General features: G+C 68.4%; 50 protein-coding genes, 2 tRNA genes and 1 pseudogene (1 of these 53 only partly in view). 23 read left to right on the plus strand and 30 right to left on the minus strand.

What is annotated here, in order from left to right; genetic code table 11:
- Nucleotides 1–100 precede the first annotated feature (100 nt).
- From AB8K43_RS08500 to AB8K43_RS08515, 4 genes are read right to left on the minus strand one after another with little or no spacing between them, the layout of a single operon-like run.
- Complete coding sequence (locus tag AB8K43_RS08500) at nt 101–640, minus strand: hemerythrin domain-containing protein (protein ID WP_370893396.1); 540 nt, start codon at nt 638–640, stop codon at nt 101–103.
- An 18-nt stretch (nt 641–658) separates the two neighbouring features.
- Nucleotides 659–1234, minus strand: coding sequence for a 16S rRNA (guanine(966)-N(2))-methyltransferase RsmD (gene rsmD / locus AB8K43_RS08505; protein WP_370893398.1), 576 nt, complete (start codon nt 1232–1234; stop codon nt 659–661).
- Between the two features lie 8 nt (nt 1235–1242).
- A complete protein-coding gene (locus tag AB8K43_RS08510; protein WP_370893399.1) occupies nt 1243–3447 on the minus strand; it encodes an ATP-dependent DNA helicase RecG in 2205 nt (734 codons plus the stop codon).
- A gap of 2 nt (nt 3448–3449) precedes the next feature.
- The gene (locus AB8K43_RS08515) at nt 3450–5123 is read right to left on the minus strand and encodes a DAK2 domain-containing protein (RefSeq protein WP_370893401.1); all 1674 of its coding nucleotides are present in this window, start codon (nt 5121–5123) and stop codon (nt 3450–3452) included.
- A 170-nt stretch (nt 5124–5293) separates the two neighbouring features.
- Here AB8K43_RS08515 and rpmB point away from each other — a divergent pair, with 170 nt between their 5' ends.
- Nucleotides 5294–5488: a 50S ribosomal protein L28 gene (gene rpmB / locus AB8K43_RS08520; RefSeq protein WP_370893403.1), complete on the plus strand. Its 195-nt coding sequence runs from the start codon at nt 5294–5296 to the stop codon at nt 5486–5488.
- 92 nt (nt 5489–5580) lie between these two features.
- Here rpmB and AB8K43_RS08525 read toward each other — a convergent pair whose 3' ends face one another.
- Nucleotides 5581–6579 (minus strand): thiamine-phosphate kinase, encoded by a 999-nt coding sequence (locus AB8K43_RS08525; RefSeq protein ID WP_370893405.1) that lies wholly within the window; start codon nt 6577–6579, stop codon nt 5581–5583.
- Nucleotides 6580–6656: 77 nt separating this feature from the next.
- On the opposite strand from AB8K43_RS08525, the gene AB8K43_RS08530 reads away from it, so the two are divergent.
- Both AB8K43_RS08530 and AB8K43_RS08535 read left to right on the plus strand, forming a co-directional pair.
- Entirely contained in the window at nt 6657–6890 is a 234-nt protein-coding gene (locus tag AB8K43_RS08530; RefSeq protein ID WP_370893948.1) for an Lrp/AsnC family transcriptional regulator, read from the plus strand.
- Nucleotides 6887–7339: a DUF3515 family protein gene (locus tag AB8K43_RS08535; RefSeq protein WP_370893949.1), complete on the plus strand. Its 453-nt coding sequence runs from the start codon at nt 6887–6889 to the stop codon at nt 7337–7339. The genes AB8K43_RS08530 and AB8K43_RS08535 overlap by 4 nt, the downstream gene beginning before the upstream one ends.
- A gap of 6 nt (nt 7340–7345) precedes the next feature.
- On the opposite strand, the gene AB8K43_RS08540 is transcribed toward AB8K43_RS08535, so the two are convergent.
- Nucleotides 7346–8476, minus strand: coding sequence for a D-alanine--D-alanine ligase family protein (locus AB8K43_RS08540; RefSeq protein ID WP_370893407.1), 1131 nt, complete (start codon nt 8474–8476; stop codon nt 7346–7348).
- Nucleotides 8477–8513: 37 nt separating this feature from the next.
- Between AB8K43_RS08540 and AB8K43_RS08545 the strand changes: the two genes are divergently transcribed.
- Entirely contained in the window at nt 8514–9596 is a 1083-nt protein-coding gene (locus AB8K43_RS08545; protein WP_370893409.1) for a PLP-dependent aspartate aminotransferase family protein, read from the plus strand.
- A gap of 25 nt (nt 9597–9621) precedes the next feature.
- On the opposite strand, the gene AB8K43_RS08550 is transcribed toward AB8K43_RS08545, so the two are convergent.
- Nucleotides 9622–10620 (minus strand): NAD(P)H-dependent glycerol-3-phosphate dehydrogenase, encoded by a 999-nt coding sequence (locus AB8K43_RS08550; protein WP_370893410.1) that lies wholly within the window; start codon nt 10618–10620, stop codon nt 9622–9624.
- A complete protein-coding gene (locus AB8K43_RS08555; protein ID WP_370893412.1) occupies nt 10617–11393 on the minus strand; it encodes a lysophospholipid acyltransferase family protein in 777 nt (258 codons plus the stop codon). Before AB8K43_RS08555 ends, AB8K43_RS08550 begins: the two co-directional genes overlap by 4 nt.
- A gap of 104 nt (nt 11394–11497) precedes the next feature.
- Between AB8K43_RS08555 and AB8K43_RS08560 the strand changes: the two genes are divergently transcribed.
- A complete protein-coding gene (locus AB8K43_RS08560; protein WP_370893414.1) occupies nt 11498–11710 on the plus strand; it encodes a hypothetical protein in 213 nt (70 codons plus the stop codon).
- 85 nt (nt 11711–11795) lie between these two features.
- Nucleotides 11796–12497, plus strand: a complete 702-nt coding sequence (locus tag AB8K43_RS08565) for a hypothetical protein (protein ID WP_370893985.1) — start codon at nt 11796–11798, stop codon at nt 12495–12497.
- Nucleotides 12498–12553: 56 nt separating this feature from the next.
- Here AB8K43_RS08565 and AB8K43_RS08570 read toward each other — a convergent pair.
- The 3 genes and pseudogenes from AB8K43_RS08570 to leuC all read right to left on the minus strand — a co-directional run.
- Nucleotides 12554–12754, minus strand: a pseudogene (locus AB8K43_RS08570) (HU family DNA-binding protein); the annotation flags it as partial.
- A gap of 140 nt (nt 12755–12894) precedes the next feature.
- Nucleotides 12895–13485 (minus strand): 3-isopropylmalate dehydratase small subunit, encoded by a 591-nt coding sequence (leuD, locus tag AB8K43_RS08575; protein WP_370893416.1) that lies wholly within the window; start codon nt 13483–13485, stop codon nt 12895–12897.
- 17 nt (nt 13486–13502) lie between these two features.
- Complete coding sequence (leuC, locus tag AB8K43_RS08580; RefSeq protein ID WP_370893418.1) at nt 13503–14936, minus strand: 3-isopropylmalate dehydratase large subunit; 1434 nt, start codon at nt 14934–14936, stop codon at nt 13503–13505.
- 157 nt (nt 14937–15093) lie between these two features.
- Here leuC and AB8K43_RS08585 point away from each other — a divergent pair, with 157 nt between their 5' ends.
- Together AB8K43_RS08585 and AB8K43_RS08590 are read left to right on the plus strand one after the other, a co-directional pair.
- A complete protein-coding gene (locus tag AB8K43_RS08585) occupies nt 15094–15843 on the plus strand; it encodes an IclR family transcriptional regulator (RefSeq protein WP_370893420.1) in 750 nt (249 codons plus the stop codon).
- Nucleotides 15844–15947: 104 nt separating this feature from the next.
- Nucleotides 15948–16394, plus strand: coding sequence for a hypothetical protein (locus AB8K43_RS08590; protein ID WP_370893422.1), 447 nt, complete (start codon nt 15948–15950; stop codon nt 16392–16394).
- Between the two features lie 76 nt (nt 16395–16470).
- Here the strand turns inward: AB8K43_RS08590 and AB8K43_RS08595 are convergent.
- The 3 genes from AB8K43_RS08595 to gltX form a co-directional block, all read right to left on the minus strand.
- Nucleotides 16471–16543 (minus strand) — tRNA-Glu (locus AB8K43_RS08595).
- A gap of 102 nt (nt 16544–16645) precedes the next feature.
- A tRNA-Gln gene (locus AB8K43_RS08600) sits at nt 16646–16717 on the minus strand.
- A gap of 59 nt (nt 16718–16776) precedes the next feature.
- A complete protein-coding gene (gene gltX, locus AB8K43_RS08605; RefSeq protein WP_370893424.1) occupies nt 16777–18435 on the minus strand; it encodes a glutamate--tRNA ligase in 1659 nt (552 codons plus the stop codon).
- A gap of 61 nt (nt 18436–18496) precedes the next feature.
- Between gltX and AB8K43_RS08610 the strand changes: the two genes are divergently transcribed.
- Nucleotides 18497–19129, plus strand: coding sequence for a class I SAM-dependent methyltransferase (locus tag AB8K43_RS08610; RefSeq protein WP_370893426.1), 633 nt, complete (start codon nt 18497–18499; stop codon nt 19127–19129).
- A 7-nt stretch (nt 19130–19136) separates the two neighbouring features.
- On the opposite strand, the gene AB8K43_RS08615 is transcribed toward AB8K43_RS08610, so the two are convergent.
- Both AB8K43_RS08615 and AB8K43_RS08620 read right to left on the minus strand, forming a co-directional pair.
- Complete coding sequence (locus AB8K43_RS08615; protein ID WP_370893428.1) at nt 19137–19910, minus strand: fumarylacetoacetate hydrolase family protein; 774 nt, start codon at nt 19908–19910, stop codon at nt 19137–19139.
- A gap of 9 nt (nt 19911–19919) precedes the next feature.
- Nucleotides 19920–20777 (minus strand): SGNH/GDSL hydrolase family protein, encoded by an 858-nt coding sequence (locus AB8K43_RS08620; RefSeq protein WP_370893430.1) that lies wholly within the window; start codon nt 20775–20777, stop codon nt 19920–19922.
- Between AB8K43_RS08620 and AB8K43_RS08625 the strand changes: the two genes are divergently transcribed.
- Nucleotides 20772–21677 (plus strand): 3-methyladenine DNA glycosylase, encoded by a 906-nt coding sequence (locus AB8K43_RS08625; protein ID WP_370893432.1) that lies wholly within the window; start codon nt 20772–20774, stop codon nt 21675–21677. The genes AB8K43_RS08620 and AB8K43_RS08625 overlap by 6 nt on opposite strands.
- Here the strand turns inward: AB8K43_RS08625 and AB8K43_RS08630 are convergent.
- Complete coding sequence (locus AB8K43_RS08630; protein WP_370893434.1) at nt 21631–22818, minus strand: PucR family transcriptional regulator; 1188 nt, start codon at nt 22816–22818, stop codon at nt 21631–21633. The two genes, AB8K43_RS08625 and AB8K43_RS08630, sit on opposite strands and share 47 nt — an antisense overlap.
- Before the next feature lie 121 nt (nt 22819–22939).
- Here AB8K43_RS08630 and AB8K43_RS08635 point away from each other — a divergent pair, with 121 nt between their 5' ends.
- Nucleotides 22940–26398, plus strand: a complete 3459-nt coding sequence (locus AB8K43_RS08635) for a proline dehydrogenase family protein (protein ID WP_370893436.1) — start codon at nt 22940–22942, stop codon at nt 26396–26398.
- 80 nt (nt 26399–26478) lie between these two features.
- On the opposite strand, the gene AB8K43_RS08640 is transcribed toward AB8K43_RS08635, so the two are convergent.
- The 7 genes from AB8K43_RS08640 to cimA form a co-directional block, all read right to left on the minus strand.
- Nucleotides 26479–27198, minus strand: coding sequence for a gamma-glutamyl-gamma-aminobutyrate hydrolase family protein (locus AB8K43_RS08640; protein WP_370893438.1), 720 nt, complete (start codon nt 27196–27198; stop codon nt 26479–26481).
- Nucleotides 27195–27962, minus strand: coding sequence for a 3-oxoacyl-ACP reductase (locus AB8K43_RS08645; RefSeq protein WP_370893440.1), 768 nt, complete (start codon nt 27960–27962; stop codon nt 27195–27197). The genes AB8K43_RS08640 and AB8K43_RS08645 overlap by 4 nt, the downstream gene beginning before the upstream one ends.
- Before the next feature lie 52 nt (nt 27963–28014).
- Nucleotides 28015–29382, minus strand: a complete 1368-nt coding sequence (locus AB8K43_RS08650; protein ID WP_370893441.1) for an aldehyde dehydrogenase — start codon at nt 29380–29382, stop codon at nt 28015–28017.
- A gap of 1 nt (nt 29383) precedes the next feature.
- Complete coding sequence (locus AB8K43_RS08655) at nt 29384–30751, minus strand: glutamine synthetase family protein (RefSeq protein WP_370893443.1); 1368 nt, start codon at nt 30749–30751, stop codon at nt 29384–29386.
- A 43-nt stretch (nt 30752–30794) separates the two neighbouring features.
- On the minus strand, nt 30795–31529 hold the full coding sequence (locus AB8K43_RS08660; RefSeq protein WP_370893445.1) for a FadR/GntR family transcriptional regulator: 735 nt from the start codon (nt 31527–31529) through the stop codon (nt 30795–30797).
- Nucleotides 31522–33051, minus strand: coding sequence for an amino acid permease (locus tag AB8K43_RS08665; protein ID WP_370893447.1), 1530 nt, complete (start codon nt 33049–33051; stop codon nt 31522–31524). The genes AB8K43_RS08660 and AB8K43_RS08665 overlap by 8 nt, the downstream gene beginning before the upstream one ends.
- A 191-nt stretch (nt 33052–33242) precedes the next feature.
- Nucleotides 33243–34841, minus strand: coding sequence for a citramalate synthase (gene cimA / locus AB8K43_RS08670; protein WP_370893449.1), 1599 nt, complete (start codon nt 34839–34841; stop codon nt 33243–33245).
- 390 nt (nt 34842–35231) lie between these two features.
- On the opposite strand from cimA, the gene AB8K43_RS08675 reads away from it, so the two are divergent.
- From AB8K43_RS08675 to AB8K43_RS08695, 5 genes are all read left to right on the plus strand, one after another.
- Nucleotides 35232–36914 (plus strand): DUF885 domain-containing protein, encoded by a 1683-nt coding sequence (locus AB8K43_RS08675; protein WP_370893451.1) that lies wholly within the window; start codon nt 35232–35234, stop codon nt 36912–36914.
- Between the two features lie 1386 nt (nt 36915–38300).
- Nucleotides 38301–38861: an amidase domain-containing protein gene (locus tag AB8K43_RS08680; RefSeq protein WP_370893951.1), complete on the plus strand. Its 561-nt coding sequence runs from the start codon at nt 38301–38303 to the stop codon at nt 38859–38861.
- Between the two features lie 11 nt (nt 38862–38872).
- Nucleotides 38873–39289 (plus strand): hypothetical protein, encoded by a 417-nt coding sequence (locus AB8K43_RS08685; protein ID WP_370893453.1) that lies wholly within the window; start codon nt 38873–38875, stop codon nt 39287–39289.
- A 97-nt stretch (nt 39290–39386) separates the two neighbouring features.
- The gene (locus tag AB8K43_RS08690) at nt 39387–40097 is read left to right on the plus strand and encodes an HAD family hydrolase (RefSeq protein WP_370893455.1); all 711 of its coding nucleotides are present in this window, start codon (nt 39387–39389) and stop codon (nt 40095–40097) included.
- Nucleotides 40097–42655: a glycoside hydrolase family 65 protein gene (locus AB8K43_RS08695; protein ID WP_370893953.1), complete on the plus strand. Its 2559-nt coding sequence runs from the start codon at nt 40097–40099 to the stop codon at nt 42653–42655. Before AB8K43_RS08690 ends, AB8K43_RS08695 begins: the two co-directional genes overlap by 1 nt.
- 302 nt (nt 42656–42957) lie before the next feature.
- On the opposite strand, the gene AB8K43_RS08700 is transcribed toward AB8K43_RS08695, so the two are convergent.
- The gene (locus AB8K43_RS08700; protein WP_370893457.1) at nt 42958–44232 is read right to left on the minus strand and encodes a lipase family protein; all 1275 of its coding nucleotides are present in this window, start codon (nt 44230–44232) and stop codon (nt 42958–42960) included.
- A 137-nt stretch (nt 44233–44369) separates the two neighbouring features.
- Here AB8K43_RS08700 and AB8K43_RS08705 point away from each other — a divergent pair, with 137 nt between their 5' ends.
- The 3 genes from AB8K43_RS08705 (at nt 44370) to AB8K43_RS08715 (ending at nt 45879) form a co-directional block, all read left to right on the plus strand.
- Nucleotides 44370–45032 carry a nucleoside triphosphate pyrophosphatase gene (locus AB8K43_RS08705; protein WP_370893459.1) on the plus strand — a complete coding sequence of 221 codons (663 nt, stop codon included), beginning with the start codon at nt 44370–44372 and terminating at the stop codon, nt 45030–45032.
- Nucleotides 45033–45217: 185 nt separating this feature from the next.
- On the plus strand, nt 45218–45574 hold the full coding sequence (locus AB8K43_RS08710) for a hypothetical protein (RefSeq protein ID WP_370893461.1): 357 nt from the start codon (nt 45218–45220) through the stop codon (nt 45572–45574).
- A gap of 5 nt (nt 45575–45579) precedes the next feature.
- Nucleotides 45580–45879 carry a winged helix-turn-helix domain-containing protein gene (locus tag AB8K43_RS08715; protein WP_370893463.1) on the plus strand — a complete coding sequence of 100 codons (300 nt, stop codon included), beginning with the start codon at nt 45580–45582 and terminating at the stop codon, nt 45877–45879.
- Nucleotides 45880–45910: 31 nt separating this feature from the next.
- Here the strand turns inward: AB8K43_RS08715 and AB8K43_RS08720 are convergent, their stop codons facing one another.
- Together AB8K43_RS08720 and AB8K43_RS08725 are read right to left on the minus strand one after the other, a co-directional pair.
- Nucleotides 45911–47473, minus strand: a complete 1563-nt coding sequence (locus AB8K43_RS08720; protein ID WP_370893465.1) for an acyl-CoA carboxylase subunit beta — start codon at nt 47471–47473, stop codon at nt 45911–45913.
- Nucleotides 47470–48660, minus strand: coding sequence for an acyl-CoA dehydrogenase family protein (locus AB8K43_RS08725; protein WP_370893467.1), 1191 nt, complete (start codon nt 48658–48660; stop codon nt 47470–47472). Before AB8K43_RS08725 ends, AB8K43_RS08720 begins: the two co-directional genes overlap by 4 nt.
- Before the next feature lie 61 nt (nt 48661–48721).
- Between AB8K43_RS08725 and AB8K43_RS08730 the strand changes: the two genes are divergently transcribed.
- The gene (locus AB8K43_RS08730; RefSeq protein ID WP_370893468.1) at nt 48722–49150 is read left to right on the plus strand and encodes a MerR family DNA-binding transcriptional regulator; all 429 of its coding nucleotides are present in this window, start codon (nt 48722–48724) and stop codon (nt 49148–49150) included.
- On the opposite strand, the gene AB8K43_RS08735 is transcribed toward AB8K43_RS08730, so the two are convergent.
- Both AB8K43_RS08735 and AB8K43_RS08740 read right to left on the minus strand, forming a co-directional pair.
- The gene (locus tag AB8K43_RS08735; RefSeq protein WP_370893470.1) at nt 49147–50889 is read right to left on the minus strand and encodes a pyruvate dehydrogenase; all 1743 of its coding nucleotides are present in this window, start codon (nt 50887–50889) and stop codon (nt 49147–49149) included. The two genes, AB8K43_RS08730 and AB8K43_RS08735, sit on opposite strands and share 4 nt — an antisense overlap.
- Before the next feature lie 64 nt (nt 50890–50953).
- Nucleotides 50954–51880: a PfkB family carbohydrate kinase gene (locus AB8K43_RS08740; protein WP_370893472.1), complete on the minus strand. Its 927-nt coding sequence runs from the start codon at nt 51878–51880 to the stop codon at nt 50954–50956.
- A gap of 36 nt (nt 51881–51916) precedes the next feature.
- Between AB8K43_RS08740 and AB8K43_RS08745 the strand changes: the two genes are divergently transcribed.
- Both AB8K43_RS08745 and AB8K43_RS08750 read left to right on the plus strand, forming a co-directional pair.
- Nucleotides 51917–52822, plus strand: coding sequence for an AAA family ATPase (locus AB8K43_RS08745; RefSeq protein WP_370893474.1), 906 nt, complete (start codon nt 51917–51919; stop codon nt 52820–52822).
- Entirely contained in the window at nt 52815–54335 is a 1521-nt protein-coding gene (locus AB8K43_RS08750; RefSeq protein ID WP_370893476.1) for a VWA domain-containing protein, read from the plus strand. The genes AB8K43_RS08745 and AB8K43_RS08750 overlap by 8 nt, the downstream gene beginning before the upstream one ends.
- Nucleotides 54336–54352: 17 nt before the next feature.
- Here the strand turns inward: AB8K43_RS08750 and AB8K43_RS08755 are convergent, their stop codons facing one another.
- Nucleotides 54353–55303: a sugar-binding transcriptional regulator gene (locus AB8K43_RS08755; protein WP_370893477.1), complete on the minus strand. Its 951-nt coding sequence runs from the start codon at nt 55301–55303 to the stop codon at nt 54353–54355.
- Between the two features lie 131 nt (nt 55304–55434).
- On the opposite strand from AB8K43_RS08755, the gene AB8K43_RS08760 reads away from it, so the two are divergent.
- Nucleotides 55435–56346, plus strand: the 5' portion of a protein-coding gene (locus AB8K43_RS08760) for a glycerol-3-phosphate dehydrogenase/oxidase (protein ID WP_370893479.1). It continues 819 nt past the right edge of the window; the window shows 912 of its 1731 coding nt (coding positions 1–912); it begins with the start codon at nt 55435–55437; its stop codon lies off the right edge, out of view.

Raw genomic sequence — 56346 nt, forward strand, 5'->3', positions numbered from 1 at the left:
ACCTCCGGGTTGGAGTGGGCCTTCGACAAGCCACATCCCATTCGGAGGTTCTCGTTCGTTCAAGCAGGCGCGCTGCTACCAACCTGATGGCCGGGTACACCTAGTCGTCGAGCAGGCCCTGCTTCTCGGCCGCCGAGACGATCCGCTCGAGATCTTGGATCGAGCCGCACCCCTCGGCGAGCAACTCGTTGCGGCGCGCGGCCCACTTCTCGCCCATTTCGGTACGAGCCGTCGCCGAGACATCTTCGCGAGCTGAGCCGAGGACGTCGAGTTCCTCTTCGCAGAGGTGGTGGTAGACGACCGAGCTGAGGGCCTCGACGGCCTCTTCGTACTTCTTGGTGTCGGTGCCGACGCACTGCATGAGGGTGAGGAGCTCCTGGTGGCCCTCGGCGTGCTCCTCCTCGCCGTGCTCCTGCTCGTGGGCGGTGATGGCCCGGCGGCGGCGCAGGCCCGGCAGGACGAGCTCTTCCTCGGCGCGGGCGTGGGCGACGTGGAGCTCGGCGAAGGCGAGCCGAGCGGTGTCGCGCCCGTCGACGGCGCCGCGCATCTGGCGGAGCAGGTCTTCCATCAGCCGATGATCATCGAGGATGAGGTCGACGATGTCTCCGGAGATGGGGCGGGGAATCTCGTACGTGGTCATGTCGAAAGAACCTACTGGCTAGATCTGGTAGTCAGGGGCCGTGACCTCGGCAAACCACAAAACGGTCTCGCCATAGGCCTTCTTGTCGCTGCGGACCAACTCCGGGGGCCAGGTCGGCTCCGGCGAACGGGAGGAGCGCTCGACGACGACGAGCCCGCCATAGCTCAGCCACTCGCGCGCGAGGAGCAGCTCCAGGACCTCCCCGAGCGACTCCTCCGACACGTCGTACGGGGGGTCGGCAAGGACCAGGTCGTAGTGCAGCGGCGGCTCCCGGTCGAGCGCCGCCTCGACGGTCCCGGCCTGGACTCGGGCGCCCGCGATCCCGGTGTCGGCGATATTGGCCCGGATGACGCCGACCGCACCGCGGTCGGATTCGACCAACAGCACGCTGGCGGCGCCGCGGCTCGCCGCTTCCAGACCCAGCGCTCCGGACCCGGCGTAGAGGTCCATCACGTGGGCGCCCTCGATGACATCGCGTGCCTGGAGCGCCGAAAAGAGCGCCTCCCGCACGCGATCGCTCGTCGGCCGGGTGCCCTGGCCGCTTGGCGTCTTGATCCGGCGCCCGCCGGCCTCCCCGCTGATGATCCGCGTCACGGGCACCATCATCCCTTTTCCAAGTACGCGGCTTGCTCCGCGTCCACCCACGACTCGACTTCGGCCGCGAGAAGGGGGTGCGCCGTAAGGTCGGGATCGGCGGCCAGCAAGGCCCCAGCGTCCTCGCGCGCGGCGATGATGAGGTCCTCGTCTCGCAGCAGCGACAGGTGCTGAAGTTGGGAGTGCCCACCGTGTTGACGCACCCCGAGGACATCACCCTCGCGGCGCTGGCTGAGGTCGAGACGCGCTAACTCAAAGCCATCGCTGGATTGGGCGAGCGCGCCAAGCCGCTCCTGCGCGCTCGGCGCCTCGCTCGCGGTGAGGAGGAGGCAAAGCCCCGGGTGCCCTCCCCGACCAACTCGTCCGCGCAACTGGTGCAACTGCGAGATCCCGAAACGGTCGGCATCGACCACGACCATGACGCTGGCATTGGGGACATCGACCCCCACTTCGATGACCGTGGTCGAGACGAGCACGTCGATCTCGCCCGCGGCGTAGCGGCGCATGATCGAGTCCTTATCGTCCGCGCTCATCCGGCCGTGCAGCATCTCCATGCGCAGACCCGTCAGGACCGGCGTCTGCCGCAGGGTGTGCAGCACCTCGTGGACGCTCGCGAGCGGGCGTGCTGGGGGCTCCGGCGCTCCCTCGTCGATGAGCTCGAAATCGTCCTCCTCGAAGGGGGTCTCGCTCACCAGGTCGAGCCCGTCGGTCGCGTCAGCATCCTCATCACCGCCGATCCGGGGGCACACGACATAGGCCTGCCGACCGCCGCGCACCTCCTCGGCAACTCGCGCCCAGGAGCGCTCGACCCAGACCTGCTTGTCGGTCGGCACGACGTGGGTGGTGATCGGTTGGCGCCCTCGGGGCAGTTCGCGCAGCGTCGAGGTCTCCATATCCCCAAAGACGGTCATCGCGACCGTCCGCGGGATCGGCGTTGCCGTCATCACGAGGACGTGGGGCGGGTGTTCTCCCTTGGCCCGCAACGCATCACGCTGCTCGACCCCGAAGCGGTGCTGCTCGTCGACGACGACGAGCGCGAGATCGGCGAAGGAGACGGTCTCCTCGATCAGTGCGTGCGTGCCGATGACAATCCCGGCCTGACCCGAAGCGATCTCGAGCAGCGCCTCGCGGCGCGCCTGCGTGCTCATCGATCCGGTGAGGAGGGTGACCCGGGTGGCGTGCTCCGCCCCACCGAGCATCCCCGCCTCGCCGAGATCACCGAGCAGGGCGCGGATCGAGCGGGCGTGTTGCGCCGCGAGCACCTCAGTGGGCGCGAGGAGGGCCGCCTGTCCCCCGGCGTCAACGGCCGCGAGCATCGCGCGCAGCGCGACGATCGTCTTGCCGGAGCCGACCTCGCCCTGCAGGAGGCGATGCATCGGGGTATCCCGCGCCATATCGGTAAGAATCTGCGCGCTCACCTCCTCTTGGCCGGCGGTGAGGGTGAAGGGGAGCCGCTCGTCGAAGGCGTCGAGCAGGCCCCCTTCCTGGCGCCCTCGGCCCCTCGTCGCGATCTGCGCCTGCTGCCGGCGGCGCTGCCCGAGGATCACCTGCAGGACGAGGGCCTCCTCGAAGCGCAGCCGTTCCCGCGCGCGGGCCAGCTCATCCCAGGATCGGGGGGTGTGGATCCGGCGCAACGCTTCGTCGCGGCTCAGCAACCCTCGCCGGTCGACCACCTCCGCGGGCAGCGGATCGGGGACCTCGTCGAGGTGCTTGAGGACAAGCCGGACGCACTCGCTGATCGTCCAGGAGTGCGCACCCGGGACATGCCGATAGATCGAGATGAGGCCACGCTCGGTATCGCCATCGAGCTTCTCCAAGGGGGTGTACCCGGGGTGGGCTAACTGCCAGCGCCCCCGGTAGCGCCCGACCTTGCCGCCGAAGAGGTAGTCCTCGCCGACGATCAACCCGCGATCGTGCCCCTGCGCGGCGTGGAAGAAGGTGAGGTCCAAGCTGTTGCGCCCATCGGTGATCGCGACCTCCAGACGCGACCCTCGACCACTGCGGTTGCGCCGCAGCGCTTTACGGGCCACGCGCGCGACGGCGACGAGGTACTCCCCTTCGCGTGGATGACCGAGGTCGGCCTGCGCGCTGCGGTGTCGCGAGGGCCAGAAGTCGAGCAGGTCCCGCACCGTGCGGATCTGGCGGTGCTTGGCGAGGTTGTCCGCCGCCTTCCCACCGAGAATGGTCTTCAGGAGCGTCTGCTCCGTCGCCACGCCTACTCGACCCCGATGAGCAGCGGGTAAGCAGGCTGGCCGCCATCGACGACCTCGATCTCCACACTGCGGTTGTCAGCGCGCACGTGCGCGCTAATCGCCTCGACCACGCCGTCGGGGAGATCCTGCCCGGTCACCAGCGTGAGGAGCTCGGCTCCGCCGCCGCTCACGGCATCGACGACCTGCAGCGCGACCTCATGGAAATCATTGCCGACGATCGTGATGTCCCCTCGGACGACGCCGAGGACTTCACCGACCTCGCACACCCCACCGCTCGTGAGGCCCGACTTCACCGCGATCGTGACCGCCCCATGGCGCGTCGCCGCGGCCGAGCGGGTCATCGAGACGACGTTGTGCCGCGCCGAGCGCCCGGGTTCGTAAACCGCGAGCGCCGCGATGCCCTGTACGGCGGTCGTCGAGTGGACCACGTGGACCTCTTGGCCTTCTTGACCGGCGGCCTGGGCCGCGGCCTCGGCGGCCATCAGGGTGTCCTTGTCGTTGGGGAGCAAGATCACTTCTGCCGCGCCGGTAGAGCGCACCGCCTCCAGCAGTTGTCCCGCTGAGGCGCGCCGCGCCGGCCCGGACTCGACGACCGTGGCCCCCTCGGCGACGAAGAGCTCGCCGATACCGGGGCCAGCGGCGGTCGCGACGACCGCGAGGCCGATCTTCGGGCGCGGCCGCAAAGCGGGCTGAAGGGGGTTGACCTGGACCCGGTGCGGTCGCCCGGCGGCGACTCCTGCCTCCAGCGCTGCCCCGATGTCGTCGACGTGGACGTGGACCGACCACAGGTCCTCGCCGCTACTACTGACCACCACGCTGTCGCCGAGCTCGTCGAGCCGGGTACTTAAGCGAGCGACCCGCTCATCATCGGAGCCATCGAGCAGGTACATCACCTCGAAGTCGGGGCTGTCATCGCTCTCGGCCCCCTCACTCCCTTCGGCCCAGGCACCACCGGGCTCGGCGGCCCACTCGTCGCGCCTCGCGAAGGAGACGTTGAGGGTGAACTCGTCGACGGCATACCCCTTCAGCGGGGCCCGATCGCGGACCACGCGATCAAGGGCCTCGAGGAAGAGGAGGTAGCCCGCCCCGCCCGCATCGACGACGCCCGCGTCGCGCAGCACGCTCAACTGCTCGGGCGTACGCGCGAGGGCGTCGCGAGCCGCTTCAACCGTGCGCTCGGTCACGACCGCGAGGCTCTCTCCCGCAGCGGCGAGTGCGCTCGCCGTCGTCGCCGCGACATCGGCGACGGTGAGGATCGTGCCCTCTTGGGGTCGCATCACGCTGGCCCGAGCGCGCTCGGCAGCCTTGGTGAGTCCTTCGGCGATGACCTGTGGGCCCACCTCCTGATGACCCGCCGCCGCGATCACCTCGGTGAGCCCGCGGATCAGTTGGCTGAGGATCACCCCGGAATTGCCCCGTGCGGCCAGCAACGAGGCGCGCGACATCGCCGAGGCCTCCTCCACGAGGTCGCTGGTCCCAAGGATTCCGCGCCGTTCGTGCTCATTGCGCACGGCGTCGAGGGCCTCGTCCAAGGTGAGGTACAAGTTGGTGCCGGTGTCGCCATCGGGGACCGGATAGACGTTCAGCGCGTCGATCTCGGCACGGCGGGCCGCGAGGGCAGCGCGGGTCACCACCGCCCAGCGGCGCAGGGTCGAGGCGTCGATCACATCCAGCACGGTGGCAGGCTATCCAAGGGCCCCGACGAACCGGCGGCGATGATCGCGTTTTGGGTGATTGGCCCGGCCTCGGCTACGCTTAACCGGTTGCCTGCCAGGCGAGTGCAGTTCACGCACGCCCGCCGGCTCGCACCGAAGACCAAGTACACCAACCATTTCAGGAGATACCCGTGGCTGCCAACTGCGAAGTCTGCGGCAAGGGACCGAGCTTCGGTCACTCCATCTCGCACTCGCACCGCCGCACCAAGCGTCGCTGGACCCCCAACATCCAGCGCGTGCGCGCCAAGGTGGGCGACGCGGGAGCGACCCCGAAGCGTCTCAACGTCTGCACCTCGTGCCTGAAGGCCGGCAAGGTCACCCGCTGACCTGAGCCTGCCTCAGCACCACCCGCGAAGGGCCGATCACGTCACGTGATCGGCCCTTCGCGCTACCCCGCTGCAGGAGACCCCGGGGGGCACTAGCCGCCGAAGTGGTCCCACCCTCGCGGGGCCAGGGGCTCGCCGTCGAGCAGCACCCTTTCGCCATCGGTCACCATCCCGATGATCCGCCAGCCGGTCGGCACATCGCGGCGCGTGGGGAAGGTCGCGAGCAGGCTGTGTTCTTCTCCGCCGGAGAGCACGCAATCCCAGGCTCGGTCCCAGCCCACCGCTGCGGCCGCGTGGAGGGCGTCGAGTTCCATGGTGTCGCGCAGGATCTCGAAGCACACCCCGCTCGCGCGCGCCACCCGATGAGCATCGCGGGCCAGCCCGTCGGAGATATCGATCATCGAGGTGGCTCCCGCGTCGGCCGCGACCACACCCTGCTCGATCGGCGCGCGCGGAGCGCGGTGGTGGGCGATGGCCTCGGCCGCCTGGTCGGAAGGGGGCATCCGTCCCCCTTCGCCCACTCCTCCCTGGAGAAGCAGCAGGCCAGCGTGGGAGCGCCCGAGGGTGCCGGCGACCGCGATGAGGTCTCCGGGCCGGGCGCCGCCGCGACGGACCGGCTCGCGCCCGTCGAGGTCCCCCAGCGCGGTCAAGGACACGACGCGCGCCCCGGGACCGGCCGAGGAAAGGTCGCCACCGACGAGGGAGATCTCGTAGGCGGCCGACTCGGCGGCAAGGGACTCGGTCAATTCGCTCACCCAGGCCACCGGGGTCTGCCCATCGGCGATCAGGGTCGCGAGCAAAGCGGTAGGCCGCGCTCCCATCGCCGCGATATCGGCGAGGTTCTGGGTGACGATCTTGACGCCCACGTCGGTCGCGCTCGACCAGTCGTCGCGCCAATCCCGGCCGAGGACCATGGCGTCCGTGGTCGCGACCGTCCGTGCACCCGTCGCGAGGACCGCAGCGTCATCTCCGGGCCCCAGGACCTGCACCGCCGTGGCGCGCAGCATGGGGAAGAGGCTCGCGAGGAGTTCGTCCTCCCCCACCTCGTGCAGGGTCCGCGGATCGGGGGGCGATACGGGGTGTGAGTCCACGCTTCGGCACGGTAGCGTCTTGACGTGAAGGCGGCGCACCGGCGCACCGGCTAAGAAGCATGGGGAGTGACGTAACGATGGTCCAGGCATACATCCTGATCCAGACCGATGTGGGCCAAGCGGGCTCCGTCGCTCAAGCGATCGCCGAGATCCCGGGCGTCGTCCAGGCCGATGACGTGACCGGCCCCTACGACGTGGTCGCTCGGGTCGAGGCGGACAACGTCGATGAGCTCGGTCGCATGGTGATCGCCCAGGTGCAGGGCCTCCACGGCATTACCCGCACCCTGACCTGCCCGGTCGTGCGGGTCTGAGCGCATCACGCGGACGAGCGCTCGCCGCCGTCCTCCTCGTTGTCGCCACCGCCACCGGATGCTCTGGGGCGGTCGAGGTCGCCGTCCCCGACGCTGCCAGCGATCCGGCGTGCGCCCAGGCCGCGGCCGAATGGCCGACGACCATCGATGGCCATGACCAGGTCGAGACCGACCCCGCGTCGCCAGCCCTACGTGCCTGGGGTGACCCGGCGATCATCGCGCGCTGCGGCGTCCCTGCCCTCACGCCGACCACCGATCCCTGCGTTGGGGTAAATGGCGTCGACTGGGTCGCAGAGGACTTAAGCGATGGCACGCGCCTGACGACCTACGGACGTGATCCCGCGATCGAGGTGCTCGTCCCGAGCGATTACGGCTCGGCCGCGATGATCGCCGTCGACTTCGAAAAGGCCGCCAAGGCCCTCCCGAAGAACGGCCACAACTGCGTCTAGCCCGTCCTACCGCAGACCGACCTCACGCTCGAGCGCCAGGCCAATCAACTCGTCGATGAGTTCGGGGTAGGAGAGGCCACTCTCCTGCCACATCCGCGGGTACATCGAATGCGGCGTGAAGCCGGGCATCGTATTGATCTCGTTGATCAGGACCCGCCCGTCTTCGGCATAGAAGCAGTCGACGCGCGCGAGGCCCTCGCACCCCAGCACCTCGAAGGCTTCGGCCGCGAGGCGCTGGACCTCGGCAGCGACCTCGTCCGGCAGCTCCGCGGGGCAGGACAGCTTCACCGCGGACTCATCGAGGTACTTCGCCTCGAAGTCATAGAAGTCGTGACCGTGGCCCGCCTCGACGACGATCTCGCCGGGAAGGGAGGTCCGCGGCCGCTCGGTCCCGTGACCCTGGAGGACCGCGCATTCGATCTCGCGGCCGACGATCCCCTCTTCGACGATCACCTTCAGGTCGTGCTCGCGCGCGGCTTCGATGGCCGCTGCCAGGCCGCTCGGGTCGTCGACCTTGCTGACGCCCATCGACGATCCGGCGCGACATGGCTTGACGAAGACCGGATAGGTGAGGCCGTCGAGGCTCGCGAGCGCGGCGTCATGGTCGCGCTTCCACGCACCGTCGGTGATGACTCGGAAGGGGCCGATGGGCAAGCCGGCGCCCTCGAAGACGATCTTCATGTAGTGCTTGTCCATGCCGACCGCCGAGGCCAGCACGCCCGAGCCGACATAGCGGATGTCGGTCAGCTCGAGCATCCCCTGGATCGTGCCATCCTCGCCATACGGCCCGTGCAGAAGGGGGAAAACCACGTCGACCTCACCGAAGGCCCGCAGCGCTTCGCCCGGCTCATGGACCTGGACGGTCCGATCCGAGGTGCTCGTCGGCAGCGTGACCTCGGTACCCGTGTGGGTCACCTGCGGGCGGTGAGTAGCGGTGAGCTCCAGGGGCGCGGGGTCGTCGGCGACGAGGACCCAGGCACCATCGCGGGCAATCCCGACCGGGACGACGTCGTAGCGCTCGCGATCGATCGCGCGCAGCACCCCGGCCGCGGTGGCGCAGGAGACGGGATGCTCGGAGGAACGGCCGCCGAAGACGATGGCGACCCGAGGCTTGCGGGTGTTTTGCTGGCTGGTCATCGGGTCCAACCGTAGCCGCCCTCGTAGGCTGACGACCGTGTCACACCCCGAAGACCTCGCTCCCGCAACGATTGCCGTGACCTCGGGACGGCCCGAGCCGACCCCCGGCGCGCCGGTCAACCCGCCGCTGGTGCTCACCTCGACCTATGTCGCGGACGGACCGACCAATTACGCGCGGGTCGATCAGCCGACGTGGACCCCCTTCGAAGAGGCCGTCGGTGCGCTCGAAGGGGGTGAGGCTCTCGTCTTCTCGTCGGGGATGGCCGCGACCGCGGCGGTCCTCTCGCTCTTTGCGCACGGCGCGATCGTGGTGGCTCCCGCCGCCGCCTACAACGGGGTGGTCGTCACCTTGACCGAGCGCGCCGCGCGCGGTGACCTCGAGGTGCGCTGGGTCGATGTCACCGACCCTGACGCGGTGCTGGCCGCTTGCCAGGGCGCCGACCTGCTGTGGTTGGAGTCCCCCACGAACCCCCTCCTCGACCTCGCCGATCTCCCCACCCTCATCCGCGGGGCGCGCGAAGCAGGCGTGGTGGTGGCGGTCGACAACACCTTCGCCACTCCCCTGCTCCAACGCCCCCTCGCCGACGGAGCCGACCTCGTCGTGCACTCCGCGACGAAGTACCTCTCGGGCCATTCCGACGTGATCCTCGGAGTCGTGGTGGCCGCCCCGGACGAGGACGGGCGACTCCTGCGCGAACAGCTCGCCCGGCATCGCACCCTTCACGGCGCGATCGCCGGACCCTTCGAGACCTGGCTTGCCCTGCGCGGCCTGCGCACCCTCGCGGTGCGCTTCGAGCGCGCCTGCGCGAATGCCGCCGTGATCGCCGAGCGGTGCGCGGCCCACCCAGCGGTCCGCCGCACGCGCTACCCGGGCCTGGGCGCGATGGTCTCGATCGAGGTCGGCTCGATCAAGCGGGCCGAGGCCCTCGCCGCGACGACCCGCCTATGGTCGAATTCGACGAGCCTCGGCGGGGTCGAATCCCAGTTGGAGCGCCGCCGTCGGCAGCCGGGTGAGCCCGAGACCACGCCGGATGACCTGGTGCGCCTGTCGGTGGGGATCGAGGACGTCGCAGACCTCTGGGCCGATCTCGAAGTGGCCCTAGACGCCCTGCCCACCTGACCCAAGCGAGCGGGCGCCAAGCGGTCTAGGCGGTCTCGGGCTTGCGGCGACGGCTCAGCAGATCGCGCACCATCGCGTCGACCGACTTGCCTTCATGCACTGCGGCATTGACCTGCTCGGTGATCGGGACATCCACGCCGTGCTGCCGGGCGAGGTCCAGGATCGAGGCGCACGACTTCACCCCTTCCGCTGTCTGGCGGGTCTCGGCCTGCACCTCGGCAACGCTCATCCCTTGCCCGAGCCGCACGCCGAAGGAATGGTTCCGCGATAGCGGCGACATGCAGGTCGCGATGAGATCCCCGACCCCGGCCAGCCCGGCGAAGGTCCGCGGGTCCGCGCCGACCGCCACGCCGAGCCGAGTGATCTCAGCCAGTCCCCGGGTGATGATCGAGGCCTTGGAGTTGTCCCCCAATCCGAGCCCCTCGGCCATGCCGACGGCGAGCGCGATGACATTCTTGACCGCCCCGCCGACCTCCGCGCCGATGATGTCTTCGGAGGTATACGGACGGAACCACGGGGTCGCGCACGCCGCTGCCACCGCATCCGCCCGATCGTGATCGGGGCAGGCGACCACCGTCGCCGCGGGCTGCTGCTGGACGATCTCGCGGGCGAGGTTCGGCCCGCTCACGACCGCGATCCGATCGGTTTCGACGCTGGCAGCCTCGGCGATGACCTCGCTCATCCGCCGGGTCGTGCCGAGCTCGATCCCCTTCATCAAAGAGACCACCGTGGCGTCGCTCGGGAGTGCTTCGCCCCACGACGTGAGGTTGTCGCGCAAGGACTGGCTCGGCACCGATAGCACCACGATGCGCGCATCCTCGGTGGCCTCCGCCGGGTCGGTCGTCGCCCGGATCCCGGCCGGAAGGGGGATCCCCGGCAGGTAATCGTCATTGGTCCCGGCGTTGATCTGATCCACGAGCTCTTGGCGACGTCCCCACACGGTGACCTCGTTGCCGGCGCTCGCGAGGATGCTGGCAAACGCGGTACCCCAGCTCCCAGCGCCGAAGACGGTGACCTGGCTCATCGTGGGTTCTCCTCGCGGTGGGGGTGGAAGTTGCCGGTCGTCGGCAGGCCGTGGGCCTTCGGATCCATGCGTTGCCCGGGGGCACGCTCACCCCGCAGATGCTCGAGCTGCCGGGTGATGGCCTGCATGATGCGGTCGGTCGCCTCGACGACGGTGGCGGTCGTGAGGTGCTCGCCGGAGGTGGGATAGAGGTCGCTGAGCTCGACCGCAGGTCCGAATCGCACCTGGACGGTCTTGCGGGCGCCCGGCACGAGGCGCGGCACGTGGCCGTACGGCGCGATGATCTTGTGCTGGCCCCACTGGGCGATCGGGATGACCGGTCGGCGCGAGGCGAGGGCGAGCCGGGCGGCGCCGGTCTTGCCGCGCATGGGCCACAGGTCGGGATCGCGCGTCAGGGTGCCCTCGGGATAGATCGCGACGCATCTGCCGTCATCGAGCGCTCGCACGGCATCGGCGAGCACATCGGCGGCGCGGGCGGATTCGCGGTACACGGGTACCTGACCGGTGGAGCGCAGGAAGGCGCCAAGCGCCCGGTTGCGGAAGAGTTCGGATTTGGCGAGGAAGACCGGCGCGATCCCCCGGTTGTACAGCACGTGCGTCCACGGGAAGGGGTCGAAGTACGAGATGTGATTGGGCGTCGCGATGAACCCGCCGTCGTCGGGGATGTTGTCCAGTCCAGAAACGTCATACTTCGTCGTCATCGTCAGCAGCGGACGGGCGATATTCGCTCCCAGCCGGAACATCCGCGGCGCTGCCTCGGGATGACGACCCATCGACCCTCCTCGGACGCGCACGCGTCGGGAGAGGTCCTCATCGACGCACGAGGCCGGTGGACACCGGCATCGCCCACACCCTAGCCGTCGCTACGCTGCCCCGTATGCAGGCAACGGTCTCTTCCCACGACCCGGACACCGGCGCCACGGCGGTGCTGACCGATGACGGAATCCAGTGGCACGCAACGGGAGAGGTCTTCGCCGCGAGCGGCCTGCGCTTCGTGCGTCCCGGCCAGCGCGTCTCGATCGAGATCGACGATCAGCAGGTCGTCCGACTCTGGATCGTCGGGATCGGCCCGGACGAAGTCATCCGCTGATCACCCGATGCGGCCCCCTTCCTGACGGAGTCAACGAAGGGGGCCGCATCGGCCGGGTGCAGACGCTCGCTACGACGAGGAGCTCGTGCTCTCGCTGCTCGCCGGGCTCGAAGTCGCGGCCGCCGGGGTCGGGGTCGCCTCGGGGGGCGTCGCCGGGCTCGTTGCCGGGTTGGCTGAGGCTGGCGGCGTGCTCGCAGCCGTCTTCGTCGCGGTCGACTTCTTCGCCGTCGTCTTCTTGGCCGGGCTCGCGGTCGACTTCTTCGCGGTCGACTTCTTGGCCGGGCTCGCGGACGTGGACTTCTTGGCGGTCGACTTCTTCGCCGTGGTCTTCTTGGCCGGGCTCGACGACGACGCCTTCTTCGCCGTCGACTTCTTCGTCGTCGTCTTCTTGGCCGGGCTCGAGGACGACGTCTTCTTCGCCGTCGACTTCTTCGCCGTGGTCTTCTTGGCCGGGCTCGAGGACGACGTCTTCTTCGCGGTCGACTTCTTCGCCGTGCCCGACGAGCTGCTCGACTCGGCCGCCGGCGCCGACTTCTTGGCCGCGGTCTTCTTCGTCGCGGTCTTCTTGGCGGTGGTCTTCTTCGCCGGAGACTTCTTCGCCGCGGGAGCCTTCTTCGTCGGGACCTTGGCCGAGGGACGCGGCGCCGGCTCATCGCCCGCCCCGACCGCCTTCAACGCCGAATCGGCCGCGACGATGGCGGCCCGCGCCGTGTCGGCAGCGGCCCCTGCGGCGGCTCGGGCGAAGGCGGGCGCAGCAAGGGGCAGGCTCAGCGGATCGGCGACATAGCTCTTAAAGCTGGTCCCGGGCTTGAAGCGCGGCACGGTCGTCTGGTCGATCTTGACCGCCTCGCCGGTGCGCGGGTTCCGTCCCGTGCGGGCCGCTCGGGCAGCCTTTTCGAAGGTGCCGAAGCCGGTGATCGCGACGCGACCGCCCTTCGCTACCTCTCGCACGATGGCGTCGAGGACCGCGTCGAGGGCCTCGGTCGCGGCCTTGCGGCTGCCGAGGGTGTCCTCGATGGCCCGAATGAGCTCTGACTTGTTCACGTCAACTCCCTTGTACAGTCTGGCCCGATCGAGCGTCTTCGCTCGGTCTTGCCTCTTGACCGTAGGGGGCTGCAGTGGTCAGGTCCAGGTTTAGCGCGGCGCGTTTTTTAGTTGCGCGCCAAGCGGTTCCGCGTGAGCGCTCAACTGACTGTGACCGGCTTCCAGCTCGGGCGGTCCTTTTCGAAGGCCGTGACGTCCTCTTCGTGGCGCAGCGTCAAACCGATGTCGTCGAGGCCTTCGAGAAGGCGCCAGCGGGTGTAGTCGTCGACCTCGAAGGCACAGACGAGTTCGCCGGCTGTGACGGTGCGCGCGGTGAGGTCCACGGTGATCTCGGCGCCGGGATTGTTGTCGAGGTACTTCCAGAGCAACTCGACGTCGTCTTGGGTCACCTGCGCGGCGAGCAGGCCCTGCTTGCCCGAGTTGCCGCGGAAGATATCGGCAAAGCGCGAGGAGATGACCACGCGGAAGCCGTAGTTCATCAGCGCCCAGACGGCGTGTTCGCGGGAGGAACCGGTCCCGAAGTCGGGTCCGGCGACGAGCACCGATCCCTGCGCGTAGGCGGGCTGGTTCAAGACGAAGTCCCCGTCACCGCGCCACGCCGCAAAGAGCCCGTCTTCGAAGCCGGTGCGCGAGACGCGCTTTAAGTACACCGCCGGGATGATCTGGTCGGTGTCGACATTGCTGCGGCGAAGGGGGACCCCGACGCCGGTGTGGGTCGTGAACTGCTCCATGGCTCTGGTCTCCTTCGTTACGCGGTGGCGGCCGCGTGCTCGGCAGCGGTCGGCAGGGGGTCGAGATCGTCTGGGCTGGAGAGGGTTCCGCGCACCGCGGTCGCCGCCGCGACGAGCGGGCTGACGAGGTGGGTGCGTCCCCCCTTCCCCTGGCGACCCTCGAAGTTGCGGTTCGAGGTCGACGCGCTGCGCTCGCCGGGAGCGAGAGTGTCGGGGTTCATCCCGAGGCACATCGAGCAGCCGGGCAGGCGCCACTCGGCACCGGCCGCGGAGAAGACCCGGTCGAGGCCCTCGGCCTCGGCCTGGAGGCGGACCTTCGCCGACCCGGGCACGACCAGCATCCGCACGCCCTCGGCGACCTGGCGCCCGGCGATGACCTCTGCTGCGGCCCGCAGGTCCTCGATCCGGCCATTGGTGCATGACCCGACGAAGACGGTGTCGACGGCGATCTGCCGAAGGGGGGTGCCGGCGGTCAGGCCCATGTACTCCAGGGCGCGCTCGGCAGCGACCTTGTCGTTGTCATCACCCATCTGCTCGGGGTCCGGCACGCTCTCACCGAGCGGGGACCCCTGGCCCGGGTTCGTGCCCCAGGTGACGAAGGGGGTGAGGGTCGAGGCATCGATCGTGATCTCGGCGTCGAAGGTCGCGTCGTCGTCGGTGCGCAGGTTGCGCCAGTGGGCGACGGCAGCATCCCAGTCCGCGCCCTTCGGGGCATGCGGGCGGTCCTTCAGATACTCAAAGGTGACCTCGTCCGGGGCGATCATCCCGGCGCGGGCACCGGCCTCGATGGACATATTGCACACGGTCATCCGCGCTTCCATCGTGAGCGCCTCGATGGCTTCTCCGCGGTACTCGAGGACATAACCCTGACCGCCGCCCGTCCCGATCTTGGCGATCACGGCCAGGATGATGTCCTTGGCGGTGACGCCCGGCCGCAGGGCCCCGGTCACATTGATGGCCATGGTCTTAAAGGGCTTGAGCGGGAGGGTCTGGGTCGCCATCACGTGTTCGACCTCGGAGGTCCCGATGCCGAAGGCAAGCGCCCCAAACGCACCGTGGGTCGAGGTGTGACTGTCGCCGCAGACGACCGTCATGCCGGGCTGGGTGAGGCCGAGCTGCGGACCGACGACATGCACGATCCCCTGCTCGGCGTCGCCCATCGGATAGATGCGCACCCCGAACTCGGCGCAGTTGGCCCGCAGGGTCTCGACCTGGGTGAGGCTCACCGGATCGGTGATCGGACCCGGCGTTGTCGGGACGTTGTGGTCCTCGGTCGCGAGGGTGAGGTCCGGACGGCGCACGGGGCGCCCGGCCATCCGCAATCCCTCAAAGGCCTGGGGGCTCGTCACTTCATGGAGGAGATGCAGGTCGATGTAGAGCAGATCCGGTTCGCCGTCTGCCCGCCGGACGACGTGCTCGTCCCAGACCTTCTCGGCCAGTGTTCTCGCCATCGGTGCTCATCTCCTCGTTTCAAGGACCTTCGACGCCCGCCGCGTCGCGAGCGGGCGGCGCCCTCGGTGGTGACCGGTCAGGCGCTCTCGTGAGACTGACATCTCACCGACCGCCGCGGGTCTTGCGTCTCATGCTCTGAGATGGGAATATCACGCTATGGACACCGGAAGTGGAGTCGGCGTGCTGGACAAGGCCGCCGTAGTGCTCGGCGCGCTCGAAGCAGGGCCCTCAACCCTTGCCCAACTCGTCACCGCGACAGGCCTCGCCCGGCCGACGGCCCACCGCCTCGCCGTCGCCCTCGAACACCATCGCCTCGTCGCGCGCGATATGCAGGGGCGCTTCGTCCTCGGACCGCGCCTCGGCGAACTCGCCGCGTCTGCGGGCGAGGACAAGTTGCTCGTCGCTGCCAACCCGGTGCTCGGCGCCCTTCGCGATCACACGAACGAGTCAGCGCAACTCTTCCGCCGTCAGGGCGAGCACCGCGTGTGCGTCGCTGCTGCCGACCGACCCGTCGGATTGCGCGATTCGATCCCGGTCGGCGCCACCTTGTCGATGCTCGCCGGATCGGCCGCGCAGGTCCTGCTGGCATGGGAAGAGCCCGATCGCCTCCACCGCGGCCTCCACGGCGCCGCGTTCACCGCAACCCAGCTCTCCGCCGTCCGTCGGCGCGGGTGGGCTCAAAGCGTCGGCGAGCGCGAGCCCGGTGTGGCCTCGGTCTCCGCACCGGTCCGCTCCCCCAGCGGTCGGGTGATCGCGGCCGTGTCGATCTCGGGACCCATCGAGCGACTCTCGCGCCAGCCGGGCCGCCTCCACGCCGCCACCGTCATCGCCGGGGCGAACAAGCTGACCGAGGTCCTCCAGCGTCATGCCGCGGCCGCGATGGCCGCCGACCGGGACACCGAGTAACCGCCTTGGCCCTCACCGCCGCGATGTATCAACACCCGGTGGGGGCGACTCCTTCCTCATGGCTGGATCCGCACGGGGCGGACCAGGCGCTGGCAGGAGGGGAAATGGATCAGCGGTTACTCAGCATCATCGTGAAGGTCCCGCCGGAGGCATGGGACGCCATCGTCCCGATGGGCCCGCTGCGGGAGCGCTTTGCTACCGAACGGGTCAGCGCGCAACTGGACAAGTTTGCGCTCAACCCACGGACCGTCTCGTCGGCGGTCATGGGCGCTCGCCTCGTCCACGCGATGTTTGCCTCGAACCCACCGACCAAGGCGGGGATGTCGGCCTTCGTCGAGGATCTGGACAACTGGTGCGGCACCGGCTACCCGCGATGGTGGGTGAAGCCTCCGCGCGGACCGCGCTTCGATGTCACGGAGTTCTTCCTCGGCGCCGGGCTCGCAACGCTCGCGCTCGCGGCAGGCTTCGAGCACAACCCGGAGCTACAGACCGAGTTGGGCGAGCGTGGCGAGCGGCTGCTCGCCCAGGCGCTCGACACCGCGGCGGCGTGACCAGCCCGGGCTGAGCACACAAAAAGACCCCCGCCCTTCCACGATGATGGAAGGGCGGGGGTCTTTGCTACCGATGTAGCCCCGACGGGATTCGAACCCGCGCTACCGCCTTGAGAGGGCGGCGTGCTAGGCCACTACACAACGGGGCCAGGTGCGCTCTTTTGCGAGAGCAACGGAGGAAACCCTACCTGACGGTGGCGTCTCGACCGAATCCACGCGACTCGCCTCGCAGAGGCGATCAGCGTGAAGCGCTGGGGTACCAGGACTCGAACCTAGAACGACTGAACCAGAATCAGCTGTGTTGCCAATTACACCATACCCCAAGGGGTATCGCTTCCCCTTCGTCACGCGTGACGCGCGGGCAGCGAACCGAGGGGCAACACTACCCGGCGCTTCCCCCTTCACCCAAATCGCGGCGAAGGCGGCGCAACCGGGCCAGGGTGGAGTGCTTGCCGAGGATCTCCATGGATTCAAAGAGCGGGGGGCTGATCCGCTGACCCGACACCGCCGTGCGGAGCGGGCCGAAGGCGAAGCGTGGCTTGATGCCCATCCCGTCCACGATGGCCTCGCGCAAGGTCGCCTGGATCTGCTCGGCGTGCCACTCATTGCCCTCGCGGTTCTCCCCGAGCACGCCGGGGGCCTCGCTCAGCGCATCGAGTGCGGCGATCGCGGCGTCGAGCACGGCTGGCGCGTCGGGCTTCAACTGCGCCAGGGCGTCCTCGGCGATCGGGAGGTCTTCGTCTGCCGTGTAGAAGGGGGCGACGAGCGGCGCGGCTTCGGTCAACAGCGCGATCCGGGTCTGGATGAGCTCGGTGATCTCCTCCAAGCGGGCCAGTTCGCCCATGCCGTACGACTCCGGCAGCGCGCCCCCTTCGACCAGATACGGGATGAGGCGCGAGGCCAACTCGGGGACGGGGAGGTCTCGGATATAGAGGCCGTTCAGCCAATCCAACTTCTTTAGATCAAAGATCGGGCCGACGACGTTGACCTTGTCCCACCCGAAGTCGCGGCTGAACTCCTCGAAGGTGAACTTCTCGACGTCATTGCCCTCGGCGTCTTGGGCCGGCGGGTAGGCGAGCAGGCCGAGGAAGTTCACGAGCGCCTCCGGCAGGTAGCCCTGCTCCTGGAACCAGGTGAGGCGCGCCCACGGGTTCTTGCGCTTGGAGATCTTGGACTTGTTTTCGTTGCGCAGCAGCGGCATGTGCGCGAACTTGGGTGCCTCGAGCCCCAGCATCCGGTAGAGCAGGATGTGCTTGGGGGTGGAGGAGATCCACTCCTCGCCGCGCACGACATGGGTGATCCCCATCTCGTGATCGTCGACGACGACAGCGAGGTGATAGGTCGGGAAACCGTCGCCCTTCAGGATCACCTGGTCGTCGGGCATCGGCGCGCTCACCGTCCCGCGGATCACATCGTCGAAGGTCGTCGGCGCGTCCTCGGGGATCAGCATCCGCACGACGGGGGTCTCCTGGAAGCCCGGGAGCTCGGCGCGCTCCTCGCGGGTCTTGCCGTAGCAGAGGCGGTCGTACCCGGTCGGCTGCTTCAGCTTTTGCTGCCGCTCGCGCATCTCGGTGAGGCGCTCCGGGGTGCACCAGCAGTAGTAGGCGTCGCCGGAGGCCAGCAACTTCTCGACATACGGCCGATACGTGTCCAGCCGCTCGCTCTGCCGGTAGGGCGCATAGGGGCCGCCGATGTCCGGGCCTTCGTCCCAGTTCAGACCCAGCCAGTGGAGGGTGTCGAAAACCTGCTGCTCCGAGTCGGCCCGAAAGCGCGCCCGGTCGGTGTCCTCCACGCGCAGGACGAAGCGTCCCCCTTGCTGACGGACGAAGGCGAGGTTGAACAGCGCCATGTACGCGGTCCCGACGTGCGGGTCTCCGGTCGGCGACGGCGCGACGCGCAGCCGGGGGGTCGCGGCAGCGTCGGCGACCACGGTCGCGATCGCGGCGGCAGCGGCAGGGATCCCGCCGAGGGCGACGCTCGCGAGGTCATTGGCGGAAGGGGTGGCGGTGGCGGACGGTCGGTCCGTGGGCGTGCTGGTCATGATGGCTCCGATGCTAGCCGCCGAAGGGGGCTCCGCGAGCCGCCCGGTTAGCCTGGCTCTCGTGAGCGAGACCGCCCGTGAGCCCAATGCCTGGGAGTTGAAGCTGCGCGCCAACCCCGGCCACTCCGCCTGGTACATCGAGCGCTTCCGCGCGATGGAGCGCGCCGGCAAGGACATCGTCGGGGAGGCCCGGCTGATCGATGCGATGCTCCCGCGCGGCTCGCGCGTGCTCGACGCCGGCAGCGGGCCGGGCCGGCTCGGCGGGTACCTGCACCACGCCGGACACCAGGTGGTCGGGGTCGATTACGACCCGGCGCTCATCGAGGCTGCACAAGCGGACCACCCCGGGGCGACGTGGCTCGCAGGTGATCTCGCCGACCTGGATCTCCCGGCCCTCGGCATCGATGCTCCCTTCGATGCAATCGTGTGCGCGGGGAATGTGATGACCTTCCTCGCGCCGAGCACCCGCGGGGAGGTGCTGCGCCGCTTCGCTGCGCACCTCGCTCCCGGAGGGCGCGTGGTGATCGGGTTTGGCGCGGGGCGTGACTACCCCTTCGAGCGCTTCCGCGCCGACGCCTCGGACGCCGGGCTGCGCGAAGAGTTGCTCCTCTCGACCTGGGATTTGCGTCCCTTCACGCCGAGCAGCGACTTCCTCGTGGCGGTGCTCGGCTCCCGCGACGAGATCACCCCGTAACGCTCGTCTACTCCGCGGCGACGAAGGGGTTGCTCAGCGTGCCGATCGCGTCGATGTCGATCTCGACCCGCTGCCCGGCCTCGACCGGGCCGACCCCGGCGGGGGTGCCGGTCAGGATCACGTCGCCCGGGAGCAAGGTGAAGGCCTTGGACGCGTAGGAGATCAACGCCGCGACCCCGTGCACCATGTCGGAGGAGTGCCCGTCCTGGACGACCTCACCATCGCGCCGGGTGACGATCGCAACGTCGGCGGGGTCTAGGTCGGTTTCGATCCAGGGGCCCAGCGGGCAGAAGGTGTCGATGCCCTTGGCCCGCGCCCACTGGCCGTCGCCGCGTTGCAGGTCGCGGGCCGTGACGTCGTTCGCGATCGTGTAGCCGAAGATCACCTTCTTGGCCTCTTCGGGCTCAATGTCCTTACAGATCCGCCCGATGATGACGGCGAGCTCCCCTTCGTAGGACACCTCAGAGGTGATCGGCGGGATGATGACCGGATCGCCCGGGCCCACGACGGCGGTGTTGGGGATGAGGAACATCAGCGGCTCATCGGGGACCTCATTGCCCATCTCGGCCGCATGGTCGGCGTAGTTGCGCCCGATGCCGATCACCTTGCTGCGCGGGATCACGGGAGCGAGCAGCCGCACCTCATCGACCGTGGTCGTCTTCCCCGTCAGCTCGATGCGTTGGTACAGCGGGTCCCCGGTGACCTCCGCGATCTTCTCGCCTGCTCCATCGACCAGCCCGTAGACCGGTTCCTCACCTGTCGTGTACCTCGCAATACGCACGCCGACACCCTACCGAGACGAGTCGGCCGCCAGCTGCGCGAGGATCTCGTCGCCCACCTTCTTCGCGCCGTCATCGGTCAAGTGGATGTCGCCGACCGCGCACCGCCAGGTGGAGGCGCACACTGCCTTCGCGTCGGGGATGACCGACTCCATCCGGACCACGCGCCAACCTTCGGCGCTCGCGGCGTCCCGGATCGCCGCGTTTAAGCGGTCGATCATCGGGGTGGTCGCGGTGGCGAGCGCCGTCGGCTCGCCGTCATCGTCGAGCGCGAGGAAGGGGTTGTAGTAGGTGAGGACGACGAGCTCGGTGTCGCTGTCCGCTGCTTGTCGAAGCCGACGCAGGATCTCGGGGAGCCGCTCGTCGACCGCTTCGGCACCGCGGCGAGCACACTCCTGATCAATCTTCGGCCAGGCGCAGCGCAGCAGATCGTTGCCGCCGATATCGAGGGTGATGAGATCCACCGGACCGCTCCGCTCCGCGAGGACCTTTTCGGCGGCGGCGACCTGATTGCCCTCGGGATAGCGACACTGACCGCCGTCCAACATCTGCCCGACGCGTTCGCCCGAGCAGGCAAGGTTCACCATCTGAAGCGTCGGGACGCTCTCGGCGAGGCCGGTCCGCACCCGCGCCGGGTACGACGTCTCGACGTCGTCTCCTCGGCGGGGCTGATAGCCCGCGGCGAGCGAGTCACCGAGCGCGAGATAGAGCGGTGCTGCCGGGTCGGCGGACGTCGACGACGAAGTGCTGGAAGGCGGAGGCGAAGGGGTCGAGGTCCCTTCGGTCGCTGTGTTTGACGCTCCCGAACAGCCAGCGACGAGCAGCACTGCGGCCGCCGCGATGGATCCGATTACCCTGCTCCCGTGCATGCGACCATCCTGCCTCGTGAGGTGTGGCAGGCTCGCGCGGCCACCCACGCCGACCGGATCGACGCGCTGACCGCCGGGCATCGGGCCCGACGCGGGACGGGTGAGCGGCACCCGGTGCAGGACTTCCTCTTCGAGTACTACAACCACCCACCGTCGAAGTTGCGCCGCTGGCACCCGGGTCCCGGCATCGCCCTGGAGGGGGTCACCGGAGATCCGCGCGAACGGTGGTCTGGGTACACCGTCGACCGCGACGTGCAGCGACTCGATCTCGACCGGTTCGTCGAGCGAAGGGGGCGCACGCTCGACTTTGTCTCCCGGCTGCTGCGCGCGACGCTCGCTCGACCAGCGCACCTCGGCTGCTTCGGGCTCCACGAATGGGCGATGGTCTACCGCCTCGCGCCCGGCGAGCAGCGACACGAACAACTGCCCCTCCGGCTCAGCCAAGCCGACACCGACGAGGTGGTGAGAAGCCACCGCATCGCCTGCTCCCACTTCGACGCGTATCGCTTCTTCACCGAGCCCGCGGCGCCGCTCAACGCCCTTCGCCCGACGCGAGAGAGTCAGGCCGAACACGAGCAACCCGGCTGCCTCCATGCGGGGATGGACGCCTACAAATGGTGCTTCAAACTCGCCCCAGCGATCCCGTCGGAGCTCACCGCGGATGCCTTTGAGTTGGCGCTGCGGATCCGCGAGCTCGATATGCAGGCCTCGCCGTACGACGTGAGGGAGTTCGGGCTGGACGCGATCCCGATCGAGACCCCAGGCGGCAAGGCCGAGTACCTGCGCCGTCAGCGGGCCTTCGCCGAGGAGTCCAATGCCGTGCGGCGCCGTCTCTTGGAGACGATCACCACCATCACCGGCGCCGGCTCTGCATCACCTGGTTCACGGCAGAGAGCGTGACCAGGCCGAGGTGGAGTTCGAGGCGGGCGCGACCATCGCGCAGATCGAGGCCGGTGACTGCCTCGATCCGGCCCAGCCGGTAGTACAGGCTCTGCCGGTGCAAACCGAGGATCTCCGCGGTGCGGGCGACGCTGCCCCCGGCGTCGAGATACGCGAGCGCGGTGTGGGCCAGTTCTTCATGGGCGAGGAGAGCAGCCACCGCTGGCGTCCTCACTGCGTCGACGACCTCGTGGCCAGCTGACCCGCCAAGGACGCGCATGACGCCCAGCTCTGACCACACCCCCAGGCGATCATGGCCAGGCAGGAGCGCGACCGTCCCGAGGGCCTGACGTGCCTGGACCCACGACCGTCGCAGGTCGGCCAGGGCGACCGGGTCCCCTACCCCCGCAATGACTCCGGCGCGACGCGACCCCCCTTCTCTCGACCGGACCTGCTCCTCCAACTCGGCGACGAGGTTCGCCATCGCCTGATGGACCCGACCTTCGGCACCGTCCTCGCAGGGCAGCACGACGAGCACCCCATGGTCGTCGTCGGCGAGGACGCCGGGCCGTGGGGCGAGACCACTTGACTCCAGTCCGGCCTGGCTCACGAGGGCACCCGGCTCGCCGGCCGACCGACCGATGACGGCGACGAGGACCCTCCCCGGAAGACCTGAGGCTCGGGCGAGGACGGCGGCCGCGACCTCGGCCGCTCCGAGAGGCGCTTGGAGCAACTCGTGGACCAATCGGGCGGTCTCGCGCCGCCGGGCCTGGTGGCGTGCGAGGAGGTCTCCCGCCTGAGCCGCGAGCGGCATGACGTCGGCGAGCGCCTCATCGGCGATGGGTTCGCCGGCTTCGATGGCCCAGAGGTATCCCTGAACGACACCGCGCGAGCGCGCGGGGATGCAGACGCGAGGGCTAAGCGCCCGCTCCGGGTCCCCGGGCACTCGGACCGGATGGCGGGCCCGGGCGATCCCGAAACTTTCGAACCAGGCGCGGGTCTGCGCCGATACCCCCCGCCGCAGGATCGTCTCGAGCCTTACGGCATCGGCCTGGTCGACCTGAGCGGCGAAGGCCACCAGACGAAACGCCCTGTCCTCCAGGGTGACTCGGGCGCCGAGCCGGAGCGAGACCTCGTCGACGACGTCCTGCAAATCACTCATCGCTGCCCCTTTGCCCGCGGTTCCCCGGTGCCGCGATCATACAAATGTCGGACTATGAGGCGGCTAACTCCGAGCATCTGTCCATAGTCTCCCCCCTTCGCCGGTCCTACCGTGGTGAGGCATGGAGACCTCTGCCCCCGCGACCCACTCGGCGATTGACCCGACCGGTGACGACGCCGTTGCCGCACTGCTGCCCCTCGCCGACGAGGCCGTGGCTCTCGCGGACCGGTGGGCAGCAGCGACCGAAGCCGGACAGACCAAGAAGGAGGCCGCGACGACCGGCCAGCTCGCCTCCCTTCTGTCCAATCCGGCCGGGCTCGACCTTGCGGTCCGTTTCGTCGACAAAGTGGTCCGACCCGAGGACGACCGCGTCGCCGCGAAGGAACTCGCGAGCCTCACGGCCTCCGATGCGGCCTTCCTCGGCCCGATCGATAAGGGCATGCTCCGGGTGGGTGCGCTCGCGGCCCGCGTCGCACCGAAGGTGGTGGTCCCGATCGCCCGCGCTCGCATGCGCCAGATGATCGGACACCTGATCGTCGACTCGCGCGATCCCGCGCTCGGCAAGCACCTCGCGAGCGCAAAGGCCGACGGTTTCCGACTCAACATCAACCTCCTCGGCGAAGCCGTCCTCGGCGAAGAGGAGGCCGCCACCCGCACCGAGCGGACCCGCCAACTCCTCGCCCGCGACGATGTCGACTACGTCTCGATCAAGGTCTCCTCCCTCGTCAGTCAGATCGTCACGTGGGACACCGAGGGCACCGTCAAGCGCGCGGTCGAGCGACTGCGCCCCCTCTATCGCGTTGCCGTGCAATCGAATCCGCACAAGTTCGTCAACCTCGACATGGAGGAGTATCGCGACCTGGAGATGACCCTCGAGGTCTTCGAGACGCTCTTGACCGAGCCCGAGTTCACGAGCCTCGAGGCGGGGATCGTGCTCCAGGCGTACCTGCCCGATGCGTTGCCTGCCATGGAGCGGCTCATCGAGTTCTCCCGCCGCCGCGTGGCCGCCGGCGGCGCGGGCATCAAGATCCGGTTGGTGAAGGGCGCGAACCTCGCCATGGAGCACGTCGAGGCCGAACTCCACCACTGGCACGCCGCTCCGTACGGGAGCAAGGAGGAGGTCGACGCCAACTACCTGCGCTGCGTCGAGCGGGCCCTGCGCCCCGACGCCGTCGACGCGGGGGTGCGGACGGGCGTGGCCAGCCACAACCTCTACGACGTGGCGACCGCCCACCTTCTCGCCGAGCGCCGAGGGGTGAGCCCAGCCCTCGACATCGAGATGCTGCAAGGCATGTCCCCCAGTCAGGCTCGGGCGGTGCGCGACACCGTCGGCACGGTGATCCTCTACACGCCGGTCGTCGACCCCAAGGACTTCGATGCTGCGGTTTCCTATCTCGTGCGCCGCCTGGAGGAGAACGCGTCGAAGCAGAACTTCCTCCACGCCTTCTTCGCCGAGGGCGACTCCTCCGCGATGCCGGACCAGGAGCGCCGCTACCGCCAGAGCATCCGCGATATCCCGACGACCTTCGTCGGTTCCCGGCGCCGAGCCCACGACGCAACGATCGGGGACACCTTCTCCGGCGTGCCGGATCGCGACCCAGCTCTGCCCGAAAACCGCGCCTGGGCCGCGCGCACCGTGACCGCGGGCCCACCAGTCCTGGACTCGCCGCACCTCACGTCGATCGATGAGGTCGACGCCGTCGTTGCCACGGCTTCGGAGTCTGGAAGGGGGTGGGCTGCTCGCCCGGCCTCCGAGCGCGCCGCGATCCTGCGTCAGGCCGCCCGTGAAATCGACGCCCGCCGCGAACCCCTTCTCGCGGTGATGGCCGCCGAGGCCGGGAAGACGCCGGCTGAGGCCGACCCCGAGATCTCCGAGGCCGCCGACTTCGCCGCGTACTACGCCGACCGCGCCGAGGACCTCGTGGACGGCCCGATGGCCGACGGTGCGTCCTTCACACCGAGCCCGGTCACGCTCATCACGCCACCGTGGAACTTCCCCGTCGCGATCCCGATTGGTGGCGTCCTCGCGGCGCTGGCCGCGGGGTCAGGGGTGATCATCAAGCCCGCGCCGCAGACCCCAGGGTGCGTCGAGGAGGCCGCCAAGGCGCTCTACGCGGCGGGCGTGCCAACCGATGTCTTCCAGGTCGTCCGGGTGGACGAAAACGAGGTCGGTCAGCACCTCATCGCGCACCCCGATATCGCGACGGTCGTGCTCACTGGGGCCTCGGAGACGGCCGAGCTCTTCGCCGGGTGGCGCGCCGGGCGCGACGGCGGACCTCGGGTTTATGGCGAGACCTCGGGCAAAAACGCGCTCGTGGTCACCCCGTCCGCCGACCTCGACCTCGCGGTCGCGGACCTCGTCCAGTCCGCCTTCGGGCACGCCGGGCAGAAGTGTTCGGCCGCATCCCTCGGGATCCTCGTCGGCTCCGTCGGCGACTCCGAGCGCTTCCGTCGCCAGTTGATCGATGCCGTCTCCTCGATCCACGTCGGCTACCCCGCTGACCTCGGAACGCGCATGGGTCCGGTCATCGAGGCCCCGACCGGCAAGCTGGAGCGGGCGCTAACGACCCTTGAACCCGGCGAGACCTGGCTCGTCGAGCCCAAGCAGCTCGACGACACCGGCCGGCTGTGGTCCCCTGGCCTGAAGGACGGGGTCAAGCCCGGCTCCTTCTTCCACCTCACCGAGGTCTTCGGTCCCGTCCTGGGTCTGATGCGTGCGGAGTCCCTCGATCAGGCCATCGAATGGCAAAACGCCACCGAGTACGGCCTCACCGGGGGCATCCACAGCCTCGATCCCGCCGAGGTCGACCACTGGTCCGAAGAGGTCCAGGTCGGCAATGCGTACGTCAACCGACACATCACCGGCGCGATCGTGGAGCGTCAGTCCTTCGGGGGCTGGAAGTCCAGCAGCGTGGGTCCGGGCGCGAAGGCGGGCGGCCCGAACTATGTGGCTCAGCTCGGGACGTGGGCCAATGACGGCCTGCCGACCCGACTGGCTCCGGTGTCCTCTGCGGTCCGCCGCGTGGTCGATGGGTTGGTCGCCGCCCACGCCGACCGATTGAGCGACGACGATCGGGCGCTGCTCGACGCCGCGCTCGGCAGTGACGCCCTCTCCGTCGAGCAGGAGTTCGGCGCCGAGCACGACAAGACCGGCCTCACCGTCGAGAGCAACACCTTCCGCTACCGGCCACTCCCCCGCGTCGTGATCCGTGCCAGCGCCGACGCCTCGCTCGCGGAGGTCATCCGGCTGGTCGCGGCCGCCACCGTCACCGGCACACCGGCGATCGTCTCGGCCCACCCCGATGCCGGGCTGCCCAGTTCACTCGCGCACCTCCAGGTCGTGACGGCAAGCGATGAGGCCTTCGCCGAGAGCGTGATCGAGCAGGTCGAAGGGGGCCGGGTGCGCGTCGTCGGGTCCACCCCTTCGGCCCTGGCGCGCCTATCCCCCACCGAGGTGACGGTGATCGACGGGCCGGTCCTGATCAACGGGCGCCGCGAGCTGCTCACCTTCCTGCGCGAGCAGTCGATCAGCCGCACCCTGCACCGCTTCGGACACCTCCCGGCGTCCGCCCGCGGCTGACCCCTCTTCCCCAGAAACTCCCGATATCCCGTGGAGTTCCACGAGATATCGGGAGTTTCCGGGGACGACCGGGGGTCCGACTAGCGGGAGCTGTACTCGCGGGCGGCCTCGGCCAGCGCTTCGAAAAGGCGCGGGTCGCTCCCTTCCTCCGGGTGCCACTGCACGGCGAGGCGGAAGGGGGCCTCTGGCACCTCCATCGCCTCCATCGTGCCGTCGGGAGCCCACGCCGACGGGGTCCACCCCGGAGCGCTCGCCACCGCCTGGTGGTGGTAACTCGGGACGACGACGCGGTCACCGAGGATCGCTGAGACCCGACTCCCCGGCACCGTGTCGACCGGGTGGCCGTTGTAGGTCGCGAGCGCGATCGAGTGCTCCTCGTGCCCGACGAGATCGGGCAGGTGCTGCACGAGCGTGCCGCCGGACGCCACCGCCATCACTTGCATCCCCCGGCAGATCCCGAGCACCGGCAGCTCGGACTCTTCGGCCGCAGCGACCAGGGCGAGTTCGGTTGAGTCCCGGTCCGGGCGCGGCGCCTGGTCCCGGGCGTGGGGCGCCGCCCCGTACCGCGATGCCTCCACGTCGGCGCCACCGGCGATGATGAGGCCATCGAGCCGGTCGATCACCGAGGCGATGACCTGAGGTGTTGGATCGAGCCGCGGGGGGATCAGCAGCGCTACCGCGCCGGCCGCCTCCACCTTGGCGACGTAGGAGTGCGGGATCAGCACCGTCGAGACGTCGGTCCAATCGCCGCGGGAGGCCGGCTCGAGATAGCAACTGATCCCGATGACGGGCAGGCTCACAGCGGGGTGACGTAGGCGCCGGAGATCCCGCCGTCGACCAAGAAGGTGTTGGCGGTGATGAAGGACGATTCGTCGCTCGCGAGGAAGAGGACCGCGTTGGCGATCTCGACCGGCTCGGCGAAGCGCCCGACCGGCACATGGATCAGGCGGCGCTGCGCCCGCTCGGGGTCCTTGGCGAAGAGTTCCTGCAGCAGCGGGGTGTTGACCGGTCCGGGGCAGAGCGCGTTGACACGCACGCCCTCGCGCGCGAACTGCACGCCGAGCTCGCGGCTCATCGAGAGCACTCCCCCCTTCGAGGCGGAGTAGGAGATCTGCGAGGTGGCCGCGCCCATCACCGCGACGAAGGATGCGGTGTTGATGATCGAGCCCTTGCCCTGCTCGAGCATGTACGGCAGGGCCGCCTTGCAGCAGAGGTACACGCTCGTCAGGTTGACCTCTTGCACCTTGCGCCAGGCCTCGAGGTCGGTGTCGAGGATCGAGTCGTCCTCGGGCGGGGAGATCCCGGCGTTGTTAAAGGCAATGTCCACCGACCCGTGGACCCGCTTGGCGGTGGCAAAGAGCTCGTCGACATCGTCCTTGCTCGTCACATCGCAGCGCACGAAGGTCGCGCCGGTCCGGTTCGCCACCTCGGTGCCGCGGGCCTCATCGAGGTCGCCGATCACCACCGTCGCGCCCTCTTCGATGAAGCGTTTGACGGTCGCGAGCCCGATGCCCGAGCTCCCTCCGGTGACGACGGCGACCTTGCCTTCGAGGCGTCCGCTCATGGTGTGTATGTCCTTTCGATGGTTCGCGATGAGGGGGAAGGGGGGAGCGCCGCTAGTCGGTGGCGATAAAGACGTTCTTCACCTCGGTGAAGGAGTCCGGGGCGTCCGGACCGAGTTCACGGCCGAGCCCGGAGGCCTTGAAGCCACCGAAGGGGGTCGAGTAGCGCACCGACGAGTGGCTGTTGACCGAGAGGTTGCCGGCCTGGACGCCCCGCGAGACGCGGATGGCCCGACCGACATCGCGGGTGTAAATCGAGCCCGAGAGGCCGTAGATCGTGTCATTGGCCATGGCGATCGCCTCGGCTTCATCCGCGAAGGGAAGCACCGCGACCACCGGCCCGAAGACCTCCTCGTGCCAGACCCGGTCACGGGTGGAGCGGGGCATCACGACCGTCGGCGGATACCACCAGCCCGCCCCATCGGGCGCGGAGCCGCGGAAGGCGACATCGACCTCTTCGTCGGCGTCCTCGACGAAGGAGCGGACCGAGTCTCGCTGCCCCTTCGTCACGAGAGGACCCATCTGGGTGGCGGACTCGCTCGGGTCGGCGACGACGACCCCCTTCACCGCCTCTTCAAATGCGCTCATGAACCGGTCGTAGGCGCTCGCTTCGACCAGGATGCGGCTGCGCGCGCAGCAGTCCTGACCGGCGTTGTCGAACACGGCCATCGGCGCAGCCGCGGCGGCGGCCTCGATATCGGCATCGGCGAAGACGATGTTGGCGCTCTTGCCGCCGAGTTCGAGGGTGATCCGCTTGATCTGGTCGGCCGCGCCGCGCATGATCCCCTGCCCGACCGCGGTGGATCCGGTGAAGCACACCTTGCCGACCCCCGGGTGGGTGACGAAGCGCTCGCCGACGACCGATCCCTTGCCGGGGATGACGGTGAAGACATGCTCGGGCAGGCCCGCTTCGAGGGCGAGCTCGCCGAGGCGGATCGCGGTGAGCGGGGTGACCTCGGCGGGCTTCAGCACGACCGCGTTGCCCGCCGCGAGCGCCGGGGCGAAACCCCATCCGGCGATCGGCATCGGGAAGTTCCACGGCACGATCACGCCGACCACGCCGAGCGGCTCCTTGAAGGTGACGTCCAGTCCCCCGGCGACCGGGATCTGGCGCCCGAAGAGGCGTTCCGGTGCCGCGGAGTAATACATGAGGACATCGCGGACATTGCCGGCTTCCCAGGTCGCGTTGCCGATCGTGTGACCGGCGTTGGCGACCTCGAGCCGGGCGAGGTCGTCGATGTGGCCGTCGACGACCTCGGCGAACCGGCGGAGCAACCGACCACGATCCGCGGGGGCGAGGGCGGCCCACTTCTCCTGGGCTGCGGCCGCCGCCGCGATCGCCGCGTCGGTCTGCTCCAGATCGGCCTGCGGGACCGTGGTGATGGCCTCTTCGGTGGCCGGGTTGATGAGCGTGGTGCTCACGTCACATCCTTTCAAAACCGCGGATCCGCTCCCAGTCGGTGACGGCCGCGTTGAAGGCGTCGACCTCGATGGTGGCGGCGTTGACATAGTGATCGACGACCTCGTCGCCGAAGGCCGCCCGGGCCACCGCCGACGCGGCGAAGAGGTCCCGCGCCTCGGCGAGCGTCGCCGGGACGTGCTCGTAGTCCGCCGTATAGGCGTTGCCTTCGGCGGCGGGTTCGAGGTCGAGTTCTTCGCGGATGCCGTGGAGCCCTCCGGCGATCATCGCAGCCGTCGCGAGGTAGGGATTCACGTCCCCTCCGGGGATGCGATTCTCGACCCGCAATCCCGCCCCGTGACCGACGACGCGAAGCGCGCAGGTGCGGTTGTCGACGCCCCAGGCGATCGCGGTGGGGGCGAACGAGCCATCGGCAAATCGCTTGTACGAGTTGATATTTGGGGCGTAGAGAACCGTAAGTTCTCGGGCCGTCGCGAGCACCCCGGCGAGGAAGTGCTCGAAGAGCGCGCTGCGCCCGCCCTCGCCACTGTCATCGGCGAAACTGATCGTGCCGTCAACTCCGCGCAGCGAGAGGTGGATATGGCAGGAGTTGCCCTCGCGCTCGTCGTACTTCGCCATGAAGGTGAGCGACTTGCCGTGGGCCGCAGCGATTTCCTTAGCCCCGTTTTTGTAGATCACATGGTTATCGCAGGTCGGGAGCACATCGTCGAAGAGGAAGCCGATCTCGTGCTGACCAAGGTTGCACTCCCCCTTCGCCGACTCGACGGTCATCCCCGCCCGGTACATCTCGTTGCGGATATCGCGCAGGATCGGCTCGACCCGAGTGCCCCCGAGGATGGAGTAGTCGACGTTATAGCGATTCGCGCCGGTGAGGCCCTGATAGCCACTCTCCCAAGCCTGTTCGTAGGTTTGCTCGAAGATCTGGAACTCCAACTCGGTCCCCGCGAGCGCGACGAAGCCCATCTCGGCAGCGGCCTCAATCTGGCCGCGCAGCACCTGCCGAGGCGACGGCCCGACGGGGCCGGACCCGTCCATCCAGTGCAGGTCGCATTGGACGGTGGCGCTGTTCCGGGCGCCGGGGGTGCGGCGCAAGGTGTCCAGGTCGAGGACGAACTCGAAGTCCCCGTAGCCGCGCTCCCAGGAGGACATCGCATAGCCACCGACGGTGTTCATCTCGACATCGACGGCGAGGAGATAGTTGCACCCCTCGACGCCATCATCGAGCACGTGCTCCAAGAAGAAGGGGGCGTGAACACGCTTGCCCTGCAAGCGACCCTGCATATCGGTGAAGGCCACGATGACCGTGTCGATCTCTCCGGAGTCGACCTCGCGACGCAACTGATCGACGGTGAGGGGTGGGGGTGCGCTCATGGCAACCTGCTTTCCAAGGGGTCGAAGGGGGCGGTGGTCTTGCTCATCCGAGCAGGCCTCGCAGCAGCGCCGCGGTGGCATCGCAGTGTTCTTCCATGGCACGGCGTGCGCCCTCGGCGTCTCCGGTCAAGATGGCGGCGACGATCTGCGCGTGCTGCTCGTCGCTGTGCGCGATATTGGGAGTGAGGACGGGGATCGCCCTCAGCATCTCGTGCGTCGCCGCCTGTGCGCGGGTGACGGCCTCGATCAGCATCGGCGAGCCCGAGCAGGTCGCGATCGCGAGGTGGAGGCGAGCATCGGCGACCCGGTACGCGCCGTGGTCGGAGGTCTCGGCGACCTCCTGGCGGGACTCTTCGAGCCAGGCCCGCTGGTCGCGGGTGAGCGCCCGGCTCGCAGCGAGCCCAGCAGCGCCGGGTTCAACGACGCGCCGGTAGGCGAGCGCGTCCTCCAGCGCGGCCCCCCTTCGCACCTCACCGCGCAGTCCCGGATCGACGGGCTGACCCTCGTAGCGCACGGTGGTGCCGCCGCCGCGCCCCGACTTCGTCTCGACGAGTCCGGCCTCCCGCAAGGCCGCGATGGCATCGCGCAGCGTCATTCGGGAGACGCCGAGCAGCGCGGCGAGGTCGCGCTCGGGGGGTAGCCGTTCCCCGTCGGCAAACGCGCCGAGCCGGATCGCCGTCGCCAGTTGCTCGACGGTGTGCTCGAAGGGGTGGCCGGTGACCGGCTGGAGGATCAGAGCCGGCCACCGGGGCGTGGGGGTGTGGTGCGCCTCAGACATCCCCGCCGAGCAACTCCTTCGCTGGGAGGGTGTCGTGATCGCCGGGGACGTCGCGCATGAAGTGCTTGCGGCCCCCGACAAACCAGGTGACCGTGGAGAGCACGACGACGAAGGCGACCGCGACCGGTGCGTAGTTGAAGGTGTCCACGGTGACTGGGGACGCCGGCGGCAGCATGAAGAGGATGACGATGAAGGCCACCCAGGCCACTGCGATCCAGCCGATCGGAGCACTCCACTTGCCAAGGCGCCACCGGCCCGGCTCGAAGGTGGGGTTCATCCGGCGGAGGAAGACCGGCGTGACGTAGGCGATGTAGAGCCCGATCACCGCGATCGAGGTCACCGCGAGATAGGCGGTGGTGGACCACAGGGCGGGGCTCGCGAGGACGATCGAGGCGATCGTGACGAGCCAGATGGAGTTGGTGGGCGTGCCGGTGCGCGGGTTGACCTTGGACCACAGGCGCGATCCGGGGAGCGCGTTATCGCGGCTGAAGGCGAAGGACATCCGCGAGCTCGAGGTCACGCAGGCCATCCCGCAGAAGAATTGCGCCACGGCGCAGATGAAGAGCATGAGAGCGCCGAGCGTCGACCCGGCGGAGTCGAGGAAGATCTGCGCCGGGGGCAGGCCAAGCTCGGTGTCTCGCACCGCTTCCCACGCGCCCTCGGGGATCGCTGCGGTCACCGAGACGAGGAGAATCCAGCCCGCGATCAACGAGACGACCACCGAGTTGACGATCCCCTTCGGCGCCGCGACCGACGCGTTCTTGGTCTCCTCCGCGACGTGCGCGGACGCGTCGTAGCCGGTGAAGGTGTACTGCGCCATCAGCAGACCCATCAAGAAGACGTAGATCCCGCTCGTCCAACCGGTGTTGTTTTCGAAGTGGGTGAAGGTCCAGGAGAGATCGTTGTGGTGCTTCGGGACGACCGCGAGGATCACCACGATGACGGCGACGCCGACGAGATGCCACCACGCCGAGATGGTCGAGAGCAGTTGGACAAGGTTGACGCCGAAGGCGTTCAGCAGTCCATGCAGCAGCAGGATGATGACGAAGCAAATGAAGGTACTGGTGGGTGTCGCGGCCAGCCCGGTCGTCATATCGAGCAGGGCCATCCAGGTCACGGCGGCGCCGAAGTCGACCGCCGTGGTGACCGCCACCTCGCCGAGGAAGTTAAACCAGCCCACGTACCACGCCCAGACCCGCTTGTTGCGCCGAGCGAGCCGTCCGGCCCAGTAGTACAGGCCGCCGGCGGTCGGATACACCGAGCAGATCTCGGCCATCGCGAGCGCGACGCAGACGACGAAGAGGCCGACGAGCGGCCAGCCGAGGGAGATGGCAATGGGGCCACCGGCGTTCATCGCGATGCCATAGCTCGTGATGCAGCCGGCGAGGATCGAGATGATCGAGAAGGAGACGGCGAAATTGCTAAATCCGGTGAAGGAGCGGTGCAGCTCCTGTTTGTAACCGAGCGCCTCCAATTGGGCGGCGTCGTGATCGATCTCAGCGGAGCGGGGGACGTCACTCATGGCACCTGCCAAAGATCTGGCGGTAGACCATAGGCCCACCGCGAACGGTGATGTGACATGCAACACCCGGCGTGGCCACCGCGTCAATGGTCTATGGGTGAACCTTTTAAATGGCACGGGCCATCAGGCGACGTGATCCCCCTTCCGCCGTGCGAGCATTCCCGTCTTCGGAACGAAGGGGGTAAGCGGCGTTACCGTGCGGGGACGCCGGCGCGCATCAGCCCGTAGGTCATGCCCTCGCGCAGGGCCTGCCAGGACGCCTCGACGATGTTCGGGGCGACGCCGATCGTGGTCCACGACGAGGTGGCATCGCTCGTCTCGATGAGCACTCGGGTGGTCGCATCCGTGCCGTGCGCGGCGTCGAGGATGCGCACGCGGTAGTCGATCAGTTCAAGCCGCTCGATCTCGGGATAGACCACCGAGAGCGCCTCGCGCAGAGCGTGGTCAAGAGCGTTGACCGGACCGTTGCCCTCGCCGGTCGCGACGACGCGGCGGCCACCGGCGTGGACCTTCACGGTCGCCTCCGACAGGGCCTCGCCTTCCTCTTCGGCGCCCTCCCCCACGCGGGCATCGGTGATGACCCGCCAGGATTCGATGTGGGCGTAGTCGGGCGCCCCCTCGCCCACCTCACGGCGCAGCAACATCTCGAAGGAGGCATCGGCGGCGTCGAAGGTGTAGCCGCGCTGCTCGAGGGTCTTGACCCGGGCGAGCACCCGACTCAGGGTCTCGGTGTCCCCGTCGAGATCGACGCCGAGCTCACGGCTCTTCAGTTCGATGCTCGCCCGCCCGGCCATATCGGAGACCAGCATCCGCATGTCATTGCCGACGTCCTTGGGCTCGATGTGCTGGTACAGGTCCGGGTCGACCTTGATCGCACTGGCGTGCAAGCCCGCCTTGTGCGCGAAGGCACCCGACCCGACGTAGGGCTGGCGAGAGTACGGGGGGAAGTTCGTGACCTCGCTGATCGCGTGCGCGATGCGGGTCGCCTCCTGGAGTTGATAGGGCTCGACCAGCTCGTGGCCGCGCTTCAGCTGAAGGTTCGCCACGACGGTGATGAGGTCGGCATTACCCGTGCGCTCGCCGTAGCCGTTGACCGTCCCCTGCACGTGCGTCGCTCCGGCCTCGACGGCGGCCATCGAGTTGGCAACCGCGCAGCCGGTGTCGTTGTGGCAGTGGATGCCGACTCGGGCGCCGGTCGCGGCGATCACGTCGGCGACCGCGTCGTGGACCTGACCGGGCAGCATGCCCCCGTTGGTGTCACACAGGGCAACGAGCTCCGCCCCGGCCTCCATCGCGGCCCTCACCGCGGCAAGCGCGTACTCGCGGTCGAGCAGGTAGCCGTCGAAGAAGTGTTCCGCGTCGACGATCACCTCCCGGCCTTGCGCCACCAGGTGACTCACGGTGTCGCGGATCATCTCGAGGTTCTCCTCGGGCGTGGTCTTCAGCGCCCGCTGGACGTGTCCCACATGGGATTTCGCGACCAGGGTGATGACCGGCGCGCCGGAGTCCAGGAGGGCCTTAACCTGCGGATCGGTCGCGGCGTGCGCTCCGGCCTTGCGGGTCGAACCGAAGGCGACGAGGGTCGCGTCCCGCAGGTCGAGCTCGGTGCGCGCCCGGGCGAAAAACTCGGTGTCGTTGGGGTTCGCGCCCGGCCATCCCCCTTCGATGTGGGTCACGCCGAGGTCATCGAGCAGGCGCGCGATCGCGAGCTTGTCGGTGACGGAGAGGTTGATCCCCTCCTGCTGGGCGCCGTCGCGAAGGGTGGTGTCGTAAACGTGGAAGTCGCGCATGGACTCGATCCTGCTTGCCGAAGAAGTGGTGCGGTCTCCCCCGCGGACGGCGCCTGCCGGCGACGCCGCCTGCGGGGGCGACCCCTGATCTGCCGATGGTCACCCGTTTGCTCATCTCGCCGGTCGTGAGCGGGGGTGGTGCTCGGTCGACCGATTGCCCTGACAAAGCAAAAGACCCCCCGGGTAGGGAGGTCTGCGCGACGAGGGGGTGCTCGTCGCGCTAGGCGATAATCTCGGCCGCGGTGGCGGCATAGCAGGTCATGCGCGTCATGGTGGCATGACGCGGATCAGCGCCCCCAGGGCCGTCCACACCGTGAGACAGCTGGGGCGTGGCGGACCGGGCGGGAAAAGTCGCGACGCGTGACCCCCTTCCCCGGTAGCGTCAGGGCGATGAGCCACGAGCACACCACCCGGCCGATCACCGATGTCGACCAGATCGCGAATACGTACTTCGACGAAGAGGTCGCCCTGTCACCGATGGGGGCCACCTATCTCGGCGTCCCCGGCGATGAAACGGCGCTCGATGACTTCTCCCCGGAGGGTTTGGCTGCGATGGCCGCGCTGCGTCAGCGCACCCTCGCCAAACTGGCGGATGCGAACCCCGCCGATGAGGTCGATCGCGTCACCATCGACGCCATGACCGAGCGCCTCGGTCTCGCCGAGGAGATCCACGCCGCGGGCCTGGACGAGATGTCACTCAATGTCATCGCGAGCCCCATGCAAGAGATCCAGATGATCTTCGACCTGATGCCGACCAACACCGCCGATCAGTGGGCGACGGTCGCGGAGCGCATGGGTGCGGTCCCCGGGGCTCTCGACTCGTGGCTCGTCTCCCTTCGGTCCGCCGCGCAGCGCGGCGATGTCGCCGCCCAGCGCCAGATCCGGGCGTGCATCCAGCAGGCCGAGGACCTGACCGCACCGGACGGCTACTTCGCGACCTTCCTCGCCAACGCCCGCGTCGGCGATGAGCCGCTCCCCGAGAGCGTCCAGGCCGACCTCACCCGCGGCGTGGAAGCGGCCGCCCGCGCCTACCGCGACCTGCCGACCCACTTCGCCGAACTCCTCGAGCGCGCCCCCGAGGCCGACGCCGTGGGCCGGGAGCGCTACCAGTTGTTCTCGCGCTCTTTCCTCGGCAGCACGGTCGACTTGGAGGAGACCTACGCCTGGGGTCAGGAGGAACTCGCTCGGATCACCGCCGAGATGGCCGAGGTCGCCCAGCAAGGTCACCCGGGTCGCACGATCGCCGAGGCCATCCACGCCTTTGATCACGACTCGGCGTACCAACTGCACGGCACCGAGGCGCTGCGGGTGTGGATGCAGGCCAAGGCCGACGAGGCCATCGACCTGCTCGCCGACACCCACTTCGACATCCCGGGACCGGTCCGGCACATCGAGTGCATGATCGCCCCGACCCAAACCGGCGGGATCTACTACACCGGTCCGAGCGAGGACTTCTCCCGACCGGGCCGGATGTGGTGGTCGGTGCCGAAGGGGGTCACCGCGTTCGGGACCTGGCGTGAGCTCACAACCGTCTACCACGAGGGAGTGCCCGGCCATCACCTGCAGATCGGCCAGACGGTCTACCGGCGGGAGCTGCTCAACAAGTGGCGCCGGATGGCGTCCTGGACCAGCGGCCACGGTGAGGGTTGGGCCCTCTACGCCGAGCGCCTGATGGCCGAACTCGGCCTGATGGATGATCCCGGCAACCGGATGGGGCTACTTGACGGCCAGTCGATCCGCGCCGCGCGGGTCGTGCTCGATATCGGCATCCACTGCGGTTTCGATGCTCCAAGCGAAGTGGGCGGCGGACCGTGGAACTACGACAAGGCTTGGTCCTTCCTCACGGCGCACGCCAACATGGACGAGGCCTTCTTGCGCTTCGAACTCGACCGCTACCTCGGGTGGCCCGGCCAGGCGCCGAGCTACAAGATCGGTGAGCGCCTCTGGATGCAACTGCGTGACGAGGTCGCCGAGCGTGAAGGCGCGGACTTCGACCTCAAGGCCTTCCACCGCCGGGCGCTCGACATCGGCGGCGTCGGCCTGGACACCCTGCGCTCAGCGGTCTTGCGCTAACAGCGCCTGCCACGGCCTGATCCGCCGCCGCCACCCGGTACTCAACGCCGAGCAGGTGGGTTTGTGGCTGCGTGACCATTTGACGCCGCTCATCCGGCTGAATCCATGTGGCATCCCGCGGTCGGGTGGTGAATCAGGCCTGTGAGGCCCGGACCATCCAAGGCCGACCGACAGGCTCAGGGCGTGCACGTCCGGGCAGAGACATGCCAGGCAACCACCATCCGGGCGCACACGCCGATCACGGACGCGACACCCCCAACGTGAATACTGGGTGGCTTAAGTCCGAAAACCACAATTGGCTCGGTGCGCTGGTAATGGAGTTGCGCTCGACCGGGTCCGGGGGCGGACCGCCACACGCCGTCTCCGATCGGAGTCTTGTGCGTCGTCCACCGCATCATCTCGCGTAGGCTCTCGACGCGCACCACACGCCCGACGACGTAGCGGGCCGAGGTGGCGGTTTTGCTGTTTCGTCCGGCGTGGATCTTCCTAGGGCAGTAGAACCCGAGTTGGCCTTGTGCGCCACCGCAATGTCGATGGCAAGTTCCGCTTCGGGGGATTGCACGCGCCGAGGGCGGGCGCCTCTTCGTGGCCAAGTAAGTACTACGGCGATCGCCACCCCTTGTCGGGGGTGTCAACACGATTGGATCGCCGCCGGCGCGGCGACGCTCGATGAGGTCACGCCAGGATAGCTGGACACAATCATGCCGGCGCGCGCTGAGACGTCGTAAAGAAAGGGCTGAGATGCTTCAGGTCCTCTCGAGCCAGAACGCCGCAACCGCTTGAATGGTGCGAACTCGGCAACAGCAATACCAGCCAAGAGACGGATGTCACACGGTCCAAGCCTGGAGAAGCCGGGCCCACCGGAGGAGTTTTGTCCCATGCGGCTCCGCAACGCAACCATCGCGGCCCTCTCGGTTCTCTCGCTCACAAGCCCAGCCGTGGCCTTCTCCAACAGTTCGCCGAGGGACGGCGAAATACAAGCGCTCGCAACCAAAGTGATCCGACCGCGCGAATCGCAGATTCGGCCGGTACCTCAGGTCGGAGCTTAAATCTGATCCCCTCGCGGAGGATTACTCGCTAAAGTCCGTCGGCGTTCAGGTGGTCAAGCGGCGGGGCCCAAAGGAGTTCCTCATCGACCTGGATGTTCGAAGCCGTGTCACCGGTCCCGATGGCAATTGGACCTCCCGCGAAGTTTCGACCCGCGCGATGACGGTACAAGACTCTCCCGACGGGTGGCTGGTGTCGTCTCTGAACGGGGTTGGCGCACAACGAGCCCTCGACGAAGCGACCACGCCCTCTTCGGCCAGATCCCTCGGTGCCGATGTTGTGAAGTCGGACGCGGCGAGCAGTGCCGGGGTCGAGACACCATCGCTCCGAGGCCCGAATATGACTAAGGATCAGTATGGGGGTGATGTTGAAACCGCTCGGACGTCACGCAAGAGGTCCCGGCGAGACGCCGTGAACTACGCTAAGAGCCACACCTACAACGCAGACTACAACCCTAAATATGCCCGCATATACGACAAGAACGGGAACTCGAACGATTGCACCAACTTCGTATCTCAGGAACTGTGGGCCGAGGGCTGGAAGATGAAGACCCGGTTCTATCGGAACAGTTCGCACTGGTGGTACGCGGGGAACGGATGGTTACCGGACACTTGGTCTTGGTCGTGGTCAGCAGCAGATAACCATCGACAATCTACCAAGAAAGCCAAGCGCGCGAAGCTCGTAAATTCTTATCGAAAAATGTCGCCGGGCGATGTCTTACAAATTGACTTCGGAGGGAATGGCGTAGCCGACCATACGGCGATTGTGATTGAAGTAACCGAGTCGAACATGTACGTAGCACAACACGACATCAATGACGCCCATCGGTCCTACCGGATGATTCGGGCGCGAAACCCGAAGAGCAGGTGGTACTTATGGCACTATTCATACGGCCGATAGTTGGAGCTGGCGTGGCTTCGGTCGCCCTCCTTGCTGGCTGCGGCACCCAGGATCACCCGCCCGAGTCCACCGCGGTAGCACTACAGCAGGCGCTCAGCGATCACGACCGTGCCGCGCTGACGCAGATCCTGGTCGGGTCGCCTGACGACGCGGCTGCCGTGATCGATGCGAGCCGCGCGTTTACCCCGTCCGGTGAGCCCGTCGTGGCAGGACACGGTGACTCCAGCCAGATCCGCTGCGCGTGGATCCCCGGTACGGCTCGCGGCGAGGACTCCTACGTCGTGGCCCAGCTCCAGTGGCGCGACGACGAGGGCACATGGGCCGTGCTTCCGAGTTTCCTACCTGGCGGCGAGGCGGCGAAGGGGGCCAGTCCCTGCGAGGGCGAAACACCGCCGGAGTTCGCGGCCAAACAGCGCTTCGGGGACTAACCCTGGGTCTGTCTTCCTGGCTGACGAAGCGATAAAGGCCCACGGGACCTGCCGGAGGGGTCGGCTGACGCACTCCGGCCCACCTACCATGGCGGCCATGGAATGGACGCGATTCGATGCGGTGCTCTTCGACCTCGACGGGGTCCTGACTCCGACCGCCGAGGTGCACATGCAGGCCTGGTCGGAGATGTTCAACGCGGCGCTCGCCGAGTACGACGGTCAGGCGCCGTACACCGATGCGGACTACTTCGCCCATGTCGACGGCAAGCCGCGCTATGACGGGGTTCGTGCCTTCCTCGCCTCGCGAGGCATCGAGCTTCCTGAGGGCAGTCCGGACGACCCAGCATCCGCGCACACGATCAGTGGGCTCGGCAACCGTAAGAACGACGCCGTCCGCGAGATCCTCGCCCGCGATGGGGTGACGCCCTATCCCGGGTCGGTGGCGTTGCTCGACACCCTTGCGGGACTAGGGATCCCGCTGGCGGTGGTGTCGAGTTCGCGCAATGCGCCGGTGGTGTTGGAGGGGGCCGGGCTCGCGGACCGCTTCCCCGTCGTTGTCGACGGCAGCGTCGCTGAGGAAGGGGGGCTGCCCGGGAAGCCGGCACCGGATACGTTCATCCACGCCGCCGAGCAACTCGGTGTCGACCCGGCGCGCTCGGTCGTTGTCGAAGACGCCGTGTCGGGCGTGCAAGCCGGAGCGGCTGGCCCCTTCCCGCTCGTGATCGGGGTGGACCGCGGCGCAGGCGAGCAGACCCTGCTCGACGCGGGCGCGGATATCGTCGTCGCCGATCTCGGGGAGCTCGCATGATGGTCTCGCAGCTCGATCCCGGCGACCCGATCGACCCCCACCGCTTCCCCCTTCGCGACTGGAGCATCGTCGAGACGCGCTATGACGACTCCGACCTCGGGACCAGCGAGTCGGTTTTCGCGGTCGGCAACGGTTACCTCGGGATGCGCGCTAACCCCGAAGAGGGGCGCGACGCCCACGTCCATGGCACCTTCGTCAACGGCTTCCACGAGACCTGGCAGATCCAGCACGCCGAGGCGGCCTACGGCTTCGCCCAGACCGGGCAGACGATCGTCAATGCCCCCGACACCAAACTGATGAAGCTTTATGTCGACGACGAGCCGCTCACGCTCTCGACCGCCGACATCTTGGACTACGAGCGCGAGTTGGATTTCCGCGCCGGGTTGCTGCGTCGCAAGGTGCTCTGGCGCACGCCGTCCGGCAAGCGGGTCGAGGTCATCTCGACTCGCATGGTCTCCTTCACCGACCGCCACCTCGCGGTGATGACGATGCAGGTCACCGTCTTAGACGGGGACGCCCCGGTCGTCATCTCCTCGCAGATCCTGAACCGGCAAGACGGCCGCGACGAGTACTACGTGCCCGACGACGCCCTCGGCGCCGGCTTCGACCCGCGCAAGGCGAGCACCTTCGACCATCGCGTGCTGATCCCCGACCCCGACCCCTTCGTGCGTCCCCATCGGATGATCCTCGGCTACCGCTGCGCGAACTCACGGATGACCCTCGCGGTGGGCGCCGACCACGTCATGGAGACCGACAACCCCGTCGAGGAGTTGCAGGACGTCGAGCCGGATCTCGGGAAGAAGATCTTCCGGGTCCGGGCCTCGGCGGGCGTGCCGATTACCCTCACCAAGGCGGTCGCCTATCACAGCTCGCGCGGCGTGCCCGTCCGTGAGCTGTACGACCGGTGCCGCCGCACTCTCGACCGCTTCCGCGAGGCCGGAATCGATGAAACCCACGCGGCCCAGCGCGCCTGGCTCGATGCTTACTGGGAGCGCACGGACGTGGTCATCGAGGGCCAACCGCGGATCCAGCAGGCGACCCGCTGGTGCCTTTACCAACTGGCCCAGGCCGCGGCCCGCGCCGACCAACTCGGGATCGCCGCGAAGGGGGTCACCGGCTCGGGATACGAGGGCCATGCCTTCTGGGACACCGAGGTGTACGTGATCCCCTTCCTCACGTACACGAACCCGACGATGGCGCGAAACGCCCTTCGGTATCGCATCAATTTGCTCGACGCTGCGCGGCGCCGGGCCCGCGATCTCGCGCACCGCGGCGCGCTCTTCCCATGGCGCACGATCAACGGCGAAGAGGCCTCGGCGTACTACGCAGCCGGGACCGCGCAGTTCCACATCAACGCCGATATCGCCTACGCCTTCATGACCTACGCGGACATCACCGGCGATCGCGAGCTGCTCTACCGCGACGGCGCCGACGTGATCGTCGAGACCGCTCGCATGTGGGCCGACCTGGGCTTTTGGCGGATCAACTCCGGCGAGTCCTTCCATATCCACGGCGTGACCGGACCCGACGAGTACACGACGGTCGTCAACAACAACCTCTTCACCAATGTGATGGCGCGCTTTAACCTGCGCAGCGCGGTTGACCTGATGCGGGAGATGCAGCGCGAGGCTCCCGAGCGCTATGACCAACTGGTCGCCCGGCTCCATCTCGAAGAGGGTGAGGTCACCGAGTGGGAGGCCTGCGCCGAGCATCTCCACATCCCCTACGACGAGACCTTCAACATCCACCCTCAGGACGACCACTTCCTGGAGTGCGAGGCCTGGGATGTCGCGGCTACGCCGGCCGACAAGTTCCCCCTTCTCCTGCACTATCACCCGCTCGTGATCTATCGCTACCAGGTCTTGAAGCAGGCCGACGTGGTGCTCGCCCTCTTCCTGCGCGGGGAGGAATTCACCGCGGAGGACAAGCGGGCCAACTTCGAGTACTACGACCCGATCACCACTGGCGACTCCACCCTGTCCGCGGTGGTCCAGTCGATCATCGCCGCCGAAGTGGGCTACTCGGACCTCGCGCTCGAGTACTTCCGCCTTGGTTTGCTCGTCGATCTGGCTGATCTCCACCGGAACACGAGCGATGGCCTGCACATCGCCTCAACCGGCGGGGTCTGGAACTGCCTGGTCTTCGGCTTCATCGGGATGCGCCAGAGCCACGGGAGGCTGCGCTTCGACCCGCGCCTGCCGCGGGGCTGGGATGGCCTCGAGGCGCCCCTGCAGATCCAGGGGCGACACCTCCGGGTGCGCGTCACTCAAGACCAGATCACGGTCAGCATGCTCTCCGGCGAACCCCTCGAGATCGAGATCCGAGGCACCTCCTACACCGTGACCGAGTCCGAGCCGGTTCAGGTAGCACTCGACGGGCAGGGCCCGCGCCTCGAATGGACCGGAACGACGTCCGGGGTCGGCGAAGCTCGCGAGGACGGCACCTTGCTCACCGCCGGGTACCCCGACCCCGACCGACCGTGGCAGGCCGGCGGGCTCGAGGCCGCCCGGAAGCACTGCGCGCAGCTAGAGCCGCCGGCAGCTGCTGGACTGTCGTAGCCCCCAAAAAGCGCGCTTCGAAGAAGGGCAAGGACAGCGCGATGTGGGAGGTCATGCCGCTCACCGCACCCCTCACAGGCCCCCCGCCGAAGTGGGGTGCAGAAGGCGCCGCTCACCGCGCCCTTCGCAGGCCCCCCGCCGAGGTGGGGTGCAGAAGGCGCCGCCCACCGCACCCTTCGCAGGCCACCCGCCGAAGTGGGGTGCAGAAGGCGCCGCCCACCGCACCCTTCGCAGGCCACCCGCCGAAGTGGGGTGCAGAAGGTGCCGCCCACCGCACCTTTTGCACCCCACCCGGGTGACGGTCAGAGGCGCCAGCAGCTGCTCGGCTGGCTCTTACCTGAGAAGCGCGCCTCGAAGAAGGGCAACGACAGCGCGATGTGCGAGGTCATGCCGCCGATGTGCGTCGGCACCACATTGGTGTCGAGCCGCACGTTGGCCCCCTTCGCGCACCAGTCCTTCGCCAGTTGCTTGCCGACGGCGTAGGGGATGGTGTCATCCAGCGCCGAGTGGTCAAGCAGGACAGGGGCGTTGGGCTTGATCCGGCCGATCCGGTTCTCGGCGAGCACGCTCGTGAAGGGTTCGGCACCGAAGTAGTCACCGAGCGAGCGACCGTCCTTGGTGAAGGTCGACGAGCGCTTGAAGGAGAACTGCAGGAGGTCGGTGACGCAGCTCCCTTCGACCTTCTTCATCATGTCCATCGCTGCGGGATTGAGGTACTCGGCGAGGTTCAGGTCGTTGTCCTCGGCGAGGCCGACGACGGCATAGGCGAGGAAGGCCGAGTACAGCGAGCCGTCGAGGTTGGCGCCGGTGCGGGCGAGGTCTGCGGGGACGGCCCCGGCAAGGGTGCCCTTCACCTGCAACTCCGGGGCATAGGTCCCGGCGAGTTCGGCCGCCGACGCCGCGGCGCCGCCACCTTGCGAGTACCCCATGATCCCGACGGGCGTGTTTGAGGTGAGGCCGCTGGTCGAGAGATTCTGCGCGGCTCGGGCCATGTCGAGCACGGTCTGCCCCTGGGACTGGCGCACCATGTAGGTGTGGCTGCCGGGAGTGCCAAGCCCCTGGTAGTCCGTCATCGCGACCGCATATCCGCGGGTGATGAGACCGGCGAAGCCAACCCCCTCGTATTGGACGAACTCGCTCATCTGCCGCGACGGCGCGCACTTATCCGCCAGACCCTGGGTCCCGGCCGCGTAGGTGATGAGCGGTCGCGTTCCGGTCCCGACCCATTTGGTCTTGGGGACGAAGATCGTGCCGGTCACCGCGATCGGTTCACCGGAGCGGTCGCGCGACACGTACATCACCCGAGTCGCGGAGACGACCGAGGAAGACAAGTTGAGCGGGTCGAGCAGGAAGGTCGCCGGCTCGGTGCGAATGATCGTGCCCGGGGCACCGGAGATGACGCTCGGCGGTTCGTAGAAGGCCGGGCGTGGGGCTTCGACCGCCCCGGTAATGGTCTGCGCCCCTTCGGTACCCGGAACGGTCGTGGGGACAGCAGCGGTCCCGGCAACAGCGGGCGCCATGACGAGCGCGCTCGCGGCGGCGGCGGCAAGGGTCAGGGTGATACGGCGGCGGATCATGGTCCGTCCTCTCGGCCCGTGGGCCTTCTTTCGGCAGGGTGGCGTGCGCCGATGTTACTGGCAAGTTCGTGCCCTCAGGGAGATCCAATCGGGCCCAAGAGACGAGCGTCACGCGGGGGCTTTTAGAGTGAGGCGCCATGACCCGGCCCGTGATTCTCGCTTCCGCCTCCCCCGCACGCCGAGCTCTGTTGCGCAGCAGCGGGATCGACCCGATGGTCATCGTGAGCGATGTCGATGAGGACGCTGTCGAAGCCGCCGAGCGATCTCACAACCCACACCTCGCACCGGCCGACCTCGCCCTTCTGCTCGCAGTGGCCAAGGGCGAAATGGTCGCCGGCGGCCCCACCCGCGATCTGGTCGAAGGGGGTCTGCCTGCGCCCTTGGTGATCGCCTGCGATTCCGTCCTGGAGGTCGACGGGGTGGCTTATGGCAAGCCCGGTGATGCCTCGACGGCCCGCGAGCGCTGGCGCCAAATGCGTGGACGCCCGGGGGTGCTGCACACCGGCCATTGGGTGAGGGACGCCGCCAGCGGCCTCGAGGTGAGTGGGACCGCCTCGACCGTCGTGCATTTCGCCGACGTCGACGACGCCGAGATCGACGGCTACATCGCGACCGGCGAGCCGCTGTGGGTCGCCGGGGGCTTCACTCTCGATGGGCTTGGCGCTCCCTTCGTCAGCCGGATCGAGGGCGACCCGAGCTGCGTCGTCGGGCTCTCCCTTCCCCTGCTGCGAGAACTCACCCGCGAGCTCGGCATCACCTGGTGGGACGTGGCGGGGCCGAGCGCCGTGCCAGCCACCTGAGCCTCGCCCGCCCAGTCAACATCGGCAACTACTTGTCAACTTGGAAAGTAGTTGCTTCAATACGAGGCATGACCCAGTCGCCCGATGAATTGCCCCCTCCGAATCTCTCCATAAGCTCGACGGAGGCACAGGCAAGCCTCGACCGAGCCGCACGCCCCCGCACCGGGACGGTCCACGATCGACAGGTGCATGCGTCCGCCGTCGCCATGCTCGGTCTCTGGGTGGGCGCGTTCGTCGCGATATCGCGGGCCTTCGACGAGCGGGGCCTTCCTCAGGCAGTGCTCACGATCGTCTTCTTGCTTGGCCTCGGCGCTGCCATCTACGGACCATTTCGCGTCGCCCGCTCTACCCCGCGCTCCGCCGGAGTCGCCAGCATGATCGGCATGATGGGCTGCGTCTTCACCTGGCTCGCCGCCGTCTCCGCCCTGAACTACCTCCACCGCGACGGCAGTCTCACCACCACCGTCGAACTCGTCGCGCTCGCCGCCCTGACCAGCCTTCCGGCCCTCATCGCCGGAGCGATCATCCGGTGGAAACTCTGACGTCCATGCCGCATCAACACGCTCGACACCGCCTCGACGGGGTGATCCACGCCCCCATTCGGTTTTCGATTGTCGCCGAACTGGCCTCGGTCGATGAAGCGGAGTTCTCCGCCGTGCGCGATGCTGTCGAGGTCTCAGACTCCGTCCTGTCAAAGCAGGCGTCGACCCTTGAACAAGCGGGGTACGTGAAGGTCAGGAAGGGCTATGTCGGCAAGCGCCCTCGGACATGGCTGTCTCTCACCAGCCACGGACGGGCCGCGTTCTCGGCGCATCTCGCGGCCCTGCGCGAGATCGCTGACAGCTAGGCCCGGGCCGCCGTCGGCGGCCCTAAGGCCGCTAAACCGGAGGGATCGAGCGCCGTTTGTCGGCGAAGTGACGATCCCGGCCGCAGGCATGCGCGAGTCGGCGCAGGATCTCCTCACGGAGCTGTTCCGGCTCGATGATCTGGTCCAGGACGAGGTCGGCGCCGAGCCGCTCGAGGTCGACATCCTCTTCGTACTCGGCCCGCAGCCGGGCGACGAGCGCATCCCGAGCCTCGACGCCCTCGGCGGCCTCGACCTCGGCGATCTTGTTGGCATAGACGGCATTGACCGCAGCCTCGGGACCCATCACGGCGATCCGTGCGGTCGGAAGGGCGATCGTCGCGTCGGGCGCGAAGCCCGGGCCGCCCATCGCGTAGAGCCCGGCGCCGTATGCCTTGCGGACGATGACGCAGAACTGCGGCACGGTCGCCGACGAGACGGCAGAGACCATCTTGGCGCCGTGCCGGATGATCCCGCCGCGCTCGACCTCGCTGCCGATCATGAACCCCGGCACGTCGGCGAGGTAGATGAGCGGGATCGAGTACGCGTCGCAGGTGTGGATGAAGCGGGTCGCCTTGTCGGCCGAATCCGAGAAGAGCACGCCCCCCTTCGCCATCGAGTTGTTCGCGACGATGCCGACCGTGTGGCCTGCCATCCGGCCAAAACCGACGACGATCTCAGGGGCGAAAAGCTCCTTGACCTCGAAGAACGAGTCGTCGTCGATGAGCCCATCGATGACGTCATGGATGTCGAAGGGTTGGCTCTCGCGCTCGGGGATGGCCGCCGCAGTGAGCGCCTCATGCGGCGCTTCGGGGGCGTACTCCGGAAGGGGGGAACGCCAGTTCTGCGGGAGGTAGCTGAAGTAGAGCCGGGCCAACTCGATCGCCTCGGTGTCGTCAGAGACCAGGACGTCACCGACCCCGGAGACGGTGCAGTGCATCCGCGCGCCGCCCATCTCCTCCAAGGTCACCTTCTCGCCGACGACCATCTCGGCCATGCGCGGGCTCCCGAGGTACATCGAGGCGTTGCCGTCGACCATGATCACAAGGTCGGTAAAGCTCGGGATGTACGCGCCGCCCGCTGCGCTCGGGCCGAAGAGGCAGCAGATCTGCGGGACCTTGCCGGACAGGGCCACCTGGTTGTGGAAGATCTTCCCCGCGCCACGACGCCCGGGGAACATCTCGACTTGGTCGGTGATTCGAGCGCCAGCCGAGTCAACGAACCAGAAGACGGGAAGCTCCTCGCGCAGGGCCATCTCGGTCGCGCGGACGATCTTTTCCACCGTGCGCGCTCCCCACGACCCCGCCTTGACCGTCGGGTCGTTGGCGATCACGATCACCGGACGGCCGTCGACCAGGCCCCGACCGGTCACCACTCCATCGGCGGGCAGACCGGGAGCGAGCGCATTCGCGTAGCGCCCATCCTCGACGAAGGTGCCCTCGTCGATCAGGAGGGCAATCCGGTCGCGGACGTAAAGCTTGTTTTGGCTCTCCAGCTTCGCCGCGGCCCGCTCGGTGGGCGCCGCCGACGCGACGAGGGCCGCCTTCAGCCGCTCGCGGACATCGCCGACCCGGGGGTCGCTGGGATACGCGGTCATGCCGTGAGCCCGAGGTGGCGACCGATCACCATGCGCTGCACCTCGGAGGTCCCTTCGCCGATCTCGAGGATCTTGGCGTCGCGGTAGAAGCGGGCGACCGGGTACTCCTCCATGAAGCCATTACCGCCGAAGATCTGAGTCGCGATCCGGGTCGCGCTGACGGCGGCCTCGGAGGTGTAGAGCTTGGCGATCGAGGCAGCCTTGGCGACCTCGGCGGCGCTGCGGCGACCGGCGTCGTGCTCGTCTTTCAGCCATGCGGCCTTATACGTGAGCACGGTGGAGGCCTCGGCCATCATCGCCAGGTCCGCGATCTGGAAGGAGACGCCCTGGTTCGAGCCGATCGGCTTGCCGAAGGCGGTGCGCTCCTTCGCGTACGCGGTCGACAGTTCCAGCATCCGGCGCGTCAGGCCGGTCGCGAGCGCGGAGATCGCGATGCGGCCATCGTCGAGGATCTTTAGGAACTGGCGGAAGCCGTGCCCCTCGGTGCCGAGCAGGTTGTCCACCGGCACCCGGCAGTTGTCGAAGGTGAGGCCGTGGGTATCCGAGGAGTTCCACCCGAGCTTGTCGTACGGCGGTTCAACGGTGAAGCCGGGCGTGCCGTTGGGGACGATGATGGCGCTGATCCGCGGCCGACCGTCGTCGGCGGTCCCGGTCCGGGCGGTCACCGTGCAGATCGAGGTGATGTCCGTGCCGGAGTTGGTGATGAAGGCCTTCGAGCCGTTGATGACCCACTCGTCGCCGTCTCGCTCGGCACGCGTCCGGGTGCCGCCTGCGTCGGAGCCGCCGTCCGGTTCGGTGAGTCCGAAGCCCGCCAGGGCGCGGCCCGCGACGAGATCGGGCAGCCAGCGCTCGCGCTGCTCGTCGCTGCCGAAGCTCAAGATCGGGTTAATCCCGAGCCCGACGCCCGCCGAGAGGGTGATCCCGATCGACTGGTCGATCCGGCCGAGTTCTTCGATGGCGACGCACAAGGCGGTGAAGGGTCCCCCTTCTCCCCCTTCTTCCTTGCTGCCCCCAAACCGCTCGGGGACCACCAGGCCGAAGAGGCCAAGGTCGCCGATCATCTGCATCAGGTGGGTGGGGAACTCGTGGTCGCGGTCCCATTGCGCGATGTGCGGCTCGACCTCGCGCTCGGCGAAATCGCGCACGACCGCGCGGAGGTCTTCATGGTCCTGGCTCAACTCGAACATAGAAGTGACGGCCCTCTCGTCGTCCTTGACGTTAACGTCAACGTAAAGCAAACTGCGAGGCATGACAAGTGGCGCGAGGACCGACCCGCGCCCGAGCGTGCCCATCGCGAAGGGCGAGCGCACCTGGTCGATCCGCGAGATCGCGACCGATTTCGACGTCACGCATCGCACGGTGCGTCATTACGAGGACCTTGGCCTGATCTCCCCCGAGCGCCGAGGCACGACGCGGATCTACCACCGCCGCGACCGCACCCGCCTGGCACTGATCTTGCGCGGCAAGAGGCTTGGCTTCCCGCTCGATGAGATTCGCACGATCATCGATCTCTACGACGCCCCTCGCGGCAAGACGAGCCAGTTGGAGTATGTCCTCGCGCAGATCGACGAGCGGCGCGCGGACCTCGAGCAGCGGCGCGCCGACATCGAGGCGGCCATCGCCGAACTCGACACCTTCGAGCAGCGGTGCCGCTCCGAACTCTCCGGCTCCGGCTAGCTCCGCGGGATATTGCGCAGGTTGCTGCGCACCATCGCGACGGCTTCCCCGGCCCCTTCGTTGAGCACGATCTTGCTGACCGCGGTCGCGAAGCCGAAGACCTGCTTACCCGTCACCTTCGGCGGCAAGGAGAGGGCCAAGGGGTCGGTGATGACTTCCACCAGCGACGGACCCTTGTGCCCCAGCGCGTTGGTAAAGGCATCCTTCAGGTCGGTGGGCTCGACCACGCGCATCGATTGCAGCCCCATCGCGGCAGCGATCCCGGCGTAGTTCACGTCCGGGACGTCGACGCCGAAGTCAGGTAATCCGTCGACGAGCATCTCGAGCTTGACCATCCCAAGGCTCGAGTTGTTTAAGACGACCACCGTCACCGGCAGGTTGTATTGGACGATCGTGAGGAGGTCACCGAGCAGCATCGACAGTCCGCCATCCCCGGAGACCGAGATCACCTGACGGTCCGGATAGGCGAACTGCGCGCCGATCGAGTGTGGCATCGCGTTGGCCATCGAACCGTGGAGATAGGAGCCGATCAGGCGGCGCCGACCGTTCGGCTGGACATAGCGCGCCGTCCAGACATTGCACATCCCGGTGTCTGCGGTGAAGATCGCGTCCTCGGCGGCCACCTCGTTGAGCACGCTCGCCGCGTACTCCGGATGGATCGGCGTCGTGTGCTCCACATCGCGGGTGTACGCGCCGATTGCCTTGGTCATGAGGCGTTCGTGCTTCTTCAGCATCGCCTCGAGGAAGCTGCGGTCGGGCTTGGTCTCCCCCATCGGCGTGAGCGCCTCCACCGTCGCACGCACGTCGGCGTGGACCGGCAGATCCACCTCCGTACGACGTCCGAGGACCGCAGGATCGGTATCGACCTGGACCGTCCGGGTCCCAGGGAGGAATTGGTCGTACGGGAAGTCGGTGCCGAGCAGCAGGAGCAGGTCGGCGTCCTCCATGCCAGCTGCCGCCGCGCCGTAACCAAGCAGACCGGTCATCCCCACATCGAAGGGGTTGTCGTACTGGATGAAGTCCTTGCCGCGCAGAGAGTGCCCGATCGGAGCGCCGATCTTCTCGGCGAGGGCGATGACCTCGTCGTGAGCGCCCTCGACCCCAGCGCCGGCGAAGATCGCGACCTTCTTCGCCTCATTGATGAGCGACGCCAGCCGCCGCAACACCTCGGCGTCGGGGACGATCGTCCCCGCACTGACCCGACGGAACTGCGGCGCCGAGCCCACCGCCTTCTCTTGGGCGATATCGCCCGGCAGAGTGATCACGGCGACCCCCTTCGCGCCGAGGGCGTGCGTGATGGCCGACTGGACGACGCGGGGAGACTGCTCGGGAGTGCTGACGAGTTCGGAGTAGACGGAGCACTCGACGAAGAGGCGATCCGGGTGGGTCTCTTGGAAGAACTCCATGCCGATCTGGGCGCTTGGAATGTGCGAGGCGATCGCGATGACGGGCGCATGGGATCGGTTCGCGTCGTAGAGGCCATTGATCAGGTGCAGGTTCCCCGGGCCGCAGGACCCGGCGCAGACCGCGAGTTCGCCGGTGAGCTGCGCGTCGGCCGCGGCGGCCAGTGCGGCGGCTTCTTCGTGACGCACATGGATCCAGTCGATTCCCCCTTCGGCCGCGCCACCGGTACGCCGGACGGCGTCGACGATGGGGTTGAGGCTGTCGCCGACGATGCCGTAAATCCGGCGCACCCCCGCCGCTTGGAGTTGGGCGATGATCTGGTCGGCAACCTGCATGACGGTCCTCCGGGTCGCTCGGGTGTCTTGTGAAATGTAGGTCGGAGCCTCGGATCAGACCCGGTCAGTGGTGGCTGGCGAGGAAGTCGTCGATCTCGGCTGAGGTTGGGGCGGACGCCGGGCCGCGGCGGGTGACCTTGAGCGCTCCGGCGGCGTTGGCTCGTCGGCACGCCTCGATCCAGTCCAGCCCAGCCGCCCGCGCGGCGACGAGGACCCCGGTATGGGTGTCTCCCGCGCCGTTGGTGTCGACCGCCTCCTGCGGGTACCCGGGCACGGCGCTCACCCCACCGACAGTCGCAACCGCGCACCCCTTCGGCCCGTCCCGCACCACGGCAACCGCATCGGGAGCGAGGCGATTACGCACGCCCTGGGCCAAGGCCAGCAAATCCTCGATCGGTCCGACGAGGGCCCGGGCCTCGGAGGCATTGGACGTCCACACGCCCGTGCGTGCGATCACCTCGTCGCGTACGCCTGGGTCGAGATCGGCGATGGCATCCCCGGGATCGAGGACCACCTCGACCCCGGTGGGCAAACCCGCGAGCCACTGGCGAAGGGGGTCGCTGGTCTCGCCGAAGAGGGAGTAGCCGCTGACGCAGACCAGATCCCCTGCGACCGGCTCGCTCATCTGGAGCGACTCCGGAGTGATCCTGCGCTCGGCGAGTTGGGTGGTGACGAAGGTGCGCTCGGCGCTCGGCTCGAGCAGGACGACGCAGACGCCGGTGTCGAGATCGGGTATGGGCGGAGCAGAGAGCGCCACCCCTTCGGCCGCCAAAGCCGCACGCACGAGGTCCCCGTTGGGACCGGTCCCATGGGCGCCTGCATGCACGCACTCGGCGCCCGACCGGGCTGCGGCGATCAGGATATTGACCGCTCCCCCGGCGTACCGCGCGTACGCCGAAGCCATCACATTGCCGCCGCGCTGCGGCAGGTCCGGTACGGACAACACCGCATCGACGAGTGCTTGGGCGGTGTGGATCACGCGGGGCGCCATGCGCATCAGCGTAGGGCGACCGGCTTTACTGGCCACATGAGCGCACCTCGCTTCGCCGATATCGACGATGTCCGTGACCGCCTCGCGCAGGCTGGCTACCTGGCCTCCGATGCCATCGCCACGACCGTCTACCTCGCCGACCGCCTCGGCAAGCCCCTGCTGATCGAGGGCCCCGCGGGCGTCGGCAAAACCGAACTGTCCAAGGCGGTCGCCGCCGCGACCGGAACCGACCTGGTGCGCCTGCAGTGCTACGAAGGGGTCGACGAGGCCCGCGCCCTGTACGAGTGGAACCACGCCAAGCAACTCCTGCGGATCACCGCCGCCGGCGCCCACCATGACGCGACCGGGGCCGATGAGGCCGATTGGTCCAGCGTGCGCGATGACATCTTCACCGACGAGTTCTTGCTCGATCGCCCTCTCCTGCAAGCGGTTCGCAGCCCCGAGCCGGTCGTCCTGCTCATCGATGAACTCGACAAGGCCGATGTCGAGATCGAGGGACTGCTGCTCGAGATCCTCTCCGACTTCCAAGTGACGGTCCCCGAGCTCGGGACGATCACCGCGCGGCACACCCCCTTCGTCGTCCTGACCTCTAACGCGACCCGTGAACTCTCCGAAGCGCTTCGCCGCCGCTGCCTCTACCTCCACATCGACTATCCCGAGGCCGCGCTCGAGCAGCAGATCCTCGCCGTGAAGGTCCCGGACCTCGACGCCACCATCGCCGCGTCGGTCGTCCGGCTCATCGGTGCACTTCGGGGGATGCGCCTGCGCAAATCACCGTCGGTCGCCGAGACGATCGACTGGGCCCGCACCCTGGTGGACCTCGGCGGGCCGGACCTCGCCGACGACCTCGATCCCGCGCTGATCGAAGCCACCCTCGGTGTCGTCCTGAAACACCGAGAGGACATCGAGGCCGCTGCGACTCGGCTGGAGCTTCGTGCCTAGCGAAGGGAGCGCGCCGCTCGTTGCCCGCCTCGTCGCGCTCGGCCAGGCCCTGCGCCGCCATGGGGTCAACGTCGGCACATCCGAGACGACCGACGCCGCGGCGGTCGCGGCGACCCTCGGGCTGGATGACCGCGAGCGCCTACGGGCCGGCCTCGCCGCCGCGATGATGCGCCGGGCTGGCGACCGGGTGGTCTTTGACCAACTCTTCGACATCCATTTCCCGGCAGCGCTCGGCGATCGGGTCGGCGTGGTGACCGGCGAAGGGGGGACCCCCCGAGAACGCGCCGCCGCGCTCCGCGAGGCGCTCGCCGCGGCCCTCGCCGCCGGTGATGACGAAGAACTCGAGCGCCTCGCCGCCCGGACGCTCGCCGAGCTCGGCCGCCTCCCCAACGACGCCACGCTCGGCGGTTGGTCGTCGCAACAGGCCCTCGACACCCTCGCCCCGCAGACCGCGATCGCCGCCGCCTTACAACACGCCCGCGACGCTGGGGACATGGTGGGAGGCTCCGGCGCCGGCAGCGGCGGCAGTGGCTCGTCGGGAGCTGGGGGCGCCTCGGGATCCGGTGGTTCGGGGTCGTCGGGGCATGCGGGCTGGGATTCCCCCTTCCCAGAGGGGCCGGCGGTGCGACCCGAGCGCTTCTCGGATCGCTACGACCGAGACGAGATCCGCGAGCGCGTCGCGGCCTTCCGGCTCCGCGTCGAAGCCGAGGCCCGCCGCCGCAACGCCGAGGTCCGCGGCACTGAGCGGATCAGCCGCTACGGCGTGGTCGACCCCTTAGAGCGCAAGGATTTCCTGCTCACTGGGCGGACCGATGCCCAAGAACTTCAGGCCGCGATCCGGCCCCTGTCGCGCAAACTCGCGGCGCGGCTCTCGGCTCGGCAGCGCCGCCAGTCTCGCGGCTCGGTCGATATCCGCCGGACCCTGCGGCGGGCGATGTCGACCGGTGGTGTCCCGGTCCGACCGGCGTACCGGCGCCGCCACCGCAGCCGCGCCGACATCGTCCTGCTCTGCGATATGTCCGGATCGGTGATCGGGTTCTCCCGCTTCACGATGCTGCTCTTGCAGTCCCTCGCCACACAGTTCCGGCGGGTGCGCTTCTTCGGGTTCATCAACGTCTGCGACGAGATCACCGACCTCGTCCAGGCCGCGAAACTCGGCGATGACGTACGGGCGCAGGTCGCTCAGTCCGCGGCGATGGCCCGCTGGCATGGCTCGAGCGATTATGGGACGGCGCTCGCCGACTTCGCCGACCGGTACCTCGATGCCATCGGGCCGCGCACCACGGTGCTGATCCTCGGTGACGCCCGCACCAACCACACCGACCCGCAGGTCGAGGCCCTGCGGGCCATCGTCCGCCAGGCCCGCCACGCGGCCTGGCTCAACCCCGAACCGGCGGGTCAATGGGACACCGGCGACTCGGTCGCCGGGCGGTACGCCGAGGTCATCGACATGCACGAGTGCCGCAATCTCGACCAACTCCGCCTCTTCGTCACCCGGCTCCTACCCGTCTGACCAGGGGCCGGGCAGGGTTACGGATCGATCCGGTCCAATGCCCGCGCGGCGGCGTCGTCGAGGACCAGGTCGGTGACGACTCCCGAGCGAAGCGCACCCGCCAGGGCAGGCACCTTGTCGGGCCCGGCCATCACGCAGACCCGTCGCGGCACCTTGGCCAGGTCCCGCGGAGTCGGACCGCTCGCGCGGGCATTAAGCGCCACGTCCTCCCAGGACCCATCGCTTCGGACGAAGACGGTGCAGACGTCGCCCACGACATGCTGCTCGACGAGTCCGCTCATATCCTCGGCGGTCAGATAGCCCCCGGTGTAGACGTGCGAAGGGAGGTCGCCGCGATACGACCCCACGCCGAAGAGGGCGACGTCGACCGAGCGCTGCAGGGCGAGGACCCGCTGGACGACCCCCTCGCGCCAGAGGGCCTCCTTGGTCTCGGGATAGTCGAAGAAGGCCGGGGTCGGGAAGTAGTGCGCCTGCGCATCGAGGGCCTGCGCCGCGTGGGCGAGGATGTCTCCGGCGTAGCCAATCCCAGACGTGCGCGTATTGGCCGCGCCGTTTAGCTGCACGACCGTCGCCCCCCGCGTCCGCTTCGGCGGCATCCGCTCCACAACGGCCGAGACGGTGAGACCCCACGCGACGCCAAGACTTTGGTCGTCGCCGATCATGCTCGAGACCAGCGCCCCTGCCACCCCTGCGACGGCGTCGAGCCGGGCGGTTGATCCGGCCGAGTCGCGCACGTCGACGACGCTGACGCGCACCCCCCAGCGGCGCCCGAGCCGCTCCTCGACGCGCGTGGTCGTGCGGCGCTGCGGGTCGATGCTGACCTGGACCAGACCGGATTCGCGGGCAGATTTGAGCATCCGTGACACGGTCGAGCGGGAGACGCCGAGCCGGCGCGCGATGACCTCCATCGTCTCGCCCTGGAGGTAGTAGGCGGTCGCAACCTCGTAGCTCTGGTCCCGTTCCGACACGGGTCGATCGTACGTGTGGGCCCTTGACCTCCTCGTGCACATTCGTGCAAGGAACTCGCTCAGATGCACACTCACGCGCGAGACTGGTTGGCATACAGCAGCATTCGCCTGGCTCATCACAAGGAGCGCTCATGTACAGCAACCGCCTCACCCCCGAGCAACGCCAACACGCCCTGGCCGAGATGACCAACGGTGAACCGCTCGATGTCCTCGTCGTCGGTGGCGGCATCACCGGCGCAGGGATCGCGCTGGACGCGGTCACCCGGGGCCTTTGCACCGGGGTCGTCGAGGCCCAGGACTGGGCCGGTGGCACCTCCGCGTGGTCGAGCAAGCTCGTCCACGGCGGCCTGCGCTACCTCTACAACCTCGACTTCCCGTTGGTCGCCGAGGCCCTCAAGGAGCGCGGTCTGCTGATGACCACGACCGCGCCGCACCTGGTGAAGGCCCAACCCTTCCTCTGGCCGCTCAAGATGCCGGTCATCGAGCGCTCCTACAGCGCGATCGGCGTCGGCATGTACGACATGCTCGCCCTCGCCGGAGCGCGCGGCGAGCGCACCGTGCCTCGCCAGAAGCACTACAGCCGCAAGGGGGCCCTGCGCCTCTTCCCCGACATCCGCGAAGACGCTCTCGTCGGGGCAATCCGCTTCTATGACGCGCGCGTCGACGATGCCCGCCTCGTGCTCGATGTCGTGCGCACGGCCGTCGGTTACGGCGCTCTCGCCGCGAGCCGCACTCAGGTTGTGGACTACCTCAAGGACGACAACGGGCGCGTGGTCGGGGCCGTCATCGCCGACCTCGAGACCGGTGCCTACCACCCCGTGCACGCCAAGGAGGTCATCAACGCGACCGGCGTGTGGACCGAGGAGACCGAGCGTCTCGGTGGCGAAGGGGGCCTGAAGGTCCTCGCGAGCAAGGGCATCCACATCGTCGTGCCGCGCGAGCGGATTAAGGGCGAAGCGGGCATCTTCTTGCGCACCGAGAAGTCGGTGCTGTTCATCATCCCGTGGGAGCGCTACTGGGTGATCGGCACCACCGACACCGAG

The organism is Janibacter sp. GXQ6167 (genome assembly GCF_041365945.1).
GTDB lineage: Bacteria > Actinomycetota > Actinomycetes > Actinomycetales > Dermatophilaceae > JBGFSK01.

Excerpts from the sequence above, each read along its gene's own strand:
- cimA (WP_370893449.1), bottom strand. The coding sequence starts at position 34,841 with ATGCGCGACTTCCACGTTTACGACACCACCCTTCGCGACGGCGCCCAG.
- AB8K43_RS08705 (WP_370893459.1), top strand. The coding sequence starts at position 44,370 with ATGACCCGGCCCGTGATTCTCGCTTCCGCCTCCCCCGCACGCCGAGCT.
- AB8K43_RS08725 (WP_370893467.1), bottom strand. The coding sequence starts at position 48,660 with ATGTTCGAGTTGAGCCAGGACCATGAAGACCTCCGCGCGGTCGTGCGC.
- AB8K43_RS08665 (WP_370893447.1), bottom strand. The coding sequence starts at position 33,051 with ATGAGTGACGTCCCCCGCTCCGCTGAGATCGATCACGACGCCGCCCAA.
- AB8K43_RS08635 (WP_370893436.1), top strand. The coding sequence starts at position 22,940 with ATGGAGACCTCTGCCCCCGCGACCCACTCGGCGATTGACCCGACCGGT.
- AB8K43_RS08500 (WP_370893396.1), bottom strand. The coding sequence starts at position 640 with ATGACCACGTACGAGATTCCCCGCCCCATCTCCGGAGACATCGTCGAC.
- AB8K43_RS08740 (WP_370893472.1), bottom strand. The coding sequence starts at position 51,880 with ATGGCGCCCCGCGTGATCCACACCGCCCAAGCACTCGTCGATGCGGTG.
- AB8K43_RS08620 (WP_370893430.1), bottom strand. The coding sequence starts at position 20,777 with ATGCACGGGAGCAGGGTAATCGGATCCATCGCGGCGGCCGCAGTGCTG.
- AB8K43_RS08680 (WP_370893951.1), top strand. The coding sequence starts at position 38,301 with ATGACTAAGGATCAGTATGGGGGTGATGTTGAAACCGCTCGGACGTCA.
- AB8K43_RS08690 (WP_370893455.1), top strand. The coding sequence starts at position 39,387 with ATGGAATGGACGCGATTCGATGCGGTGCTCTTCGACCTCGACGGGGTC.
- gltX (WP_370893424.1), bottom strand. The coding sequence starts at position 18,435 with ATGACCAGCACGCCCACGGACCGACCGTCCGCCACCGCCACCCCTTCC.
- AB8K43_RS08560 (WP_370893414.1), top strand. The coding sequence starts at position 11,498 with ATGCAGGCAACGGTCTCTTCCCACGACCCGGACACCGGCGCCACGGCG.
- AB8K43_RS08745 (WP_370893474.1), top strand. The coding sequence starts at position 51,917 with ATGAGCGCACCTCGCTTCGCCGATATCGACGATGTCCGTGACCGCCTC.
- AB8K43_RS08645 (WP_370893440.1), bottom strand. The coding sequence starts at position 27,962 with ATGAGCGGACGCCTCGAAGGCAAGGTCGCCGTCGTCACCGGAGGGAGC.
- AB8K43_RS08660 (WP_370893445.1), bottom strand. The coding sequence starts at position 31,529 with ATGTCTGAGGCGCACCACACCCCCACGCCCCGGTGGCCGGCTCTGATC.
- AB8K43_RS08550 (WP_370893410.1), bottom strand. The coding sequence starts at position 10,620 with ATGAGCCAGGTCACCGTCTTCGGCGCTGGGAGCTGGGGTACCGCGTTT.
- AB8K43_RS08630 (WP_370893434.1), bottom strand. The coding sequence starts at position 22,818 with ATGAGTGATTTGCAGGACGTCGTCGACGAGGTCTCGCTCCGGCTCGGC.
- AB8K43_RS08590 (WP_370893422.1), top strand. The coding sequence starts at position 15,948 with ATGGATCAGCGGTTACTCAGCATCATCGTGAAGGTCCCGCCGGAGGCA.
- leuC (WP_370893418.1), bottom strand. The coding sequence starts at position 14,936 with ATGGCGAGAACACTGGCCGAGAAGGTCTGGGACGAGCACGTCGTCCGG.
- AB8K43_RS08675 (WP_370893451.1), top strand. The coding sequence starts at position 35,232 with ATGAGCCACGAGCACACCACCCGGCCGATCACCGATGTCGACCAGATC.
- AB8K43_RS08735 (WP_370893470.1), bottom strand. The coding sequence starts at position 50,889 with ATGCAGGTTGCCGACCAGATCATCGCCCAACTCCAAGCGGCGGGGGTG.
- AB8K43_RS08695 (WP_370893953.1), top strand. The coding sequence starts at position 40,097 with ATGGTCTCGCAGCTCGATCCCGGCGACCCGATCGACCCCCACCGCTTC.
- AB8K43_RS08540 (WP_370893407.1), bottom strand. The coding sequence starts at position 8,476 with ATGACCAGCCAGCAAAACACCCGCAAGCCTCGGGTCGCCATCGTCTTC.
- AB8K43_RS08700 (WP_370893457.1), bottom strand. The coding sequence starts at position 44,232 with ATGATCCGCCGCCGTATCACCCTGACCCTTGCCGCCGCCGCCGCGAGC.
- AB8K43_RS08530 (WP_370893948.1), top strand. The coding sequence starts at position 6,657 with ATGGTCCAGGCATACATCCTGATCCAGACCGATGTGGGCCAAGCGGGC.
- AB8K43_RS08585 (WP_370893420.1), top strand. The coding sequence starts at position 15,094 with ATGGACACCGGAAGTGGAGTCGGCGTGCTGGACAAGGCCGCCGTAGTG.
- AB8K43_RS08715 (WP_370893463.1), top strand. The coding sequence starts at position 45,580 with ATGCCGCATCAACACGCTCGACACCGCCTCGACGGGGTGATCCACGCC.
- AB8K43_RS08730 (WP_370893468.1), top strand. The coding sequence starts at position 48,722 with ATGACAAGTGGCGCGAGGACCGACCCGCGCCCGAGCGTGCCCATCGCG.
- AB8K43_RS08720 (WP_370893465.1), bottom strand. The coding sequence starts at position 47,473 with ATGACCGCGTATCCCAGCGACCCCCGGGTCGGCGATGTCCGCGAGCGG.
- AB8K43_RS08655 (WP_370893443.1), bottom strand. The coding sequence starts at position 30,751 with ATGAGCGCACCCCCACCCCTCACCGTCGATCAGTTGCGTCGCGAGGTC.
- AB8K43_RS08555 (WP_370893412.1), bottom strand. The coding sequence starts at position 11,393 with ATGGGTCGTCATCCCGAGGCAGCGCCGCGGATGTTCCGGCTGGGAGCG.
- leuD (WP_370893416.1), bottom strand. The coding sequence starts at position 13,485 with ATGGAGCAGTTCACGACCCACACCGGCGTCGGGGTCCCCCTTCGCCGC.